The sequence below is a fragment of the Candidatus Methylomirabilota bacterium genome (assembly GCA_003104975.1).
Classification (GTDB): Bacteria; Methylomirabilota; Methylomirabilia; order Methylomirabilales; family Methylomirabilaceae; genus Methylomirabilis.
This window is the reverse complement of record PQAM01000006.1, coordinates 1-57671: the sequence shown is the minus strand read 5'-3', so window position 1 is coordinate 57671 and position 57671 is coordinate 1. Positions and strand designations below refer to the sequence as shown.

The window sequence follows — 57671 nt, the reverse complement described above, 5'->3', positions numbered from 1 at the left end:
GAGATGAATACCCGACTGCAGGTGGAGCATCCGATCACGGAGATGGTGACCGGGTTCGACCTGGTGAAAGAGCAGATCCGAATCGCGGTGGGCGAGGCGCTCTCGGTGCGGCAGGATGAGATTCGGCTGCACGGGCACGCGATCGAGTGTCGCATCTACGCCGAGGACCCGTTCAACAACTTTATCCCCTCGCCCGGACGAATCCGGGCGCTGCGCACACCTGGCGGACCGGGTCTTCGCATCGAAAGCGCGATCTATGAAGGATGCGATGTGCCGATTCATTACGATCCCATGATCGCAAAGTTGATCGCTTGGGGATCTGATCGTAGGGAGGCGATAGGGCGGCTGCGCCGCGCCCTGGCCGAATATGTCATCCTTGGCGTGAAGACGAACATCCCGTTTCATCGGCAGGTCCTTGAGCTTCCGCAGTTCGTGACGAGTCAGATCAATACGGAGTTTCTGGAGAGCTGGCTCGCCAAGGGGCTATCGACGGAGACGGGCGCCTTTGCAGAGATCGCGTTGATCGCCGGCGCGCTCTATCTGCACACGAAGAGGCGCACGGCCCCATCACCCGTTTCGCAGGGCGGTCAAAGGGACAGTTCATGGAAGTTGGCCGCACGTCAGGACGCGCTGCGACGACGATGATCTATTCGGCTGAGTTGCAAGGCAGAACGCATAGACTGGTCGTGAAGGGAAAGGGATCACAGGTGCCGGTTCAGGTGAATGGGGACATCTACGAGGTCGATTTCAGCGCTGCCGACGGGAGCCTCCTGTCGCTGCTCGTGATGGGCCGGTCGTACGAGGCTGATGTCGTCGAGGAGGCGGAGGGTGTCCTGACGGTCTGGGTTGAGGGCGAAACGTACCGAATCGAATATGAGGCGGAGGGACGTCGTCGCAGGCGGAGCGCCGGCATCGCAGGTCATGGCGCCGTCGGTCGCCAGACGATTACGGCCCCAATGCCGGGGAAGGTCGTGGCGGTGCTCGTTTCCCCGGACCAGGAGGTGACCGCCGGTCAGGGGATCATCGTCATCGAGGCGATGAAGATGGAAAACGAGTTGAAGGCATCGAGGCCTGGAGTGATCAAAGAGATCAAGGTCCAGGAGGGATCTGCTGTGGGCGGGGGTGACGTCCTGGTGGTGATCGAGTAGGCATATGGACGCCGAGGAAGAGGTCACACAATTGAGGCGCGGATTCGATCGCTGGCGGACGAACGTGCTGGAGCCGGCTCTTGTCCGCACCCCGGAGCGACAACAGGGGTGTCGAACGAGTTCCGACATCGAGGTAGAGCGCCTCTACACCCCGCTCAATCTCGCCGACCAGGACTATCTGACGCGGTTGGGTTTTCCCGGCAGTTATCCCTACACCCGCGGGGTGAGACCGACGATGTATCGAGGTCGTCTCTGGACCATGCGGGAATATGCGGGCTACGGGACCGCAGCGGAGACCAATCGGCGGTTTCACTTTCTGCTTGAACAGGGCCAGACGGGGCTGTCGGTAGCCTTTGATCTGCCTACCCAACTCGGCTATGACGCCGACGATCCGCTGGCTGTCGGCGAGGTGGGCAGGGTGGGCGTCGCCATCGACTCGCTGGCCGATATGGAAACTCTGTTGCAGGATATTCCCCTTGACGGGGTCAGTGTCTCCATGACGATTAATGCGACGGCGGCCATCCTGCTGGCAATGTATGTGGTGGTGGCCAGGCGGGCGGGTATCGCGCCGGAACGGCTTGCAGGCACCATTCAGAACGATATCCTCAAGGAGTATATCGCCAGAGGGACCTACATCTTCCCGCCAGGGCCTTCCATGCGCCTGGTGACCGACACGGTGGTCTACTGCGCCGAGCATTTGCCGCGCTGGAATGCGATCAGCGTCAGCGGGTATCACATTCGGGAGGCCGGCTCAACGGCGGTCCAGGAGGTAGCCTTTACGCTGGCGAACGGCATTGCCTATGTCGAGGCGGCGACGGCGGCCGGACTCGACGTCGATCGGATCGGCTCGCAGCTCTCGTTCTTTTTCAATGCCCATAACGATTTCCTGGAAGAGATCGCCAAGTTCCGCGCGGCCCGTCGTCTCTGGGCCACTATCATGCGAAAGCGCTTTTTGGCGCACGATCCGCGGTCGTGGATGCTGCGCTTTCATGTGCAGACCTCCGGCGTAAGTCTGACGGCGCAGCAGGCCGAGAATAATCTGGTCCGCGTGGCGTTGCAGGCCCTCGCGGCCGTTCTGGGCGGGGTCCAGTCGTTGCATACCAACTCGCGCGACGAGGCGCTGGGGCTTCCCACCGAAGACGCAGTTCGTCTCGCGCTCAGAACCCAACAGATCATCGCCTATGAGAGCGGGGCGGCGAATATGGTCGACCCGCTTGGCGGATCCTACTGTGTGGAGGCGCTGACCGATCGGATCGAAGGCGAGGCGTCGGCCTACATCGAGAAGATCGACGCGATGGGTGGGATGCGTGGCGCCATCGAGCGCGGGTTTGTTCAGCGGGAGATCCAGGAGGCTGCGTACCGGGAGCAGCGGGCCACTGAGGAGCGGCAGCGTATCGTCGTCGGGGTCAATGAGTTTACCAGCGACGAGCCGGTCCACTTTCCCGTCTTTGCTGTGGACCCCGGGCTTGAAATGGAACAGCGGGCTAAGCTGGCTCAGCTTCGCCGCAGTCGGGATAACGACCGGGTAGCGCGGGCGCTCCATCGGTTAGGGGAGGCGGCAAGGACCGATGTGAACCTGCTACCGATCTTACTCGAGGCGGTGGAGAGCTACGCGACCATCGGGGAGATGTGCGCCGTACTGCGGCGTGTCTTCGGCCAGCATCGCGAATCGGTGGCACTATGACGGGGGTTGGGGGATGGGGGTTGGGGGATGGGGTGGAGCAGAAATGGGCTAACCCCTAACCCCTGACCCCTGATCCCTGTTTGTGAGATGGTACATCGAATTGAGCACATTGCGGTTGCGGTGAAGGATCTCGAGGCCTCAACCAGGCTGTTTGAGATCCTTCTGGGTCTCAACGGGAGCGAGATCGAGACATTGCCTAATGAGCGGGTGAGGGTCGCATTCTTCGAACTTGGGGAAGGTCGCCTCGAACTGGTGCAGGGGATCGGCGCCGACAACCCGATGAGCACATTTATCGAGAGACGTGGCGAGGGACTCCACCATATCTGTTTTGAGGTCGACGATCTCTGCGAGACGTTGAAGCAACTTCATGCAGCGGGATTCCCTCTGATCAACAATGTCCCCAGGACGGGATCCCGCGGAACCAAAGTGGCCTTTGTGCATCCACGGGGATGCCATGGTGTTCTGGTAGAGCTGGTTGAGCAACCCAACAGCGCATAGCCACAGGAGGAACGCGATGGGTTGTTCACGATCTATTCGGTCGGTTCTGTTCGCTCCGCTTACTCTCCTCTTCTTTCTTTTCCTCTCTTCCATATCGGTCGTCACCGTACCCGGCGGATCGGCGTTCGGTCAAGAGCGGCCTGCTGTCCGCAGCCGAGGCGCGGCCTTGGCTCGGGAACAGCAAGGCGGGGTCGCTGAAGCCGCCAGGGTTGTGGCCGAACGACTCGCCGCCGCCTTTCCTCGCGTTCAGGGCCTGATCATCGGCTTTGAGGGCGATCTGGTTCTGATTGACCGTGGATCTGCGGAGGGTGTTGTTCAGGGAATGGAACTGGACGTCTTCCGCGAAGGGGAGGAGTTTAAGCACCCGTTTACGGGGGAGGTGCTTGGCAGGCTGGACAAGGATCTCGGAACCATCCGCATCCTCCATGTCCGCGAGCGCTATGCCGAGGCGGCGATCATCAAAAAGGCGGAGAAGACGGGGTTTCGCAAAGGCGACCGGGTGAGGGTCTCCATGGCGCGGATGATTGTGGCGTATCCGAATGTCGATACGGAAGAGGTCGGCGGGATAGGCGTACGATCCGTGACGAAGGATCTGGCGGCGGCCCTGGTTCGGACAGGACGCTTCGAGCTGATCGACGAGCGCCAGTTGCGCTCCTTGTTGATGGCCGACAAGGAGCTGAAGGCCGTGGAGTTGGCCGATCCTCGAGTGCTCAAGCAACTCGCCGATAAGGGCAAGATCCAGGTGCTCTTGCTGAGCCGTCTAACCCCATTGACCGATGGGGTATCGCTCGACGTCCAGGCCTATTCAACGCTGACCGGTCACGCGATTGTGCTGGCCAGTGCGCAGATTCAGTCCGGTCTGCCTGCTCCGGATACGCCATCCCGTACACCGCAGCCGACACCGGCAGCCCGGTCGGCGATTGCACCGCCACAAAGCGGTAAGACGGCTCCCGCGACTCCGCAAGAATCCGGCAGGCTTTCGGTTGCCTCGATGCCCTCTGGGGTGTCTGAGCCCATCGTCCTCGAACCGGCATTCGAAGGCGTCATGACGGCCATGGGTGCCGCCGACCTGAACGGGGACGGGAAAAGCGAACTGTTGTTGGTCGGGTCAGGTCGGCTTGCGGTTTTTCGATTCGACAACGCCCATCTGAGGTGGCTTGGGGAGTACCCGTTAGACGGGAAAGACCCGGTGGTAACACTGGAGGCAACGGATGTGACCGGTGATGGAGGGGCGGAGATCATCATGACCCTCTCGCGCAGGGGACGTGTTCACGCGTTGATCGTTCAGTGGGCCGAAGGTAAGCTGAGATTGCTGTGGGAGACGCCCGATCTGATCCTTCGGCCGCTCTCCTCCGACGGGAAAACCGTTCAGCTCTTTGGTCAGGCGGTAGTTCCTGGAGATCGCGGTGCCAAACCGATTCATCGGTATATGTGGGACGGACAACGCTTCCATGCGGGACCGACCCTCGATGTTCCGTCGGGCCTTTCGCTGCTGCAATTTACGATGGCCGATCTTGCCGGGGACGGAGCCGTGCGCCTGATGACCTTCCTGGGAGGTACGACTCTTGAGATCGGCTCGCAAACCGGAGCGCTTATTGGTAGCTACAGAGTGGGCGAAGTGCAGACAGGTTCGACGGACGGAGCGGGCCCTCGGATACTGGTTGATAAGCAAAGTGAGGCAGAGAGATCGCAGATTATCTTGCGAGGCGAGCAGAAGGGTGAGGGCTCATTGCTGGGTCGATGGACCGGCGACAAGGCAGCGCGTCTTGTTGTCCTGAAGTGGGACGACGCCGGATTACATGAGGTGCGGCAGATACCTGTCGCTGATGGAGCGCTGGCGGATTACGCCGTTGCAGATCTCGGAGAAAAGTTCGGACGTCGTCTTCTGGCGCTCGTTGTGAAGAGCGGGACATTGGGATTAGGCGCGAAGAGCGAGATTCGCGCCTTTCGAATTCGATAAGCGTCGTGTCCGTCTGTAACTGATGACTAAAAAGCTCTAGACAACTAACGATACAAGCGAATATAGTCGAGCATCCTTCTGCTGCGTAGATGTCGACTACACGCCCCTGCTTATTCCGAGAAAATCTATGAAGAGACGTGGGCTCATATGGACTGCGATGTGGACTGCGCTGTTCGGTCTGATTCACACGGCCGAGCCGGACTCCGCTGCCGCCGGTGGGTTTTCCCTGTTTGTGGAGAGTGGTGCAGCGGCAGTGGGAAATGCGCAGGCCGGCGGCGCCGCGCTGGCCGAGGATGCCACGACGGTCTTTTTTAATCCCGCCGGCTTGACCAGACTGGAAGGTCGGCAGCTTTCGATGGTGGGCTCCGGCGTCGGGCCGTCGGCCAATTTTGCAAACTCTCGTGCTCACCCGTCTACATCCGCGATTCCGTCGATTCCGCTGACCGGCGGCGACGGCGGCGACGCGGGAAGTTGGGCGTTTGTGCCGGCGACATTTTATGCGATGGACCTGGCGCCTGGACTGAAGTTCGGGATGGGACTCAACGCGCCGTTCGGCTTGAAGACAAAGTATGACCACGACTGGGTGGGACGCTATCATGCGATCAAATCGGAGTTAAAGACCATCAGTATGACACCAGCGCTGGCGCTGAAGGTGAACGACAGGCTGTCGCTGGGGGTCGGGTTCATCGCAGAATGGGCGAAGGCGGAGCTGACGAAGGCGATTGATTTTGGTTCCGCCTGCTTCGGGTCCGCATTCGGGCCGGCGGCCTGTACCGCGGCGGGGATCCTGCCTCAGACGAAGGATGGTCGGGCCAAGGTGGAAGGCGAGGACTGGGGTTTCGGGTTCAGTCTCGGCGCGCTCATCCAGGTCGTTCCCTCGACACGCGTGGGCCTGACCTATCGCTCCAAGATCACCCACGTGATCAGCGGTACGGCGACATTCAGGAAGCCCACTTTGCCCGGCCCATTTGCCGCACTGACGTCTACGCCGGTTACGACCAACAATGCCGCCCAGGCGAGCCTGACCTTGCCCGAAACGCTGTCGATCAGCTCCGTCACCCAGATCAATCCGAAATGGTCGGTGTTGGGTGATATCACCTGGACCAACTGGAGTCGCCTCGATGAGTTACGGATCCGCTTCAGCAACGGTGCCCCGGACAGCGTGACTCAAGAGAACTGGCGCGACACTGTTCGCCTTGCGCTGGCCGTCAACTATCAGGCCACCGACGCCTGGAAGCTGCGGGCCGGCTGGGCCTACGACCCGACCCCGGTGAAGGATAGATTCCGCACCCCGCGGATCCCCGACGAGGATCGTGTATGGCTGTCGGTGGGGACAAATGTGAAGTTGTCGCCCGCAAGCTCTCTGGACTTCTCGTACGCCCACCTCTTCGTTAAGGATGCGTCAAGCAACGATGCGGTAGCGGGGGCGGGAACCTTGCGGGGGCACTATGACGACCATGTGGATGTCATCGCGGCCCAGTTGAACTATAGGTTTTAGCGTCGTGCTTCTGAAATTCGCTACATATTTCCAGACGTCATTCCGGCCAAGCCCGCCCACCGGGCGCGAGCCGGCATCCAGGGAGTAGCGTGAGTTCTGGATTCCCGCTTTTGCGGGAATGACGACACATGGGGCACCTACTTCTACGCCGCACTTCTGACTCAGAACGCTAGCTTTTTTCGTGGATTTGTTCGGCCAGGTAGTTCTCGTACCCCAGTTCGTTGATCGTGTGAAGCTGCGCCTCGATCCACCCGACGTGGCGTTCCTCATCGGTCGTAATGCGCTCCAACAACTCACGGCTCCCGGTATCCTGAAGCTCAATACAGAGCTGAATACCCGGATTCAGCACCTGGAGCGCGGCTATCTCCAGCGCGAGATCGTTCTCAAGCTGCTGCCGGACATTGGTGCCGACGGCGATAGGATCGCACGCCGATATGTTCGGACGCCCGTCAAGGAAGAGGATGCGCTCGATGAGCTTGTCGGCGTGTTTCATCTCCTCGATCGATTCCTCCATGATCGCCTTGGTCAGGACCTGATACCCCCAACCGTCGCACATCTTGGCATGTAAGAAGTACTGATTAATCCCGGTCAACTCCATCCGGAGCACGTTGTTCAACAGCTCAATGATCTGCAGATGTCCGTGCATGTTGTCTCCTTGTGGGCTCTGTCGGCATGATGGATTCCGGTGTGGGGTGCTTACGTACTCTTCAAGAAATCGCGTGCGTCTTCGTAGGCCGGATCGATTTCAAGGGCTCGCTTGGCGCAATGAGCGGCTCCACTGCCGTCACCTAGTCCCCTCAGACAGAGGGCCTTGTGAAGCCATGCCTCCTTGTAATTGCTGTCGTATCGAAGTGCTTCGTTCAGACAACTGATCGCCGCGGCGTAGCGTTTCTGGCTGGACAGACAGGTCCCCTTGCAGTACCACGCCTCCAGGAGTTTGGCCGGATCTTTCAGCTCTTTGATGGCGCGGTCGAATAACTCGATGGCGTAGTCGGACTCCTGGATATGCATCAGCGCCTTCGCGTTATTCAACAGCAGGTCGCCGTTCATCGCGCCCTGTGGTCCGGATGCCTTCTGGTCAGCGGTCCCGGTCACAGAGGGTACGGCCAGCGTTAGATACGATTCTCCCTTCAGGAAAAAAAACGGCTCCTCCGCGCTTGCGGCCTTTGCCGTGATCCGATAGAGGTGACCTCGAACCCCTTTATGGCGAAGCATCTCATCAAATCGGCTGTCCTGGACATCGGTTGCATACCGAAGCAGCAGGTTGGAGTAGAGCGTGCTCAGGTGTTGGCCGCGGAGTCGCTCTTTTTCCTGAGCGGGCAACGGGCTGTGTTCCAACTCCTCCGACGTTGCGATAAACGCATCGGAGGATGAAAAGAGAGCATATGCGAGGGCGGAAGGAGAGATCGCCAGAAATCGCGGTAACCAGGACCGCTCTTCCTCGGAGAGTTTCAGGCGGAAGCGCCCCTCCACATACGATCGCAGACCGGCGACCAGCGTCTGGACGGCAAAATTCGAGCGAAGAAACTTAAACCGCTGGGGACTGTCCAGAAACAGGCGAGCGAGACTGAGGAAGATATCAAACTCCGGTTTAATGGAATATCGATTACACCGCCATCGCGGCTGCCCGGCCGCCTCTGCGACCAGGAACCCTTCATCGACAAGCTCCTGCAACACCTCCCGAAGATCATTCAGGGGTTCTTTCGTCTCCCGCGACAGGAACTCGATGTCCTTCTGTCCGGATTCCGCCAGGGCGAGGAGAACCTTTTCCATGGCTTGCAGATTCAGAAGGTGCTTTCCCTTCAAGGAGCCGTCCAGCCGCTTCAGGGTACCGGCAATGCGAAGGGAGACCGGGGAACCGTAGGCATCGAGGACCACATATGCCGCGCCTCGCTTCGCTGCTACTCGAAATATCCAGTAGAATCTCCCCGCCGCAAAAGCCAGGTGCCCCGCCTCAAGCTGCGCCCTGGTTCGACTTTCTATTGAGTGAATGATTTGATCCGGAGATGCGACCAGCTTGGCGCGCCGAAGCAAGGCGCAGATCTTATCTACCCCGAGCAGGTGATAGTCGCCCCTCTCGGAGCTGTCCAATCGGGCAAACCAGCTTTTGGTGGTTGGATGGAAGCCGGAGAATGAGAAAAAGATCCCGCTCAGTTCCTTATCGCGGCGTCGCGCTAATAAGTAGCGTTTATGGACCTCTTGCAGTTCCCGCGGACGAATTTCGTGAGCGATCGTACACCCGTGACAGTGCAGGCGTTGACCGGCGGAACGGTGGCGAGCCCTCAGATCAACGGCGAGACGAGCGGGGGACAGTGTCGAATGAAACTCGGTATAACCTAACTCATCAAGAAGATCCTCTGTGAGCTGCGCTAAGGCGAGTGTCTTCTCCTTATTTGATCCAGCCAGGATCTTCATACCTATCGCCTCAGGAGACGATTTCGCGATGGTCCTTGGCTGTTTTGGTGTCACCCTTCACAACCCTCCTCACACAGTAGGTCCCCGGAGCGTGGCCTTTTTTTATTTTTTAGCATAAGGAGAGACCAGGGTCAAGTTGGAAGTTCTTTTGTTGCTATAGGCTGGCTTGGAGTCATCCGAGGTTGACAAGTGCGGGGCGATCATAGTATGTAACAGGCGTAGAGATGCGGTAAAATACGTTATGCAGTACATAACCTGATGTAGCATAACTCAATGATATACAAGGTACCTATTGGACATATGGCGGTGCGGTATGGATGAGTTGAGAAGAGTGGTGGGAGTGCGTCGAAAAGGGGACGCCTTACGCGCGGTTGAGACCCAAATCGTACAGGAGAAATCGAGTGTGCTGGGCCGGGCCGGGGTGCGATTGGATGAGGCATTGGCAGCCCTTAGGCAGGCGTGGACGGCCCTTGATGAGGTCGAGCGTCGTCTTCGGCAGGGTGGAAATTCGGTTGAGGCGGCGAGCAAGCTTCGATCTATGCATGCCAAGCTGGTTGGCGACATCGGGGTGCTTCGTCAGCGCGCCCATCTCGCCCACCAGTCCCTCATTATCCAGAGAGAAGCCGTGGGGGCGTGGCATCATACCGATGTGGAGCGGTGCTACCGAGTGGCGGAGGACTTAGCATGAAGATCCGAGTGCGATGTTTTGCCGCCGTCCGTGATATCGTGGGCGCCGGCGAACTGATAGTGGAGCTACCGGAGGGGAGTACGTTGGGTCACCTTGTGCAGCAGCTCTCCAGTCGGTTTCCGCGACTGCAATCGCTGGCCGGGTCAGTCCTCTTTTCTGTCAATCGGGAATATGCATCAGTTGAGACACAGTTGGCGGCAGGGGATGAGGTCGCGTTTATTCCACCTGTGAGCGGGGGGAGCGGTGTTTGAAATCACCGATCAACCGCTTTCGCTGGAGCCTCTTGTCGCTGCCGTGAAACGATCAAGCTCCGGCGCCGTTGCGACCTTCTTAGGCGTGGTGCGGGAACAGACGCGCGGCCGACAGGTTCGTTACCTGGAGTACGAAGCATACCAGGAAATGGCGATTCCCAAAATGCGGAAGATCGCCGAGGAGATCCGCCTGAAGTGGAAGGTGGACGAAATCGCCATGACACATCGGATCGGCCGTCTACAGATCGGTGAGGCGAGCGTCGTCATCGCCGTATCCGCGCCCCACCGCCGCGAGGCGCTTGCCGCCTGCGCCTATGCGATCGATCGCCTGAAAGAGATGGTCCCGATCTGGAAGAAGGAGGTCTGGACGGACGGCGAAGAGTGGGTGGGCCCAGGCGGCTGTACGCACCACTGAACCATCGGTCATTGCGAGGAGCGCTGCGACGAAGCAATCTCACCGTTCTTCGCACATTCAAACACGATGAGATTGCCACGCTCCCGCTGGTCGCTCGCAATGACGCCTGAGGGGACTTTGTGGATCATGGCCTGTGTTCGCTACTGGCGCTGTCAGGCCTGATAGTCCTCGGCGTCGATCATACGTTGAGCGATCGCCCGCCGTAGGCGGGTGGTGTTGATCGGTATGTAGCGGGTCAACTTCTTGAGGGCGCTGAGTTGCGTCCAGAGGGCATCCCCTTCCTCCATCGCGGCCAGGCCCTCCTTGGCCAGGAGTTCGATCCGGAGGAAGGCATCGTTGGCGTAGACCGTGACCATGTCGGATTTCGAGACGGCGACGCTCTCGCTATCCCGCCGCGCAGATTTGAGCGCTCGAAGCAGCGCGCTTTCCATGGCAAATAGTTCTATCACCATGTCGCTCAATATTCCGAGGATCTCCTGCTCGTCCTGAAGTCGCTCGCGATACCGCTGCACGGCGACTCCCGAAACCATCAACGCGATCTTCTTTGCCGACCGCAGCAGCCGGGTCTGCTCGCCGAGCAGACCCTCATCGGTCGCTTCCTGGCTGCTGCTATAGGCAAGCAGATCAGCGAGCAGTTTCTGGGTTGCGGCGAAAAGCGGCAGCCGCCCCTGCAGTGCCCGCCGAAAGAGTGTTGTCGGAATCAACAGCCGGTTGATCTCGTTGGTCCCCTCGAACAGCCGATTGATTCGGGCGTCCCGATAGATCCGCTCGGCCGGAAAGTCGGCGATATAGCCGTAGCCGCCGAAGATCTGGACGGTCTCGTCGGCTACGTAGTCGAGGGCCTCAGAGGCATAGATCTTGTTGATTGAGCACTCAACGGCATACTCCTCGACCCCCTTGGCGGTTTCAAGCCCTGCTCGTTCATCCTGCCGGTCGATGCGTGATACACGTCGTTCAATCAGGCCGGCCGTCCGATAGACCATCGACTCGGCGACATAGGTCCGAATCGCCATCTCGGCCAGCTTTTTCTGGATCAGGCCGAACGAAGCGATCGGCTGACCGAACTGGATTCGCTGCTTCGCGTACCTGATCGCTTCGCGCAGCGCCAGTTTGCAGAGACCGACACAGCCGGCCCCCAGTTTAAATCGACCGATGTTCAAGAGGTCGAAGGCGACCTTGTGACCCCTGCCGATCTCATAGAGGAGGTTCTCTACCGGGACCTTGGCGTTCTCAAGGATCACGCTTCGTGTGGAGGTGCCCTTGATCCCCATCTTTTCTTCTTCCGATCCCAAGGTCACGCCGGGGGTCTCTTTGTCGATGATAAACGCGGTAAACTTGTCGCCGTCCACCTTGGCGTAGGTGATATAGAGATCGGCAAAGGCAGCGTTGGTGATGAACTGCTTGGTTCCATTCAAGATGTAGAGCTGCCCGTCAGGCGAGAGGACCGCCTTGGTTCTGGCGCTGAGGGCATCGGAGCCGGAGCCCGGTTCGGTGAGCGCGTAGGAGCCGATTTTGGCCCCGGCGGCGAGGAGGGGCAGATAACGCGCCTTCTGTTCCGTGTTGCCGAACCAGGCAATCGGGAGCGATCCGATCCCGGTGTGATCCAACAGCGAGATGGCGAACGAGCCGCCCTGAATCATCGCTTCGGCAATGACCGTGGAGGTCGGGATATCCAGTTCCAGGCCGCCATACCGGGCCGGGATGTCTACCGACAACAGCCCCAACTCGCCGGCCTTCCTGATGAGGGTGCGCGTCAGATCCCAGTCCTGATGCTCAAGCTGCTCGACATGGGGCGTGACCTCGGCTTCAATGAACTCGCGAGTCAGCTTTCGCATCATCTGCTGCTCCTCGCTCAGATCTTCAGGTGTGAAGACCTCCGACGCCGATATCTCCCGAAGGAGGAAGCTCCCGCCTGGAACGAACTCATCGTTTGCCATCGTCATGTAGCTCTCTCGTAAGACCAAGGTATCGAGCGCGTGGTGAATAGAGGATTGTGCAGCGTTTCCTATACCCTTAGCCCGCTGCTGTCAATACGCCTTTTGGCGTATAGCGCATTTCTCAGAGCCTCCGACCGGTTCTACACCCTACACCCAACACCCTACACCCGCTCGAAAATGCCGGCAGCGCCCATTCCTCCGCCGATGCACATCGTGACCATTCCGTAGCGAACGCTTCGTCGCTGCATCTCGTACAGCAATGTCGCGGTCAGCTTTGCGCCGGTACAGCCGAGGGGGTGACCCAGCGCAATGGCGCCGCCGTTGACGTTTACCCGCTCCGTCTGCAGCTTCGCCTCGCAAATGACGGCCAGCGCCTGCGCAGCAAACGCCTCGTTCAACTCGATCAGGTCGATCTGGTCCAGGGTGAGCCCTGCAAGTCGGAGCGCCTTTGGGATCGCATCGACCGGTCCTACTCCCATCAGCTCCGGCGGGACGCCCGCAACGGCGAATGCACAGAAACGAGCAAGCGGTTTCAGGCCTAATCGTTGTGCTTTTTCTCCCGACATCACTAACACCGCGGCCGCCCCGTCGCTGGTCTGCGACGAATTGCCGGCGGTTACTGTACCGCTCCGGTGGAACACCGATGGAAGTCTGGCCAGCGCCTCGGCGGAGGTATCGAATCGAACCCCCTCATCAGTGTCAAAGATGATCTTGTTGGTAACGACGCGCGGCGAATCCTCTCCGAGAAATGTCGTCTTGTGGATGCTGAGCGGAACGATTTCGTCCTTGAATCGTCCAGCTCGAATGGCGGCTGCCGCCTTGAGGTGACTGTGAAGCGCAAAGCTGTCCTGTTCCTCCCGACTCACGCAATACGTTTGAGCCAGGTGTTCAGCGCTGTTGCCCATGGAGATGTAGACGGCAGGATAGTGTTCGGCGAGCTGAGGATCGGGCGCATACGTGTTTCCGCTCATGGGCACCAGGCTCATGCTCTCGGCCCCGCCGGCGATGATGACCTCGGCAAAGCCGGCCATAATCCGCTCAGCCGCGGTCGCGATCGTCTGGAGCCCGGAAGAGCAGAAGCGATTGACCGTCTGTCCCGGGACCGTGTGCGGGAGTCCCGCCCGCAGCGCCGCAACCCTGGCCATATTCATTCCCTGTTCTGCCTCCGGAAAGGCACAGCCCAGGATGACGTCCTCGACCTCATCGGGCGCCAGGGTGGGCGTCCGCTTCAGCAGGTCTGCGACGACGGCGGCTGCCATCACTGTCGGTGGTGTGGCGCAGAGCGTCCCGCGAGGCGCCTTGCCTACCGCCGTCCTCGCTGCCGCCACAATCACTGCCTCTCTCATTTGGTCACTCCAAAGGCTAGGGTTTAGGGTCTAGGGTACAGGGTTTAAGATTCACGAATTGGAGATTTTGCTTTTACCCTATACCCTAACCCCTATACCCTATCCCCTAGTTTCTAAGCGGTTTACCCGTTTTCAGCATATGCTCCATACGCGCCTGCGACTTGCGTTCGCCGCACAGGCCGAGGAATGCCTCCCGCTCCAAATCCAGCAGATATGCTTCACTGACCAGGGTTCCGGGTGCCACCTCGCCGCCGGCTAAGATGCCGGCCAGCTTCCTGGCAATCAGTTCGTCGTGATCGCTGATGTACCCACCACACTTCATATTATACAACTGCGTACGGGCGGCGGCCATGGCGCGGGTCCCCAGAACCTTAATGTCCTCTCTTGACCGGGGTGGAGCAGATCCTTCGGCAACCATCCCGAGGGCCACCTGTTTGGCCTCGTGCAGCAGGCGATCCTGATTCATCGAAAAACTGTCGCTTCGCCTCAGGTAGCCAAGCCGCTGGGCGTCCTTCGCGCTGGTTGACACCTTCGCAAGGGCGACCGTCTCGAAGGCATGCCGAAAGAACGGAAGGAGATCGACCTCCGCCCCCTCTGGGATCCCTTCGAGACTGCGCAGCAGCAGCTCCTTACAGCCGCCGGCGGCCGGGATCAACCCGACCCCGACCTCCACAAGGCCCATATAGGTGTCGGCCGCCGCGCGAATCTTTGCAGCGTGAAGACAGATCTCGCAGCCGCCGCCAAGGGTCATGGAAAACGGGGCCGCCACCACCGGCTTTTCGAAGAGTTTGAGCGCCATGTTGGCGTCCTGGAAGGTTCGTATCATCAGCTCGATCTCGTCCCAGTTCTCCTCCTGGGCTTCAAACAGGAGAGCCATCAGGTTCGCACCGACGCAGAAGTGTCGTCCCTGGTTCCCGATCACAAGGGCGTCAAATCGCTCAGCGCATTGCTGCAGACTGGTCCGTATCATCCGGATGATATCGGGACCGACGCTATTGTTCCTGGAGTGAAACTGCAGGCAGGCGACCCCGTCGCCCAGGTCGAGCAGCGACGCACCGGGATTGTGCGCGACCACCTGCCCCCGCTCATGCAGCGTCCGGAGGCGGATGATTCCGGGTCGTTCCGGGATTTCGATCTCTTTAGCCGTACCGAGGTCGAAGACGTATTGCCGTCCCGTCTCGCGACGGTAGAAGCTGCGCGCGCCGCTCTGCAGCAGGGTAGTAACCAGTGGCGGAAGGGCCTTACCCTCCTGCGCCATCCTGGCGCTCGCCTTCTCAACGCCAAGCGCGTTCCAGAGTTCGAACGGTCCCAGCTCCCAGCCGAAGCCCCATTTCATGGCATGGTCCACGCTGGTGATGTCATCGGCGATTTCGGGAATCCGGTCTGCAGCGTGGAGCAGGGTCTCACGCAGGAGCGGCCACACGTAGCGCCCCGCCCGGTCGTCGGCAAAGGCAAGCGCTCGCACTCGTTCTGCGGGGTCCTCGATGCCCTGGGTCATGTCGAGCGAGGGGAGCGGAACCGGCTGTCTTGAACGGTACTCCATGGTCTTATAGTCGAGGACGAGGATCTCGCTCCCTTCAGCCCCCTTGACCCGTTTGTAGAACCCCTGCCCGGCCTTCTCGCCGGTCCAGCCCCGTGTGACCAACTCAAGCAAAAACGGCGGGGCGGCATAAATCGCTCGCTCTTGCGGGTTTATCAGAGCTCCTGCGATATTGGCGGCGATTTGAACGATGGTATCGAGGCCGACCAGATCGGCTGTTCGAAACGTGGCGGTCTTTGGGCGACCGACGGCCGGTCCGGTGAGCCGATCCACCTCTTCGATTGAATAGTCGCCCTCAATCATCAGTCTCATGGCGGTAAAAAAGCCGAAGGCGGCAATCCGGTTGGCGATGAAGTTGGGGGTATCTTTTGCGACGACGATTCCCTTGCCGAGCGACCGCTCCGCAAACGCGGCTACGCGCTGCATCACATCGGGCAGGGTATCCGGACCGGGGATTAATTCCAGGAGTTTCATATACCGCGGGGGATTGAAGAAGTGCGTGCCGAGAAAGTGCCTTTGAAAGTCGGGAGATCGCCCCTCAGCCAATCGCCGGATGGGGATCCCCGAGGTGTTGCTGCTGGTGAGCGTTCCCGGCCTGCGATGGGCCTCCACCTTGGCGAAGAGCGCCTGCTTGATCTCAAGCCGCTCCGGCGCCGCCTCGACAATCCAGTCGGCCTGGGAGAGCCATCCGAGATGATCCTCGATGTTACCGGTTGTGATCAGGCGGGCGTCTGTGGCTGAAAAAAAGGCGGGCGGGGAGACCGTAAGGGCGGCCTCAAGCCCTTTCGCCGCGAGGCGATTGCGGAATGCGGGGCTGTCGGTGCTGAGCCCCTTGCGTCGATCTTCCTCGTTCAGCTCAGGCGGGATGATATCGAGCAGGCAGGTTGGGATGCCCGCGTTGGCCAGATGGGCAGCGATACCGCTCCCCATGACACCCGCGCCCAGAACCGCCGCACGCTTGATAGCCGATGACATTCGATCTCCGCCCTACCTGACAGCAGGCTGGTCCTTTCACGTCATTGCAAGCCGAAGGCGAAGCAATCTCACCGTTGTGAATCACACTCTGAGCATACTGAACGGGCCGCAGGTTGTAAAGGCGAATAGCGGGAGTCGGAGAAGAGGGCGGCATGCCTACTTGGCGGCGCGGGTGCGCAACTCTTTCAGCGCCGACTCCAGGCGCTTGACCTCTTCACCGTAACCGGCGAAGTTCCCCTGCCGAAGCAACTCCTGCGCCCGCGTATAATGGTCGTAGGCGCGCGTCGCCAGCGTTCTGAGCGGGACCTCGACCTCGGGTAATCCGGGGGCACCGGACGGCGGCCGTGCCTCAATCGGTCCCCTTACTGCGGCGCCGAAAAGTCTGGCCAGGGTGGCGTCAAGACTCCCTTCCATGGCGATCTGATTACCGTAGGCGGCAATAATCCGCTTCAACTCCGGCAGCGACCCCTTCTCGGCCGCGAGGTAGAGCGGCTGGACATAGAGTAACGACTGCTCGATCGGGATGGCCAACAGGTTGCCCCGGATCACGGTGGAGCCCGCTTGACTCCAGAGTGCGATTTGTTGCGAGATAAACGCATCCTGGTCGATGCGGGCGCTGATCTGTTGCGGTCCATACACCAGCTTGGCCTTGGGGAAGTTGAAAGCTGTCAGCTTACCGTAATGCGGCGGGTCGCTGCGGGCCGCCAACCAGGCGATCATGTTGTCTCGCTTGTTGGGCGTAAACGGTAGAAGCAGGACGAACTCTTCCCTCGGCTCGCCGGGAATCCGCATGATGGTGTAGTATGGTTCCGCGCCGACAGGAACGCTCCAGAGATCCTCTTTGTTGTAAAAGACCTGCGGATCTTGCATGTGGTAGGTGCTGAACATCCTTGCCTGGACGCTGAACATCCCCTGAGGATAGCGAAGGTGAGCCTTGAGGTCTTCGGGCATCGCGTCGAGGGGCTGAAACAGATCCGGAAAGGCCTGATCATATGCCTTGATGACGGGGTCGTCGGGGTCGGCCAGGTAGAAGCTGAGACTTCCGTTGTAGGCATCCACCACCGCCTTGACCGAGTTGCGAATATAGTTGCCAAGCCCGCGAATCGGTTCGGAGTACGGGAACATGTCTGAAAGTGTATAGCCGTCGACGATCCAGAACAGACGACCGTCCTGAGCGATGACCAGATACGGGTCCCGATCGAACGTCAAGAAGGGCGCCGCCTTCTTGACTCGCTCGGCAACCTGCCGGTGGTACATGATCCGGCTCTCGGGCGTCAGGTCTTGCGAGAGGAGGATCTTGAGCGTTCCGAATCGGGAGGCGAAGAGCAGCTTACGTCCGAGGGAGCTAAGCGGTACCCCCCCTTCCCCGGTGTAGGTGGTATACACGTTTTTTTCGCCGGCGGGGTAGTCCAGCTCCTGGGCCTGCGTTCTGACGATGACATAGTCGTTGGCGACCTCGCCGAAGTAGATTTCCGGGCGCGTAATTGTGAGCGCCCCGGTTGCGACGGGCGGGATATCTTTAATCAGATGCTCCGGAAGCCCTTCCTCGGTGATTCTGTTTACGGGGCCGAGGACAGCTCCATAGCCGTGGGTAAAGACCAAGTGCTCATTGATCCAACTCCGGCTTGGCAGATGCTGATGTGATAACTCCCTGGCCGAGAGCATGACCTGCCGGTACTCCCCGTCGATCTGATAGCGATCGTTGTCGACGTCCACGAACTTGTAGTAGGTCCGGATCTCCTGGGTCTGGCCGTATGTCGTCAGCAACGGACGGTGATCCCAGAGTCGAATGTTTTTGATGGTCGCATTGTTGCGTCGCAGGTCCTCCCGGGTCAGGGTTTCCGCGGCCGGAAACTCCCGTTCATCGATGCGGTCCAGGCCATAGGCCCGTCGGGTAAACAGGATATTGTGGGTGATATAGGGGCTCTCGGCCGCGATTTCATTCGGGACGACGCGGAAACGCTGGATGAAACCGGGATAGAGTCCCAGCCCGACGATGCTGCCGATCACCAGCATACCGATCCCGATCAGGACCAGCCGCCAGCCGCGGTAAAAGATCTGGGCCAGGCAGAGAAGGGCGACAAATACGGCCAGGGTCGTCAGAAAGGTGAGGACCGGAAGATGGGCGTTGATAGCGCTGTAGCCGGCGCCGAATACCACGCCGGTGGGCGAGAAGAGGAGCTCATAGGTATCGAGCCGATACCCGACCGCCTTGATCAAAAACAGCAGGGCGCCGAGGATGAGCAGGTGGGCCCGTGCCAGCCTGGTAATGACGGGACCGCGGGTTGTAAGCTGGATACCCCGGAATAGTATGTAGGTGACGGCTGTCGCCAGAAGGGTCAGGACGACCGAGGTCATCAGCCACCCGTACAGGAAGGAGAAGAAGGGCAACTGAAAGACATAGAACCCGACATCCTGTTGAAAGATCGGGTCGGCGATGCCGAAGGGTTGGGCATTGGCAAAACGGATGTAACGGTCCAACGCGCCGGCCGCCTGGAATGCCGACAGGACACCGAGCCCGAGGACGCCGGGGATCAACAGTCGGCGGAAATACGGTTCGATCACCAGGCGGCTGGGGAGACTGAATCGATCCTCTACCTCTAACAGGACATCGGTGGTGGTCAATCGACTGGCCAGGTAGAGATTGACGTACGATAGGACCGCAAAGGTTGTACCGAATGCGACCGCCAGCGTCAACTGCGTCGTGATGATCGTGACGAATACCTTGGTGAGTTTGATCTCCTGAAACCAGAGCCAGTCGACATAGAGAGGGACCGTCTGACCGCCGATCGTCAAGACGATCAGCAGGAGCAGCAGAAGCGCAATCTGCCTCCCCTTGAAATCACCGGCGGTACCGTTATACTGCGCCATCGCGCCTCCCCGTCCCAGTCAGGTTTAGATGAGTTGGAGCGCCCGCCCGGCCTCAGCCAGGGCCGTAAGCGCGGTGTCCAGGTCGGTCCGGCTGTGCGAGGCGGTGACGGTGAGCCGGATCCGTTCCGTTCCTCGCCGGACCGAAGGATAGCGGATCCCCTGGGCAAAAACACCGCGGTTCAACAACTCGTCGCAGAAATGCATGGTTCGATCGGCCCCTCCCACGATCAGCGGGATGATCTGAGTCCCCCCCGGGTCGACGTCAAATCCGATGTCGCACAGACCCGCCCTCATGTACCGGGCATTTTCCCACAGCCGCTGCCTTCGCTCCGGCTCGCCTTCGACGATGGCGAGCGCCTCAAGCACCGTGGCCAGCACAGCGGGCGGCATCGCGCAGGTGAAGATAAAGGGTCTGGATCGATTGATCAGGTAGTCGATGACGGTGCGGCTGCCGACGACATAGGCGCCAAAGCCGCCCAGCGCCTTGGCGAGGCTTCCGGTCTCGATGTCGATTCGGCCCGACACGCCCGTCGCCTCAGCCGTCCCTCGCCCGTTCTCACCGAGAACCCCGATGCCGTGCGAGTCGTCTACCATGGTCAGGCAGTCGTAGCGTTCCGCGAGATCGACGATCGCGTTGAGCGGCGCCATATCCCCATCCATACTATAGAGCCCATCAACCACGATCAGTCGACGTCTCGCGGACTGCGCCCGTTTCAGCAGCCGTTCAAGGACGATGAGGTCGTTGTGCGGGAAGATCTTGAGCCTGGCGCGCGACAGCCGACAGCCGTCGACGATACTGGCATGATTCAGCGCGTCGCTGAATACGATGTCCTGTAAATCGGTCAGCGAGGAGATGACGCCCAGGTTTGCCTGATACCCCGTACTGTAGAGGAGGGCGGCCTCGGCCTGTTTGAAGCGGGCGACCCGCCCTTCCAGTTGAGGATAGAGATCATGGTTGCCTGAGATCAGTCTGGCCGCGGCGACGCCGCAGCCGTACCGAAGCGTCGCCTCACAGGCGGCCTGTTTCACTCGCGGATGAGCGGCCAGGCCGAGGTAGTCGCTTCCCGAGAAGTGCACCGCTGATCGCCCATCGACATGAATCTGTGGGCCATGCGGACCATCGATCCGACGAAGCCATCGGTACAGGCCCGCGGTCTTCAGGTCGTCCAACTCGCGCTGAAGCGACCGAATACACGTATTCTTGAGAGAGACACCGTTGCGAACAGCAGACATCGCCACACCCTCAGATGCGATCATTGTCTGTGGATTATAGAGGAACGGTGGAGGGTGAGCAACTGGAACCGGCGATCAAGAGCCCGTGGCTACCGGTCGCGGTAGGCGTGCGTGACGTACTCGTGAAGCATCCGATCCGTATTGAAGAACGAGGCGTTTAATGCGATGGTAAACCGCATTAGCTCTGCCCATCGGAGCGGCTCATTGTAGTAGAGCGGCAGGATGGTGTTCTCCAGCTTGCAGTACAGCTCTTCGGCGTCCTTGTCGTCCCGCCGCTCGAAATGGGTCCCGTTATCTCGGGAACCGATAGCCCAGCCGGTGACCCCTTCTACGGGGACCTCAAGCCACCAACCGTCGAGTACGCTGAGGCTTGGTACGCCGTTGTGGGCCGCCTTCATCCCGCTGGTGCCGGAGGCCTCATAGGGCGGCTGCGGCGTGTTCAGCCACAGGTCGGTCCCGGAGGTGAGCAACAGGCCCAGATCCATATCGTAGTTGGGCAGGTACGCAACCTTGACCTCGGGCGCCAGCTCCTTCGCCCGACGATAGATTGTCTGAATCAACACCTTGCCCTCTTCATCCTTCGGATGCGCCTTTCCGGAAAAGATCACCTGCAACGGGCCGCGCCGGACCGATATCTGCCTGAGTCGTTCGATATCGTAAAACAGGAGATCCGGGCGCTTGTAGGCTGTTGCTCTCCGCGCGAAGCCGATCGTAAAGGTATGGAGATCGAAGGCGATATGAGTCGTTCTATTGACCTCTTGGATGAGCGCCTGCTTCGCCTCGTCATGCGCCCGTTGAATGGCGTCGAGAGGGATCCCGAGGGCGTACCGCAGGAAGAGGCTGTCGTCTCGCCAATCCGGGGTGTAGCGGTCATACAGGGCGCGAAATGCCGGGGCGGCCCAGGTCGTGGAGTGCACGCCGTTCGTGATGGAGCCGATGGCGCGGTTCGGAAACATCGCGCGCGACACCTCGCTGTGCCGCTTGGTCACGCCGTTGACGTAATCGCTCAAATGCAGTCCCACATGGGTCATGTTCAGAGCGCCGTTGCAGCAATGAAGCGCCTGTAACGCCTGCCAGTGATCCGCGCTCAGGACATGTTCGGCCAGCTCAAGGGGAAACTCATCGTGGCCGGCGGGCAGGGGAGTATGGGTGGTGAAGACGCACAGACGCTTCACCAGGTCGACGGCATCCTCCCGCCGCTGCGGCCGATGTTTGAACCTCTCGGCAAACAGCTCCAGCGCAAGGAGCGCGGCATGCCCTTCGTTCATATGGAACCTGATAATGCGGATGTAACCCATCGCCCGCAGCATGCGTACCCCGCCCACCCCAAGGATGACCTCCTGACACAGGCGATACCGCTGATCACCGCCGTACAGGTGGTCGGTCAGTGTCCGATCATAGGGGTCGTTGCAGGGGAGATCGGTATCCAGCAGCAGCACCGGAACGACGGTGCCTGATGCGCCGGTGATCAGGTATTGCCATGCGCGGACAGTGACCGACCGTCCTTCAACCTCTACCCGGCATATACCGTCCGTGAGGTGTAAGAATCGGTCGACGGGCCACGTGGCCGGCTCCTCAGATTGCCGCCCGTCTTCATCGAGTTGCTGAAGAAAGTAACCCTTTCGGTGCAGCAGCATGACACCGACCATAGACAGGCCCAGGTCGGCGGCGCTGCGCAACATGTCACCCGCCAACACGCCAAGCCCTCCGCTGTATGTCGGCAGCGGGCTTTCGAGTGCGACCTCCATCGAGAAGTACGCGATCGTCGGCGGTGCCGACCTCTCAACCTTCATAACGCTGCTGTTCCCTCCTTACGGTCGACCGGTCCACAGCGCAAAGTATTACCACGATATTCGCTCCTGCAGACAACTCAGGTAAACCTACGCTTTCTCTGGTACAAGGTCAAGTAATTTTCTTACGCTTCCGAGACGATTCTGCGCGCCATGCTCAATACGAGTGGACCGCTCTTTAACCATTTGACTCTCTTACTGTGTCGCGATAGGATAAAAAATGTTCGCAGTTCAGAGACGACCCTGTGCACGCACGAATGGCCTTACATTCATGGGTACCCGGCCAAGGAGATCCCGGATTCATCGTTGAAGGGGAAGGAGGGAGCCATGTCAGAGGCAAAAGTGGGTTACGTCAAAGACTATTTCGCGAAGGTGGGGGTGGCGGCAATTGAGCTGACCGACGGCCGATTGGCGGTAGGGGACACCATTCACATCAAGGGCCACACCACTGAACTGATCCAGCGGGTCGACTCGATCCAACTTGAACACCAGGCCCTCGAACACGCAGAGCCCGGTCAGTTGATCGGCATCAAGGTCCGCGAGCGGGTCCGCCAGCACGATCAGGTCTTCAAGGTCACCGAGTAGGGGCCGCAACTCATTAGTTGGTCAGGAGGTCTTCCGTGTCATTGCGAGGCGAAGCCGAAGTAATCTCACAGTCGTTCGTGGTACCTGCGGTGAGATTGCCGCGCTCCCGGTGGTTGCTCGCAATGACGATCGCGGCGCGGGGAGACCTCACCTCGGACTTTCATCCGCATGGGCGCACCAGTGGCGCAAGCGGTGGTGCTGCCAAAGCAGGAATTCCGACCTGGCGAGATCGCCTGGATTCCGGAGCCTGCCCCGGACCTGATCCGGGGTCAAGCCCGGAATGACGAACTCAGCGAACAGAGGTGAGTGTCAATCGTTCTTGACAATTGTTTTGGATCGCGTAAGTATGTAAGTGCTTACTTGTGATATCTGAAAGGGCCAATCGGTTGGGACACGATACGTGAGGAGCAGGATGAAGGAACGCTTGACCGCCGACGAGCGCCGCCGGCAGATCGTCGAGGTTGCAGTCGACCTCTTCTCGCGCAAGGGCTTCCGCGGCACCAGGACGCGCGAGATTGCCGAGGCGGCCGGGATCAGTGAGGCGATGATCTTCAAGCACTTTGCCACCAAGCGGGAGTTGTACGCCGCGATCCTCGAGGCCAAGTCCGTCACTGAGGAGTTGCTGGCGAGCGCGGCGGTCGCGGCGCAGAAAAATGACGATGCGGGTGTCCTGCGGGCAGTCGGCCTCAAGATGATCGAACAGACGGAGGCCGACCCGAGCCTGATGCGATTGCTGCTGTTCAGCGCCCTCGAAGGCCATGAACTGTCCGATATCTTTTTCGAATCCCGCGTCAAAACCCTGCATGAGTTTTTGAGCAGCTATATTGAAAAACGGATCAAGGAGAAACGTGTCCGATCGATGAATGCGCTGGTGACCGCACGTGGGTTTCTCGGAATGGTCGTCCATTATTTGTTAATCCACGAACTGTTCGGGGTCAAACGGCCTCCCCGCTCCTCGCCGGAAGAGGTCGTGGAGCAGTTTGTCTCCATCTTTTTGAAGGGAATCGAACGATGAGACGCGCGGTGCGCTCAGGCGGGCTCGCCGTACCGCTGTTGCTATTGGCGTTGCTGCTGTCGCTCTTGGGGTGTTCGCGGGATCAGGCGGCGAACAGCGCCCCCAACGCAAAGGACCAGAGTGTCGCGATCACAGCGAGCGCCGTCGAGGCGAGGGATGTTACACGTCGCGTAGAGGCCGTCGGGACCCTCGAGGCCGACGAAGAGGTAGCGGTCTATGCGCAGGTCTCAGGGTATCTGGAAAAGATCATGGTCGACCTGGGGGACCGGGTGAGGGCAGGCCAGCCGTTGCTGCAGATCAACCGGACCGATTTTCTGTTGCAGGTTCAGAAGGCTGAGGCGATCCTGCAGCAGACGCGGACGCGACTGGGGGCGCTGAACGGCGGAGAGCTCGTAGCGGACGATCAACAGGCGGTCGTCCGGCAGGCCAGGGCCAACTATGACGACGCCGCCTTATGGCATGAGCGGATGCAGAGCCTGTACAAGGAAGGGGCCGTGTCGCGTAACGATGTCGATACGGCACAGGCGAAACGCGACGCCTTGAAGGCCGCGCTTGACAATGCCCTGGATCAGGTGCGGGCGCTTCGGGACCAGCTTCGGGAGCAACAGGCGGTATTGGATCTCGCGCGTCGGAACCTTCAGTATGCGGTGATCCGGGCGCCCATTGACGGTTCTATTAAGGCGCGGGATGTAGCGGTCGGTCAGTATGTCGCCGGCGGCAGTATGCAGAATACGAAGCTGCTGACCCTCGTTCGCCTCGATCCCTTGAAACTGAAGGCGTCGGTGCCGGAACGGTTCCAGGGGCAGATCCGACCGGGGCAGGAGGTCACGGTGCAGGTTGAGGCCTACCCCGGCCGAGCGTTCAGCGGGACAGTCAGGCGGATCGGTCCGGCGGTCTTCACCGATACCCGGACATTTCCGATTGAGGCCAGGGTGCCGAACCACGAGGGGTTGTTGAAGCCGGGTTCGTTCGGCAAGGCACAACTGCAGATCCGGGTCGACCACGGGGTACCCTTTGTCCCCGAGGAGGCCGTCTACTACTACGTCGGGATCACCAAGGCGTTCGTGGTCAAGGACGGCGTTGTTGAGGAGCGCCAGGTTTCAGTGGGCGAGCGCCAGGATGGACTGGTTGAGATCGTTGAGGGGCTGGCGGCCGGCGAGCGGGTCGCGACCTCGCGGTTGAGTCAACTGTTCGGCGGCGCCCCCGTCCAGGTGATCGCAAAGCCATGATCGGGCAGGTGGGCGGACGGCAGGTGACTCCGCTTAATCTCGCCGTACGTCTGTGTACGGCTCGAATCGGCGCCGGCAGGCTTCGCTGTCCGTGCTCCGCCTGCCGTCGACGACGCGTCATCACCCGCCGTCCACCCCAACTTCAAACTGTGAACGTCGAACCTTGAACGATAAGCCATGTCACTGATCGAGATCTGCATCAAACGGCCGGTGTTTGCGACGATGTTGATCGTCTCACTCGTCGTTATGGGGCTGGTGTCGTTTTGGGATCTGGGGCTCGATGTCTTCCCGAAGGTCGATCTACCCACCGTCACCATTACCACGAGGCTGGAGGGGGCCAGCCCTGAGGAGATCGAGAGCAACATCACGAAGCGGATCGAGGAGGTCGTGAATACCCTCAATGGGATCGACGAGTTGCGGTCTACCACGATTGAGGGGCAGTCGCAGGTCTTTGTGACGTTTGTCCTGGAGCGCAATATCGATGAGGCGGCCAACGATGTTCGGGAGAAGGTGGGGACGGTCGTCTCATCGTTTCCCCAGGGCACCGAGGCGCCGGCCATCGAGAAGTTTGACCCCGACTCCGCTCCGATCATGGCGATCGTCGTGTCAGGGAAGCGCTCGGATCGGGAGATTACGGAGCTTGCCGACAAAAAGATCAAGCGGCAGCTTGAAACCGTCAAGGATATCGGGGCGGTCACCCTGGTGGGCGACCGCAAGCGAGAGATCCAGCTTGTCGTCGATCCGCACCGTTTGGAGGCGTATAACCTGTCGATCCAACAGGTCAAGAGCGCGGTCGAACGCCAGAACGTCGAGGTTCCCGGCGGCAACCTCACATGGCAGACGCACGAACAGGGGCTCCGGACGCTGGGGCGGATCGAACGAGCCGGAGACTTCAGTGACCTGATTGTCGCCGATTACAAGGGCGCCCCCGTCCGGATTCGAGACGTCGGCGCCGCGCTGGACAGCGAGGAGGAACCGCGTACCCTCTCGCGTCTTGACGGCCGAAACGCCGTCTCCCTGCTGATCCAGAAACAGTCCGGAACCAATACGGTGGCTGTTGTCGAGCGGGTCAAGGCGACGTTGCAGGAGATTCAGGCGAGCCTGCCGCCGGACGTCCAGTTCCAGGTGGTGCGCGACACGTCGCGATTCATCAGGCGCTCGATCGAGGAGGTGGAGGAGCACCTGATGATGGGCGGGCTGCTGGCCAGTCTGATCGTGGCCTTCTTCATCGGCCGACTGACGCGGCGGGAGCAGGCCGCCTTGGGCGGGCTGCTGGCGGTTCTGTCTGCGGCGTTTGTCTACGGCGATTCCGGCCTGTTGCGTGCGGTCGTCGTCGGCTCGATTGTCGTCACCCTGGCCCTCTTTCTCTTGGTCCCGCGGCTTCGGCCCGCTTTCATTGCCGCCATCTCGATCCCCGCCTCGATCATTGCCACCTTTACCATCATGCGAATCGCCGGATTCACCCTGAACAACCTGACGATGCTGGGCCTCTCCCTCTCCACCGGAATCGTGATCGACGACGCCATCATCGTATTGGAGAATATCTTCCGCCATATTGAGGAAGAGCGGCGACCTCCGATGGAGGCGGCGATGACCGGCGCCAAGGAGATTGTCCTGGCGGTGTTGGCGACAACCCTTTCGCTGGTGGTGATCTTTCTGCCGGTCGCCTTCATGGGGGGGGTTGTGGGACGGTTCTGGAACAGTTTTGGGCTGACGGCGACCTTTGCGATCCTGGTGTCGCTGCTGGTGGCGTTTACGCTCACCCCGATGCTGGCGGCTCGCATGTTGCACCCGGAACAGACCGCCGGCGGCGGTCTTCATCCGGATCGTGGATCCAAGTTGACCGGCTTCTACGCGCGGTTCGAGCATCACTACGACCGCCTGCTGGTCTGGTGCCTGGACCACCGGACGATAGTCCTGCTGCTGGCGGGCCTCCTCCTGTTCTCCACCGTCCTGATCGGCAGACAGATGAAGCCGGATTTTGTCGTCGATGACGACATGAGCGAATTCGAGGTCATCGTTGAGACGCCACCCGGTTCCTCACTGATCCGCAGCGACGAGATCCTTCGTCAATTGGAGGCCGATCTCAGAGCGATCCCGGAGGTTGAGCACCTGTTCACCACGATCGGTGTGCAAGGCAAAGATCGGGCCAATATCACGGATGCCTCGATCTATGTGGGGCTGCAACACCTGCGACAGCGGACACGCTCGCAGCAGGCGATCATGCAGGAGGCGCGGCAGGTGTTCAAGAACTACCCGGATCTGAGAATCAGCGTGCAACAGATCAACCTGATTTCGGGGGGCGGTTTCAAGCAGACGCCGTTCAACCTGGTGCTGCGCGGTCCCGACCTGCAACAGCTCGACAGTTACGCCCAACAGCTTATCAAGCGTCTGACGGCGATCCCCGGGTTTGTGGATGTCGATACCGGACAGGCCCAGCGGCGGCCGGAGGTGCAGGTCCGGATCGATCGGCAGAAGGCATCGGATCTTGGGATCAGGGCCGAGGATATCGCGGTTGCGCTCCGGACGATGGTGGGTGGGGAGAAGATCGGATTCTACCGGGAAGGGGGTGAACAGTACGACGTCCGTCTACGGCTGAAAGAGGATTACCGGAAAGATGCCTCCGTCATTTCGGCCTTGACGGTTCCCGCCGCCGGCGGGGCTCTGGTCAAGCTGAACAACATCGTGACGCTGCAGTCCGGGCGGGCGCCGGCCCAGATCGACCGGTATGCGCAGGAGCGACAGATCACCGTTCAGGCGAACCTCTACCGGACGGCGCTGGGGGAGGCGACCGAGCAGGCCGACGCGGCCGTCAAGGCGATCGGGCTGTCGCCCGGCTACTCAACCGCCTATCTCGGCCGCGGTAAGTTGATGGCCGAGGCGTTCTACAATTTCGCCATCGCCTTCGTCCTTTCTATCACGTTTATCTATATGGTCCTTGCCGCTCAGTTCGAGAGTTTTATCCACCCGGTTACGATCATGGCCTCGATGTTCCTGTCGATTCCATTCGGTCTGGTCAGCCTTCTGGTGACAGGCCAGACCCTGAATATTTATGCGGTCATGGGGTTGTTTCTGCTGATGGGGGTGGTCAAGAAAAACGCGATCCTCCAGGTGGATTTTACCAATGTGCTGCGCGCCCGCGGCCGGCCGCGCTACGAGGCGCAACTGGAGGCGGACCGCGCTCGGCTTCGGCCGATTCTGATGACGACCCTTGCCATCATCGCCGGGATGCTGCCGGTCGCCTTGGGCAAAGGCGATGGGGCAGCCTCCCGGGCTTCGCTGGCGACGGCGGTGGTCGGCGGCCAGACCTTATGCCTTCTGATTACGCTGTTGGTGACGCCGGTCATCTACTCGTACTTTGACGATCTTCGTGGACTTGGGATCGTTTCGCGGTTGTATGAGTTTCGTGTGTGGGCATGGCTGCGGCCCAAGCCGTCGTCCGCTTTATCAAAGGTCGCGGACGGCAAAGACAGGGTGTAGGGTGTGGAGGTAGACAGATTGTATTCAATCCTTATACCCCACCCGCTATACCCTATACCCTGTGTTATGAGGTGTGGAAATGGAACTGACGCGGCGGCAGGAGATCATGGCCATGCTGAGGGACCGGGAATGGACGCTGGAGGAGTTGGCCAGGAATTTTGTCGTCTCGAAGAAGATTATTATCGATGACCTTGAGCATATCGCGCGATCAGTGCCGCGACCAGCGCGGCTGCTCATCCATCCGCCGACCTGTGATGCGTGTGGCTATCGCTTCAAGGATCGAGCGCGGTTCAGCGATCCGTCTCGCTGCCCACGGTGTAAGAACGAACATCTTCTCCCTCAGCGCTTTCGAATCGAGTAGAGGCGCCAAGGGCAGGGTAGAGGGTTTAGGGTATAGGGGTTAGGGTGTTAATGAGGATCTATGCTTTGCCGCCCCAAACCCCGTGCCTGATACCTTGCGTTGTCAGATGCGAGGCGCCGACAAAATCCTTTGCGGTTGTGTGTAAACTTTCTATAATGACAGATGACAGCTATGCCCACACAGCCGCCAAAAGCACTTGAGACGTTCCCGAATCCGGAGCCGGGGCGTGATTACGAGATTCAAATGACCTGCCCCGAGTTTACCTGTCTCTGTCCAAAAACCGGCCAGCCGGATTTTGCAACCTTGACCCTCACGTATATTCCCAACCGGTTGTGCATCGAGTTAAAGTCGCTCAAGCTCTACCTCTGGTCGTTCAGACATGAGGGCCACTTTCATGAGGCCGTGACCAATCGAATCATGGACGACCTCGTCAAGGCGTGCCGGCCGCGCTTCATGAAGCTCGTCGCCGACTTCTACGTCCGGGGCGGCATCCATACGGTCATCACGGTCACGCATCGGACGACCGGCCGGCGCCGACCGGGACGATAGGCCATTCGTTGCGGGGCCGGATACAAACGCTCGCGGCCGGTTACGACTTCCTTGCCAAACCTCTCGATATGTCGCTGTTTCTGCAGACCGTCGCCAGACTTATGTCGCAGACCACAGGTCAACTGGAAGAGAATCAAATGCCGTCGACTCCGTCCCGGGATACTTTCCGCATTGATTTCCTGACGCTACCCGCCATATAATGGCGTCGCTTTTCGTGGCACTCCGGCATAGGGAGTCGGCGTTGAAGCACGACCTCGAGCGTCTATTCCGTCGAGGTGCCACAGTGAGGTCTCGGTAGAATAACGCGGAGTCACGACCAGGCGAGGGGAGGGGTAGGTCGATGCCAAGCTACGATTTCAGGTGTGTGGAGTGTCGCAAGAAGTTCTCACTGACCATGGGGATTAAGGAGCGGGGGACTAAGCGATTGAAATGCCCGAAATGCGGCGCCGGAAAACCAGAGGCGATCTTTACCCCCTTTTTTGCAAAAACCTCGCGCAAGAGCTGAGGTGACAGATGATCCGGGTAAGGGGCACCAGAGGGTCTGTCGGCGTCCGCCTTGTGAAGCGCCTGGCTGTGCTCGGTATGCTCTCGGTCGGCTTCACCCTTGCCGCCATATCGGCCCCCCACGCCTGGGCAGGCCGAGCGCCCGTCAGCTTGGAGGGTGCGTTGGAGGCCCTCGGGTTCATCGTGCTCAAGAACGACCTAAGCGCCCCCGACTTTACGCTCCAGGATCCTTTCGGACAATCGATCCGACTGGCCGATCAGCGAGGGAAGGTCGTTTTTCTCACCTTCTGGACTACTTGGTGAGGGTACTGCCTGAGGGAGTTTCCCTCACTTGAACGGCTGTACCAACAGTTCAAGACGAGGGATTTTATCGTCCTGGCGGTGAATATGGGTGAGCCGGCCGATCAGATCCGCAGCTACATGCTCACGCACAAGTTGACCTTCCCAACTCTGGTCGATCTGAAATCTCAGGTCGCCGATCGCTATAGTGTTCGGGCTACGCCGACGCGGTTCGTGATTACACGCGAAGGAAAGGTGATTGCCGGAAGCATAGGGCCCAGAGACTGGACGAGTGGGGAGGCTCAGCGTTTGATCGAAATCCTGCTGGACGGCAGTCGGACGCCGCGAAAGGAGTAACGGCGCAGGTAACAGCCTCCTGTGATTCCGATGAGGGGATCTGATGCCGGCCATCCGTATGGAAACCCCGAGAGTCAGAGGAATATGAAACGGTTGCTCCTGGCCGCCGTCGTGATCAACGGCTGCCTGGGATATTCGGTTGGCGCATGGGCCGTCGACGGCCCGCGATCGGTTGTTAACGACCATGCGGACATCGAGTTTCTCAAAGATCATTGGCAGACACCAGTTCCATCTCAAGGCAAGGCCCCGGCGCATTTTTCGTCGATCGAGCGTTCGCTGGAGCCGGAAAGCTGCGGCGTCTGTCATCGAACCCAGTACGAGGAGTGGAGCGGCAGCCTGCACAGTCGGAGCATGGGGCCTGGGGTGACGGGACAGACCATGGAGTTGATCCATGACGATCCCAAGACCGCACTCTTGTGCTACAGTTGCCATGCCCCGCTGAGTGAGCAGCAGGAAAAGCGCGTCAAGAAGGAGGGCCGTCCACCGTCTCGAGTGAAGAAGAGGCGCCAGGCTCCAGGCTTGGGGGAGAGCGCCGGCGGGTCGGAGAGCGCCGGCGCCAAATACCAGACCAACCATGCCTTTTCGACCTCGCTTCAGCAAAAAGGTCTGAGCTGCGCCGGATGCCATGTGCGGGGCCACCAGCGTTTCGGACCGCCGAAGCGAGACGGCTCATTCGAGAACTCCGCTCCGGCGACGCAACTGCCGCACGGCGGCGCCATCAGGACGGCGGCCTTTGAACGCAGCGAGTTTTGCAAAGGATGCCATCAATTCGAGCCGAACGGCTATGCGCTGAACGGCAAGCTGCTGGAAGATACCTACAACGAATGGAAAGCGGGGTCGTATGCGCGGGAAGGGAAAAGCTGCCAGGGCTGCCATATGCCGGAGCGTCGGCACCTGTGGCGAGGGATCCACGATCCCGAGATGGTGAAGCAAGGCGTCTCCGTCAGCCTTTCATTGGACAAAAAGCGGTATCGGGTCGGGGAACAACTTCACGCTGAGATCACGCTGGTCAACACCGGGGTTGGGCATTATTTTCCGACCTACGTCACACCGAAGATCGTTGTCCGGTTTGAGTTGGTCGATACGGATGGAAAGCCGGTGGCGCAGAGCGCGCAAGAGGAACGGATCGGTCGGGAGGTCACGCTCGACCTGACCCGGGAGCTGTTTGACACCAGGTTAGCGCCTGGCGAAAGCCGTACGGTTCGTTATGCCAGAGCGATCGATCAGGCGGGGCTGACGCTGCGCGGGTCCATCATCATCGTGCCGGACGATTTCTATATCCGGTTCTACGAAGCCACGGCGCCGAAGGCTAAAACGAAGGAGGCCAGGGCGCTGCTGGAGCAGGCTATGCGCGAGGGGCGAGCGCGATCCTTTCTCCTCTACACAGAGGACATCACAGTCTCGTAACATAGCCGATTGCTGAGAGCTGCCGCCCGATGGCTGATGAGTAGTGGAGGAGTATGGTGAAGGTCCTATTTGTGCACCCAAGCTGCCTGATGTATTCGGAGCTGTTCCTGCGGCTGGAGCCGCTCGGGTTAGAGCGGGTTGCTCAGGCCGCCAGATTGGCGGGTCATGAGGTGCGGCTGTTTGACCTGCAGGTATTTGATCGCCAGGACTACCTGCGGGAACTTCAGGAGTTCCGCCCCCAGACCGTCGGATTCTCACTGAGTTTTCTGGCGAATGTACCGGAGGTGCTGGACCTGGCGAAAGAGACCAAGCGCCTGCTGCCGGACTGTTTTGTCTTTGCCGGCGGCCACAGCGCCTCCTTCATCCCACAAGAGCTGCTGGCGCATGCGCGGGGTGCCCTCGACTGCATCGTGCGCGGTGAAGGGGAGCCGATTGCTCCGCTCCTCCTCGAAGCGATCCCGGATGGCGGGATCGAACGACTACCCGGCATCGTCACGGCAGATGCCGTCGGTCCCCCGCCGATGATGCTGCACGACCTTGATCGCACATTACCGGCCCGGGACCTGGCGCGCCGACGGCACAAATATTTCATCGGAGTCCTGGATCCCTGCGCCTCAATCGAGTTTACTCGTGGCTGCCCATGGGACTGCTCCTTTTGCAGCGCGTGGACGTTTTACGGTCGAAGCTACCGCAAGATCTCCCCGGAGGTGATCGGGGAGGACCTGACCCGGATGCAGGAGCCGAACGCCTTCATCGTGGACGATGTGGCGTTCATTCATCCGGAGGATGGGATGGCGATCGGCCGCGAGATCGAGCGTCGGGGGATCCGTAAGCAATATTACCTGGAGACCCGGTGCGATGTCTTGCTCCGCAATCAGGAGATCTTTGCGTACTGGAAGCGGCTGGGGCTTCGGTATATGTTCCTCGGATTGGAGGCCCTGGACGAGGAGGGCCTGAAGGCGATTCGGAAGCGCGCAACGCCCAGCGACAACTTCAAGGCCCTGGAAGTGGCGCGGACCATGGGATTTACGGTGGCGCTCAACATTATCGCCGACTCGGGCTGGGATGAGGAGCGGTTTCGGATCATTCGGGAGTGGGCCGCGGGCGTCCCCGAGATCGTCCACCTGACCGTCAACACGCCGTATCCGGGTACGGAGACCTGGCTCACCGAGTCAAGGCGGCTGACGTCGCTCGATTACCGCCTCTTCGATGTCCAGCATGCCGTACTGCCCACAACGCTTCCGCTGAAACGATTTTACGAAGAGTTAGTGAAGACCCAGGCGGTCTTGAATCGCAAGCACCTGGGCTGGGCGGCGGTTCGAGGGACCTTTGCGACAGCCTCCAGACTGCTGTTGCAGGGGCAGACCAACTTTGTCCGAATGCTCTGGAAGTTCTCACAGGTCTATAATCCGGACCGGCAATATGGCGATCATTTGAAAGAGGTGAAATATACGCTGACCCCGCCGCCGGATAAACAGGAGGTCAAGCCGACGCCGGCCAAGCTCTTTGTCCATGCTCCAGGGGCGGCTGAGCACCGAAGGGCCCAGGCCGACGTTGCAATGTTTCAACAGGCTGAAAAGGAGAAGGTGCAGTGAAGAGGCAAGTCATCGCATTTTTCGTTGTGACCGGGTTGGCGGCTGGGCTGGCGCTGGCATCCGAATGGTACATGAGCCACGATCACTGGTATGCCAAGGAACCGGAAAAAGATTTCGCCCTCGCGAGGCTCATCGCCGATATCCGGTTGGCCACGCAGCGCTATCAGGACCTGGAGCAGGCCAAGGCGGACGGATATGTACAGATCTCGGGGAATGTGCCGCTGGAAGGCTATCACTTTCAGAAGGCTGGGCTGACACCCTTTGACTATACCCACCCCCCGATGCTGCTGTACACCGAACGGCAGGGGCGCTGGCAACTGGTCGCCCTGAAGTATACGGCCTCCGGTAGCCGTCCCGACGAGAGCCCGTTTCAGGGCATTGACTGGGAACGGAATCTGGCGATCTGTCGCTATGCCGACTGGCAGGAGTATCGATCCACGACCCGAGAAGGGTGCCCTCAGGCTCATCCTGAAACCCAGAGCGCATTGACCGCCTGGTATCCGGATACATGGTCGATCAGTCTCTGGATCTGGTATCCGAATCCGTACGGACTGTTCGCCGGCATGAATCCTCTGCTGGCGCCATTCGATGATCACACCATCCCGCCGGATGAGGCCGGGAGCTGGGACACCTGGAAGGCGCATACGGAGTTTTCAAACTTCAACCATCACTTCTCGGGATGGTTGGTGCTCGTCATGGGAATGGCGATGACCGGCGCCGCCCTGTGGGGCAGTAAGGAATCCCGATTCGCCCACCTGTGGCCCGTGCTGACGCTGGCTGTAGCGCTGTTTATCCTGTACCGCAGCGACCCGGAGTATTGGCCGTTCGGCCCCAGGACGCTGACCGAACTGCTGGGCGATCGCGAGGCGATTGAACACAAGCTGTCCGGCGTCATCGTACTCGCTATGGGCTCTGTCGAATGGCTGAGGGCGCGCGGGACCTTCAATCATTGGGTCTGGGGGATGATCTTTCCCTTACTGGCCATCATGGGCGGGACGACGCTGTTGTTTCATCTGCACCCCATCAGCAACTTCAACTACCTCGGGCGCGCCAATTCGCCCCATACGACCGAGGGGATCACCGCCATCCTGGCCGGGATGACCTACCTGTTGGGCAGCCTGGGGATCATGAAGCAGCGGTGGTGGGGATTGGTGCCGGCTTTGTTCGTGATTCTCATGGGGGTTCAGCTTATCGTCTACGTCGAGTAGCGATGCTTCATCGTCTCTGGGTGGGCTACTCATGATTGGCTGAACGCGCTTCTCCCGTGCAGGGACTTCAAGTTCCGAATCCCTTCGCAGCCTCACGGCATCTAACACTGCATTGAGGGATGCGTTGAGCCTCTCGGATCAGGACCTCGTCGAGCAGATAAAGGCAGGAGAAGATGCGCCCTTCGAGGCGCTCCTAGAGCGCTATCGGGACAGGGTGTATCGGCTCGTCGTATCGTTCACTAAGAACCCGGCGGATGCCGAGGAGGTCCTCCAGGACGTCTTTCTGACGGTCTTTCGGAAGATCGCCAGCTTTGAGCACCGATCGTCCTTCAGCACCTGGCTCTATCGGATCACCGTCAATACAGCCCTCATGAAGCTCCGGAGCCGAGGGCCTGTCCAAGAATCGATCGACGAGTACCTGCCCCAGTTCACCAAGGACGGACGGCATGCCCGCATGGTTGTGGACTTTACTCAGGGACCGGAGAAACTGCTCCTTCGGAAGGAGCGAGAGCAGGTCCTTCGGGAGGCCATCGAGGCTCTTCCGCCTGACTACAAGGTCGTCCTCGTTCTGCGGGACCTCGAAGGACTCTCGAACGAAGAGGTGGCGGAGATCGTAGGCGCCAGCGTGTTGGCCATCAAGGCCCGCCTGCATCGGGCCCGCCTGGTCCTTCGTGGGAGGCTCGAACGGTACGTAACGGCATCTGGAGCACAATCATGATCCTGTGGGGGCGTTTGACACGTTGGGCTCGGAAGCTGTTTAGAGGAAGCGCAAAGATGCTGACCTGTCAGGAGCAGGTTGAACTCCTTGCTGATTACCTTGAGGGAACCCTTCATCCCGAGACCGCTCGTGCGCTAGAGCAGCATCTGGAGGGATGTCCGGAGTGCCTCAACTTTATCAAGACCTATCAGGCTACGAATACCTGGGTTAGGGAGATCACCTGCGAAGAGATGCCCGAGGAATTGACCATCCGATTGACGAGCTTCCTCAAGGCGAAGATTCGCCAGGAGAATATAGGCGAGCAGCACCCATGAGCACCACCTTCCGGCTTTCACACCATGTCTGTCCTTTCTGTCGGAAGACCGGTCACACCCGTGGATAGATATGCCTCAAGCTGGTAGATTTCCCCGTGATATTTCCGAGTCATCATACAGCACCGCTCCCGCTTCTGCTTCTGTAGTCTCTCCCTGATATTCAATCGAGCCGTCTCATTGCCTGCTTGCCAAGGCCGCTGCTGGTCATCGGTCTTCAGGAAAAGACTGGCGAATCCTTCCAGCCTCATACTTCAGCGCGACCGTGAATCCTCCGGGCTGCCCCTGCATCTAAAGGACGGAGAAGGGGCGGGCCGACAACTCCGCCCGTTGGATCACGACGCAATAGAACTGCCGAGGATATCAACGAAGACAGGGTCAGCCAAGACCCACATGCACAGCAATGGAGGAGAAGACCATGAAACGCTTCAGTATCGGTTCAGCAGTCATGGCGGGGTTCCTGGGCACGCTTGCGATGACGGCCCTGATGTATATGGCCTCGCTCATGGGACTCCCCAAGATGGATCTGATCGGGGCCCTGGGGCAAGCGCTGCCCATCGGCCTACCGACCTACCTTACAGGAAGCCTGGTTCATCTGTTCAACGGGGTCGTTCTTGCGATTATCTATGCCGTGGCGTTCGCCACGTGGCTTCCCGGCCCACGGCCCCTCAAGGGCGCTCTTTATTCCATCCTCCCCTGGATCGTCGCGATGGTAGCGCTGGCGCCGGCCCTGGCGGTGCTGCATTCCCTCTTGGCTGGGTCCGCCGCCGTACCGGCCATGAATCCCTGCGGCCCGGTAGTCGTCGCGAACCCATGTGCAGCGGTGGTTACTGCGAACCCCTGTGCAGCGGTGACGCCAGGCGCGGGAACCGCGCCAAGTGCAATGCTCATGGCAGGGATGAGTCTGATGGCCCACTTGCTCTACGGTGTCGTCGTTGGGGCGGTGTACCGCGCGAAGGACTGCGTGGGAAGCCACAACCCCGAATCGAGTCCAAGGGTTGAGGATATAACGTGTCAGCTCGGAAACACAAGATGATGTCTTCACCAACGGCGCCGTCGTTTTGACAACGCAAAAGAGACTCGCCTTGATCGAGCAAAAACGACCCACCCTTGTTCAATGGTGGTCGAGCCTGTGAGAAGGTAAGGAAGGTCGGAGGCTTTTCCAAGCTGTGATGACAAGGGGACATCGTGGACGAGTACGGCGTTACCGAGAACGGAAGCCTTACCTCTTACTGGGATGGGTAAACGGCTTGCCGGAGTGAACGTGATGGATGTGGCGATTAGCCTCTGGCCCTTCTTCATCAGATACGGTTATGCGATCCTCTTCCTCGGGATCGCCATGGAGAATGCTGGGCTGCCCCTCCCCGGTGAGGTCGTCCTCTTTGCCGCGGGCTTTTTAGCCTCCACGGCTCCTTCACACTTCAAACTTTTCGTGGTCATTGCATTGGGGGCGGCCGGCGCCGTGGGGGGCGATAGTCTCGGCTACCTCATGGGCCGTCTGGGTGGAGAGCGCCTGTCGCGGCTGTACTGCAGGATCACGCTGGGCTCAACCGAGTGCGCCCAGAAGACGCATGACTACTTCACGAGGCGTGGCGGAGGCCTGACGGTCGCCTTCGCCCGTTTTGTGGTGGGCGTCAGGACCTTCGCTGCTCCCATGGCGGGCTCCACCAGGATGGCCTATCCTCGTTTCCTGGCCTACGATGCGTTGGGGGCGGTGCTCTGGGCAGCACTGGTGACGATCGCCGGGTATCTCTTCGGAAGCCGTTGGGAACGGCTTCTGGCCGGCTACCGCTGGTACTATGGCTTTGTCCTGCTCAGCGTCCTTCTCGTTGCTCTTCTGTATCTGCTCATGAAATCCCATCGGCGTCGCCGATATGGATCTGCGACGAGCGTGTAAGGAGGCGTGAAGTTGGCCACGTTTCGCGGTGAGCGCCAAAGGAGGAGAGGAATGACATGGATCAACGTGATAGAGGAACGCGAGGCCCAGGGGAATCTCAAGAGCCTCTACGAAGGACTCCGGAAACAGACGGGGATGGTCCCCAATATCATGAAGGTCTTCAGTCTCCATCCGGAGGCGATGGGGGCTACCCTGCAGATGTTCCAGGTCCTGATGTATGGCCCAGCGGCATTGGGCCGTGCCCAGCGGGAGATGATCGCCCTCGTCGTCTCATCCATCAATCGGTGCCACTACTGAATCGTCCACCACGGAGAGGCTCTCCGTCAGGAGACGAAGGACGACACGCTGGTCAAGCAGCTTGCTGAGGACTATCGGAAGGCGATCCTCGACCCGAAGACATTGGCGCTCCTGGAGTACACCGAGCGGATTACCCGGGATGCCGCTTCGATGACTCGAACCGAGATCCAACGACTCCGGGAAAAAGGGGTATCCGATGAAGAGATCCTCCATACGGTGGAGATCGCCAGCTATTTCAACTATATCAACCGTGTCACCGATGCCTTGGGGGTGGAGCTGGAATCTGAGTGGGGGGCGTGATTGTTCCACGCCGATCACTGGCACCCGCCCTCTCTGCTCGTGGTCGTCCAGGTCAGGTGCTTGTAGTCGAAGTCACCCTCCTCGATGAGGTTGAATTTGATGATCTGGAAGTTGGGGCTCAGGTCGAAGTCGCGCGGCAAAATCTGCGAGTAGTGGCGCATCGTCAAGGGGTAGGCGTATGGGACGGCCTCGAGCAGCATGTCGTCAGGTGGATTGCCGATATCGACCACCGGCAGGATCGGGTAGCCGACCCGCTGGAAGGCCTGGGCGATCATCCCTGAACAGATCACCTGGTGCTCGGTGCAGTTGCCCAGGCAGGTCTGGATGGTCCGCCGCTTCAGGAAGCCGAACTCCACCGGGCTGAGGAGCATCAGGGTCAGATCCAGGAAATTACGGTGGTCGTACGCCTTGCCGAGGTCCGCCAGGACAGCGTCGATCACGCGATCCAGATCGGCAGGGTCGAGCTTGAAGGGCTTGCAGATCCGGAGGTTGTGCCACCGATACTTGGCGAGTGGCGAGGCCACCACCCCGTGATCGGTCAGCGCCTCAATGAGCAGGCGGTCCGCAAGCTGGCCGAACTGGCTCACCGCCTGCTCGCGCACTGTTCCCCCCCGGCGCAGCAGTGCATCTCCCACGTAGAGGGCACAATGGCTCCACTGGCTCTGGGTGGTGTACTTGATGAGTTGGCTGATTCCGAGCATCCCCTCGATGAGGACCACATCCCCTTTCCGGATATGCTTATAGAGCCGCTCCATGCTGTTGGGGACCTTGATGTCATACGTGCTAACCGCTCGGTTGAGGCGACGCGTGACCGCCTGCTTCATAATCTCCTTCAACCAAACAAAGGGTAATCGAAGGGCTGCAGAGCATTGCATCGCTGACACCTTACACGCTCACATCTATTAGATGCGGCAGCGCAGCCCAAGGATACGCCGAAGCGTGGAAAGACGGCGCATCCCATGTCGCGCATCCTTTCCGCTTTCTGCCTCATCTATAGAAGTAGCGTGAACAGGATAGGTGGAATGGTCGGCTGGATGGAGGGAAGGCAGATGAAGCGCCACAAGATCAGGAAGTTAGCGCTATTGCTCCTCGTGGGGGTCCTTCTGCTCGCAAGGCCGGGAGGCGCAGAGGAGATACAGGAGAAAAGGAGCCTCACCAATCTCAAAGGAGAAGTAGTGACCGTTCCCGGCGACGTCCCGGACAAACAGGCGTTCAGCCTGCTCGGCATGCAGAGCATCACGGCTGAAACCCCGGCCGGCAAACATGGGGTGATCCTGATCATCTACAACAACCCAAAAAGCCAGGGCATGGGGAACTACGTGGAGACCTACAACTTCGCGGGCGACCTCCTGGAGATCACCTGGTCCGATGAAGGGGGGCAGGTGAGGGTGGCTCAAGACAAGAACCTGACAGACCCTGATGCGAAAGAGCTGGCGAAGGTCTTGGTGATGGACCTGGGCTACAGGCCAAGCGTTGATGAGCGGCCCGCTCGTCTGCACTTTTAGAGGGGAAGACGATGGAAGGCCTTATAGGATTGTTAGCCGTGATCGGAATCGTGTACTGGCTTGCCAGTAAAAGCGGCTCGACCTGAGGGACGTCATGCCCCCCGGAGGGGGGTGTCCCGGATGAGAAGGATTCTAAACGCGAGGTCGAAAGAGAGTAGGGGCAAAGGAAGTAGAGACAATGAGTACACATGTGAGCGTGACATGGCAACAGCGGTTCCTTAGCTTGATGACGGCGATCCTTTTCACTCTTGGCGTCATGGTCTTGTTCGAGGTTGGGACGGCAGAGGCCAGAGGGTTTCACGGGGGAGCACGTGGTGGGTTTCACGGGGGATCGCATGGCAGCTTCGGCCATCACGGCTTCCATAGGGGTTTCGGCGGTCATGGACTGCACGGCGGCTTCGGTCATCACGGTTCACACGGGGAGTTCAGCTACTACAGTTATCCGTACTTCTCCTATCGTTTCTATCCATCGTACGGGTATCCCTATTACGGCTCCTGCTATGGCTATGACGCCTACGGCCGTTGCGTGGGCTATGCACCTACTGGCGGTTACTACCCCTACTGATGCGGAATAGCCCTTGCGGCCTCCCGTGCGACATGTCCAGTTTTGCCTTCTGGCTCTCGGGCTCTCGCTGACGGCGTGCGCGGCTGGTCAGATCCTGGGCCACACGTACATTAATGAGGCCAAGGCTTGGCCCATGGCCATGGTGTATGACTCGGAGGGCGGCAAACTGATCGAGGAGTCCAGGCATCTGGTGAAGAATCTTACGGAGGCCTCCCAGCACCTCAACGAGATCAGCGAGAAGATCGCCCGAGGCGAAGGAATCCTGGGAGGATTTCTGGTCGATCCGACCCTCTATGAGGATTTGACGGCGCTTTTGGATGGCACGCAGCGAAGCTGGCTGCTGCGTTCAGTGATCCAGCGTACACTCGAGTCGGGGCGGCAAGCGCAAAAAGACAAGCGGACGGCGGAAGTCAAGGGTAGGTGAAGTATAATATTGACTCGTATTACGTTTAACCAGGCAGCAGGTATGTGCCGGCTCAGCGCCATGACGAGCTCATCCCGAAGCGGCGCACTTGGCATGGCATACAGACCACCTCAGGCACGGGATGGCGTGGCCTCGTGTGGGCGGCTCGCAAGAGGATGCTGGGCAGCCAGGACACGGTCAATCTCGTCTTTGACCCGCGGATGGCTCCTCAGTCGCTCAAAGATTTGGGGATGGACGGTATGCAGGTGCTCCAAAAGGCTCTGGCCATCGAGCGGCAATCCCAAGGCATGCTGATCAAGAATCCAGTCGCTCAGCCGATCTTTTGCCTGCCGGTGGACGCTGGGATCCTGAAATAGCAGCTTAAGCAGACGCGTAAACGACGGTGCACTCATGTCTGTCTCCTTCCATTTTTTAGATGGCAGCGCAAGTATCTGAGATGCGCGCGATTGGGATTGCGATTTGCACATGACTCCGGCTCACCCCCAACTGCACCTGCCCGCGTTTCATCCAAGAGAGATCACCCGCCTCGGTGTACCCGCTCGATTGAACAGCGAATCGCTTACGCGGTTCTTTGCATCTCAACGATTGAATCGCAAAACACAACAGCGCGGGAGATTGAGTAAGGGGAAGGACAGTGTCATGCTCGAATCGGTAAAAGGCCTGCGCATTCCTCTCATCACCACGCCACAGATAAGGATTCCGACCCTTCCTGGCCGGTAGGCCCCGGTTCGCTTTACCTTCTTTTGGACGGGGACGGGCGTTGGGGTGGAGGCAACTACGAGGTGACCGTTCAGCCCTCAATTTTGCGAAGACCGTCTGAGGAGAAGCCCGATCCTGGGAAGAGGCATACAAGTGTCTAAGCTGGGCAAGAAGCTCCTCCTGGTTGCTGTGGGCGCGAGCCTCGGGCTGTCCCTGTTCCTCCCTGCCGTCCTAGTATTTCTTCAGCAAGCGGTTCGCCTCCTCGGCCAGGGGGATGTTGAGGCGCTCAAGGTGTTTCTCCTTTCCTTCGGGGTTTGGGCGCCTGTCATCTCGTTCCTGCTCATGGTCCTCCAGTCCGTCATCGCTCCCCTCCCAGCTTTTGTTCTTACCCTCACCAACGGCCTCCTCTTCGGCGCCTTCTGGGGGGGTGTGCTGTCCTGGGGAAGCGCCATGGCGGGGGCGGCTCTCTGCTTCGGCCTCAGCAGGCTTTTCGGTCGCCGCTTGGTAGAAAGATTGGTCAGCCCCTCCGCATTAACTCGATCCGATGCCTTCTTTGCTCGCTATGGCAAACGCGCCGTCCTCGTTGCCCGTCTCCTCCCCTGGATCTCCTTTGATCTGATAAGCTATGGGGCGGGGTTGACCCCGATGGGATTCTGGGGCTTCTGGAGCATGACTGGTGTTGGTCAGCTTCCCGCTACCCTCTTTTACAGTTACCTGGGCCACCAGGCGGGGAGATCGCTACGGGCGGCGTTCTTTGTTCTCAGTTCCCTCTTCGCGATCGGGATCCTCACGGCCCTGCTGGGGCCCTTGGTCAAACGTCGCGTCACCGCTCAGCACCCAGTAGACGGGGAGGAATCCTGATGGCTTGAACTGTGAATTCCTATAGGGAGGCGAATCGTTTTCTTCGCTATACTCATCTTAACAGCAAGTGACACGGGGGAGGACTAGTACTTGATTGCAATAATACCCGTAACGTCATTCCCGCAGTCCTTAAGCGGGAATCCATTGATGTTACTGGATACCCGCTTTCGCGGGTATGACGGCTTATGTGCGCTAACTTTCGCAAGTAAGTACTAGGCCCGATCTTTTGTAGATCAGGCTGACCTTGGGGCCGGCTGAAAAAGCCGGAATGTTTTTCGCGGGAGGTGGACATGAGGGAAGAAACGCCTGTGAGTGGCGAGAGGCAACGAACAAATAACGGGAAGAACAACGGTAATGCTCGAAGGGCCGGTGTTGAAGAGGCGGTGTTGGAGCGGTATGAGCAAGCGGCCCGGGAGGTTGAGGCCGGCTTGTGTGTCCCGGTCAACTACGACCGATCTCTCCTGGAAGTCATCCCCGAGGAGATCATCAGGAAGGATTACGGGTGTGGAGACCCGTCACGATACGTGAGGGAAGGGGAGACCGTTCTCGATCTCGGTTCCGGGAGTGGGAAGGCCTGTTACATCATTTGCCAGATCGTCGGGCCGAAGGGGAAGGTCATCGGCGTCGACTTCAATGAGGAGATGCTGGTGCTGGCCCGTAAGTATCAGGACGCTGTAGGACAGCGGCTTGGTTATCACAACGTGGAGTTTCGCCGAGGCAGGATTCAAAATCTCAAGCTCAATCTGGATCTCGTGGAAGAATATCTGACGCGTCACCCTGTGCATCGCACCGCTGATCTTTTCAAACTGCGCGAATTCGAGGAGCGAATCTCGCAGACGCACCCGCTGATTCCTGATGAATCGATCGATGTGATTGTCTCCAACTGTGTCCTGAATCTGGTCCGGTCCGAGGACAAGCGGCAGCTTTTTTCCGAGATGTATCGCGTTCTCAAGAAAGGCGGACGGGTCGCCATTGCCGATATCGTGAGCGATGAACCTGTTCCGGACCACCTGAAGCACGATCCCGAGCTCTGGAGCGGCTGCGTCTCAGGCGCCTTCCAGGAAGAAGAGTTACTCCGCGCCTTTGAGGAGGCTAAGTTCTACGGGATGCATATCGAGGAGATGAGGGCGGAACCGTATCAGACGATCGAGGGGATCGAGTTTCGCTCGATCACGCTCACGGCCTACAAGGGAAAGGAAGGACCCTGCATTGAGCGAAACCAGGCGGTGATCTATCGTGGCCCGTGGAAACAGGTAGTCGACGATGACAACCACGTTCTGCCGCGTGGGGTACGGGTCGCGGTCTGCGACAAGACCTACCAGCTCTATGCCAAGCCCCCATATCAGGATCAGGTTATCCCTGTGCCGCCCAGAGAAGAGATCCCGCTGGAGGAGGCCGAAGTGTTTGACTGCAGGCGGACGGAGCGGCGCCATCCCCGCGAGACCAAGGGAATGGACTACAAGGCCACGCAGACCTCGCCCAATGTCTGCGGTCCTGGAAGCGCCTGCTGTCCGTGAGTGACGAGCGAACCATGCAACACTTTGCTCAGAGGATTAAGGAGGCCGGTGACGGCTTTCGCAAGCGTCAGATCGATGTGCTCCAGGTGAACATGGGGAGATACTGCAACCAGGCCTGCATCCACTGCCATGTGGAGGCGGGGCCGGGACGCAAGGAGATCATGGGGCGTGAAACCGTCGAGGCCGTTCTCCAGTTTGTAGAGAGCTCGGCGATCCCCACTGTAGACATCACGGGCGGCGCGCCTGAACTGAATCCAAACTTCGAGTACCTTGTGAAGTCCTGCGTGCGGCTCAAGCGCCATGTCATCGATCGGTGCAACCTCACCGTTCTCTTTGAGCCTGGGAAATACTACCTGCCGGAGTTCTTCAGGGAGAATCGGGTTGAGTTGATCGCTTCGCTGCCTTGCTATCTCGAAGCGAACGTGGATCGCCAGCGAGGAGACGGGACATTCGAGTTGAGCATCCGAGCCCTCCAGATGTTGAACCGTCTGGGCTACAGCATGCCGGGAACAGGGCTGGAGTTGCACCTGGTCTACAATCCGCTGGGCGCGCACTTGCCGCCGCCGCAGGCCGGGCTGGAAGCCGACTACAAGCGCGTCCTTCACGAGAAATATGGCATTGTGTTTAACCGCCTCTACTGCCTCACGAACGTGCCGATCACACGCTTCGAGAAGTTCCTGACGCTGCGCCGGGAGTACGACCGCTACATGGGTCTCCTGGAGTCGGCCTTCAACCCGGCAACCTTGGACCGTGTGATGTGCAGGAACCTGTTGAGCGTGGGCTGGGAAGGGTCGGTGTACGATTGTGATTTCAATCAGGCACTTAACATGCCGCTGCAAGATGGAAAAGGACGGCCGCTGAAGATCTGGGAACTGGCTGCAGATGCAGTCGAGGGCCGCCAGATCCTGGTCGGGAACCACTGCTATGCCTGTACCGCTGGGGCAGGGAGCAGTTGCGGTGGGGCCATAATCTCATAAGGAGCACGCATATGCCTTGGACGGTACTGCTATTCGCGGCGTCGATGTTCGTTGCCTATGCCAACGGGGCCAATGACAATTTTAAGGGGGTGGCCACCCTCTTTGGGAGCGGCACGACGACCTACAGAAAGGCCCTCTGGTTGGCGACGGGGGCAACGCTTACCGGTTCAGTGGCCGCCGCGTTTGTTGCCACAACGCTGATCCAGACGTTTGGGGGACGTGGTCTGATCCCCGCCGCCCTCGCAGGGTCGAAGCCGTTTCTCGTGGCCGTCATCCTGGGTGCGGCCTTCACCGTGGCCCTGGCAACCAAGATTGGGGCGCCCATCTCGACCACCCACAGTCTGACCGGCGCCATGATCGGGACCGGCCTTGTGGCAGTGGGATTCGATTTGGGTTTCTCGACGCTGTGGACCAACTTTTTGAAACCGCTCATGGTGAGCCCATTACTGGCCGTGGGATTGGCGTTGCTCGCGTACCCCCTGTTCAGGCTTGCGGCCAATTGGACAGGCATCACAAAAGAGGCCTGTCTCTGTGTAGGGGAGGAATTTGTGCCCGTTGCCGTCGCCACGACCGCTGAAGGGCGTCACCTGCCCATTGGGACAACGCCCCTTCGTGTCGTCCTGGATGAAGCGGAGGGGTGCCGGCGGCGCTATACCGGTACGATGATGGGCGTAAGTGCCCAGACCGTCCTCGACGGCGTCCATTACCTGAGCGCAGGGGCGGTGAGCTTTGCCAGAGGGCTCAACGATACCCCGAAGATCGTCGCGCTGGGTGTTGCAGCGGGAAGTGTTGACCTCACGTGGGGGGCGTCTCTGGTCGCGTTGTTCATGGCTTTGGGCGGGCTGCTGCATGCGCGGAGCGTGGCCGAGACCGTGAGCACACGGATCACCGCGATGGACGCCGACCAGGGGGTCATCGCGAATCTCGTGACGAGCTTTCTGGTCATCTTCGCCTCCAGGTGGGGTCTGCCGGTCTCGACCACCCACGTCTCGTGCGGGGCGCTGTTCGGGATTGGCGCCAGCAACGGCAAGGCTCAATGGGGTGTGGTCCGGAATATCGTGCTGGCCTGGGTTATCACGCTTCCGGTCGCGGCGTTAGTGGCGGCAGGCATCTACGTCCTGTTGCAACGGGTCGCCTGAAGGCGCACATGCGAGCTCACTGATGGGACGGCTTCAGGATCTGACCAACGTGCTGATGGTGCAGCTCTACAAGCGTCTGCCCTGGCTTTCCGAGCGCTGGGCCAGGCGCCATCGTTTCGTGGAGACGGAAGGGATCCCGTGGACGCTTGTGAAGAAGCCGATTCGAGAGAGTGTGATCGGCCTCGTGACTACGGCGGGGGTCCACCTGAAGGCTCAACCCCCTTTTGACATGGACGATCCGAACGGCGATCCCAGCTTTCGAGTCATTTCGGCGGACACAAAGCCACAAGAGCTGACGATCACCCACAAATACTATGACCACTCAGCGGCAGACAAAGATCTCAATGTGGTCCTGCCCTTGGACCGACTGAAGGAGCTCAAGGCCGAAGGGCTGATCGGGGGGATCGCCCCCTTTGTCTATGGCTTCATGGGGCATATTGACGGCCCGCACGTGAAGACGCTGGTACAGCAGACCGCACCTGAGGTAGCGCGTCGCCTGCGGCGCGACGGGGCAGAGGCTGTGGTCCTCACCCCGGCCTGAGGGCTCTGCAACCAGGCCGTGGGCCTGCTGCAGCGTGCCATCGAGGCGGAAGGGATTCCGACGATCGGGATCACGCTCCAGAAAGAGGTGACGAAGAAGGTGAAGCCGCCACGGGCCCTTTACCTTCACTACCCTTTCGGCCATCCCCTCGGCGAAGCCTTTGCTGTCAAGCAGCAGCGCACGATCCTGCTTGATGCGCTGCAGGCCCTGGAGACCATGACCGAACCGGGGACCATCCTGGAGCCGGGGTATCGGTGGAGGAGGCATCGCTTTGAGTGAAGTCGTTCACAGGTCAAAAAGACCGTGGGAACGGTTGCTCCTGCTGGCGGGGATCGTCCTGGCAGGGGCGTTCCTGGCCAGGGCCTTCGGCCTCCAGGAGATCCTCAGCCTGAAAAATCTTGCCTATCTAAAGGTGTGGATCGACAGTTTTGGATCGTTAGCTCCCCTCGTCTTCATCACGGGCTACATCCTGGCGGTCATCTTCTTCGTGCCTGGCCTCCCGATCACGGTCCTGGGTGGCGTCGCCTTCGGTCCCATCTGGGGAACCGTCTATGTCTCCATCGCCTCCACTATCGGCGTGGCGCTCACCTTCCTCATCGCCCGCTATGGCGCGAGGGGGATGGTGGAGCGGTGGGTATCGGAGAACCGCCGGCTCGCGAAGATCGACCAGGCGGTGGCCCGGTACGGCTGGCAGATTGTCATGATTACCCGTCTCGTCCCCCTGTTTCCCTTCAACCTTCAAAACTACGCCTACGGTCTAACCCGGATCGGCTTCTGGAGCCATCTCCTGACCTCCTGGCCTTGCATGCTGCCAGGGACAGCGGCCTACACCTTCGCCGGTGGCGCCCTCTCAGAAGGGGGCGGGGACATACAGCGGACTTTGCTTTACCTGGGGATTGCGGGGGCCTTGCTGGTCTTGGTTACGCTTATTCCCCGATGGCTGAACAAAACCAGCCCAGCCACGGATGACCTGCTGCGGTGAACCGGTGATGAGAAGAGCACAACGGAGCATCATCTACACCTCCGCCTTTGTCGCCGTACTCTCGCTCTGTGCGGTCGCCTGGGGTCTTGGCGGGGAACTGCTGGTGGTGGACCGATTCGGCCCTCCAACCGATCCAGGGGGCCTACCCCACGGCTGGACATCGTTGACATTCCGGAAGATCCCTGCGAAGACCCGTTACACCGTGATTCAGGAGGGTGACAACTACATCGTGAAAGCGGAAAGCCATGCATCGGCTTCTGGCCTGTACAAGGCGCTGGACCTCGATCCAAAGGTCTACCAGATCCTCTCCTGGCGATGGAAGGTGGAGAATATCCTCGCCAAGGGAGATGCCCGCCGCAAAGAAGGCGACGACTACCCAGCTCGCGTGTACGTGGCCTTCCAGTATGACGCTCGAAACGCCACACTCTGGGAGAGGACCAGCTATGGGACTTACAAGCTCATCTATGGCGAGTACCCGCCAAAGCATGTCATTAACTACATCTGGGACAACCGACTCCCCAGGGGAACGGCCATCGATAACGCCTACACCGATCGGGCGAAGATGATCGCTGTGGAGAGTAGGGCGGAAAACGTGGGGCGGTGGGTGCTCGAGGAGCGAAACCTCTATGCCGATTATAAGCGCCTCTTCGGCGCAGAACCTCCTCGGATCGCCGGTATCGCGCTGATGACCGACACCGACAATACCGGTGAGTCCGCTGTGGCGTACTACGACGACATTGTGCTCCGGTCGGTGGAAAGCGGGGACCGTTAGGAGGCAGGAGAGATGCTAAGCGTGATCATTCCGGTCCTCAACGAGGCAGAGAATCTTGAGCGCCTGCTTCCGCATCTCCGGGTGGTTTGCCCCGGGGTCGAAGTCATTGTCGTGGACGGGGGAAGTGAGGATGAGACCAGCGCGGTTGTGCGCCGGTTTCCCCATGTGAGGCTCTTCTCGAGCGAGCGGGGGAGGGCCAGGCAAATGAACGCAGGCACGAAGGTGGCGAAGGGGCAGAGCCTGCTCTTCCTCCATGCTGATACGCTCCTGCCTGCCGGGGCAGAAGCGGCGATCCTTGAAGCCGTGAGCAATCCCGATATTGTGTCTGGACGCTTCGACATCCGATTTGATAATCCTCGCCCGGTCTTCACGGTCATCGCCTTTTTTATCAACCTTCGCTCGCGCCTCACGAAGATCTGCACCGGTGATCAGGCCCTCTTTGTGAGACGGCAGACATTCGAAGAGTTGGAAGGGTATCCTGACATCCCTTTGATGGAAGATGTGGAGCTGACGAAACGGCTGAAAAAGATGGGGAGGATGGCATGTCTTCGCTCGAAGGTCACGACATCGGCGCGGAAGTGGGAGCGGGAGGGAATCTTCCGGATCATCCTGCTGATGTGGACTCTTCGTTTTCTCTATTTCGTCGGTGTGGGCTCTGATCTACTCTACCGGCTCTACTACGGCCACGCGCCTTCATCGGATGTTAAACGGCCCGCTTCAAGCGCAAGGAGGATCTGATGGACACCTTTGATCTTGCCGTGATCGGGGGCGGTACGGCGGGGCTTGTGACTGCTGCCGGCGCTGCGTCCCTCGGCGTCAAGGTCGCGCTCATCGAGCGCGACCGGCTTGGGGGCGAATGCCTACACACGGGCTGCGTCCCCTCCAAGGCCCTGATCCGCTCCGCGAAAGTCCTGCACCTGATGCGCCGGGCAGCCGATTTTGGCCTGAATACGCCCGAGGTCTCCTTCGATTTTGTGAAGGTGATGGACCGGATGCGACAGGTGCAACAGCAGGTAGGAAAGCACGACTCCCCGGAGCGGTTTAAGGGGCTCGGTGTCACGCTCTTTTCCGACCAGGCGAGCTTCTTCTCCCCTACAGAGCTCAAGGTTGGAGGGGAGCGGATTGCCGCCAAGAAGGTCGTCATCGCCACCGGCTCAAGGACTGCTGTCCCTCCGATTGAGGGGTTGGAGGAGGTCGGCTTCCTAGACCACGTCAGCGCTTTGACGCTTTCGCATCTCCCTCGATCGGTCGTAATCCTGGGGGCAGGGCCCATTGGAATCGAGTTCGCCCAGCTCTTCGCGCGCTTTGGCGTCCGGGTAATAGTCTTGGAGGTGGTGGGGCAGATCCTGCCTCGGGAAGAGCAAGAGATCGCCCAGGCGCTGGAGGCGATCCTCCGGACTGAGGGGATCGACATCCACACCTGCACCAAGGCATTTCGAGTAGAGAAGGATGGAACTCAGAAGCTTGTCCACGGAGAGTGCAGCGGTGTAGCGGTGACCTTTAGGGCCGAGGAGATCTTCCTGGCGACCGGCAGGCGGCCGAATGTGGAGGGGTTGAACCTCGAGGCGGCAGGGGTGAGCTATAACAGTAAGGGGATCATTGTGGACGAAACGTTACGGACCACCGCTCGGAACATCTGGGCCTGTGGCGACATCACAGGGAAGCTCCTCTTTACCCACGTGGCAGAGTATCAGGCCCGTCTGGTCGTCCGCAATGCGCTGTTTCCGTTCAAGAGCAAGGCGAACTATTCAGCCGTCCCCTGGTGCACCTTCACCGATCCCGAGGTGGCCAGGGTCGGCTTAACCGAGGTCGAAGCCGGGGAGCAGTTCGGAAATGTGAAGGTCTATCGGTACAGCTTTGGAGACCTGGACCGAGCCCTCTGCGACGGGGAGGCGGTAGGCCTGATAAAGCTTGTCTGTACGCCGAAGGGGAAGATCATGGGAGCCCATATCCTGGGCCCTCAGGCCGGCGACCTCATCCAGGAGGTGATCCTCGCGATGCGGAAGGGGCTCCCGGTCGGCGCGCTCGCACAGACCATCCATACCTACCCCACCCTCGCCGAGGGCGTGCGCCGGGCGGCCGATCAGTACTACCGGGAAAAGCTGTTCAGTGGGCCGCTCAAGGGGTTCCTTCAGTTGCTCATGCGTCTTGGCTAGTGTCCTGGGTCAGAAGTTCGATGAAGAGGTCGGGGCTCTCTGTATCGTCATTCCCGCCAAAGCGGGAATCCAGAACTCGCGTATTTTCCTGGATTCCGGCTCGCGCCCGCTATGCGGCCCCCGACCTGATCGGGGGCGGAATGACGGCCAGAAATATGCAACGAATTTCAGAAACAGGACACCAGGAAGAGATGGTCGAAACGGCCCACAGGTTGGAGGATGAAATGGTACGGAGAACGTGGAAGTGGCTTTTCGTGGGCTTAGTGGCCTTCGCGGCTTCGATGGGGGGTTCGGGTCCGGCCTTGGCGGGGACGGCGGGGCCTTTCAGTGAGGTTGTGAACGGCGCACCCATCATGACCGTGTTACCGAAAGACGCGATCCCCGCCATTGATCATCCCACGTTCGTCTCCGCTACCGAGGGCGACCGGGTCATGCAGCCGGAGGAGCCGGTCCTCGGCCTCACCGATGGGAAGGTCGCCAAGGCCTACTCACTCTGGCAACTCAACCACCATGAGATTGTGAACGACCAGCTCGGGACCCTCCCCATTGCCGTGACCTGGTGACCCCTCTGCTTTACGGGCATCGTGTATGTCCGGCCGACGCACCAGGGCAAGCCGATCACCTTCGGGGTCAGTGGACGGCTTTGGAAGGACGCCTTGGTCATGTATGATCGCGAAACCGACAGCCTCTGGAGCCACGTCACAGGAAGCGCCATTGTCGGGCCGCTGAGAGGGCAGACCTTGACACCCTATCCGGCTTCCCACACCACCTGGAAGCAGTGGAGACGGCTCCATCCTGATACCCTCGTCCTCTCGAAGCAGAGCGCCTTCGGGGTCGAGGGAACCCGTAACACCTACCAGCGTTACTTCGAAGACCAGGCGAAGCTGGGGATCTTCAGAACCAGGAATCCGGACGCCGTCCTCCCCGGCAAGGAGTTCGTCCTGGGATTGAGTCTGGGCGACACGCGAGTCGCCTATCCCTATCGCGATCTGAACCGCCAGCCCCTCGTGCAGGATATGGTGAGCGGCGAACCGATCCTGGTGGCCTTCTCGGCGAAAGAGGCGACGGCGGTGGCCTTCGCGAGGCGAATGGGGGAGCGGGTCCTGGAGTTTACGAGCTTGCGTGAGGTGAACGGCGACCTGGTGATGGAGGACCGGCAAACCGGTTCAACGTGGCAGGCGCTCACCGGCACGGCCATCAAAGGTCAGCTCAGCGGCAGCCGGCTACGCCAGCTCCCAACCACCAGGGCCTTCTGGTTTGCGTGGAAGGGGTTTTATCCCCAGACCCAACTCTGGCGGGCTTCATCACCCATCCCTTCGCACTTCCAACCGTGAGGTCCTAGGGTTACGCTCCCGCCTGGTTAATAGTCTTTCTGAGTTCAGTGCAAACCGGAGATCCATAAAAAGTTCTCCATACCCCTTGACTCCGTACCTAGGTGCAGGGTCTATCTTATAATTGAGTTGAGGTGAGGACATGCAGACATTGACCATAGGGCAGTTGGCGAAGCAAGCCCATGTGCATATCGAAACGATTCGCTACTACGAGCGGCGAAGGCTCATACCCGAGCCGCCTCGACGCGAATCCGGGTACCGTCAGTATCCCCTCGAGGCCGTCGAGCGGATCCGGTTCATCAGGCGCGCGCAGGAGTTGGGGTTCTCGTTGAAAGAAATCGTGGAACTCCTGTCTCTGCGTATCGATCCCGAGACGACGAGCGCAGACATTAAAAGGCGAGCGCAAGCCAAAATCGCCGATATCGACGCAAAGGTTCGCGACCTGGAACAGATGAAGACGGCGCTGATGAAGCTGGCTGCCGCCTGTCGAGGTCGCGGCCCCACCAGCGAGTGTCCGATCCTGGAGACCCTCGCATCGGATGGGAGAAAGCAGTAAGGGAGGCACACATGAGCATGGAAATGACCGTTGAATCTACACAGCGCTTCTGGAGCGACGAGCCTTCGAAACGACCAGGCCACCGGCGAATCCGCGCCCATATTGGCGGGCTGCACTGTTCGTTGTGTACCGGCACCATCGAGCGGGCACTGGGCAAGCAGACCGGGGTGGACAAGGTCGCGGTGAGCCTGACCCATGAACAAGCGCTTATCGAGTACGACCCCGCGCTTGCCAGAGCCGAGGAGCTGTTGCAGACGCTCAAGGATATCGGCTACACCATCTCCGATCCGCGCAAGCTGCGTGCGTGTGAGGAAGAAGAGCGCGCGCTGGTGCGCGAGCGCGAGCGTTTCCTCGCCGCGTTGGCCATGAGCATCGCCGCGATGGGGTTGGCCGGGTACCCGATCGATAGCGCGTGGTTCGTGCTCTGTGTGTTTTCGATCGCGAGCATGGTGGGGTTCTCCTTCGTGGTCCTGCGCAGCTATGGCGTGCGGTGGGCGCTGTCGGGCTCGGCCCTGCTCGCTGCATTCGGGGCAGGCACCTACGCTCTCCAGTTGCGCGGCGCGTTCGGCGGCGCCACGCCGTGGCTCGCCGGCGCGCTCGCCCTGACCGTCATCTTCGGCGTGGGTGGGCACATTGCGCGCATGGGCTTCATGGCGCTGCGGCGCGGCATCCTGAACCAGCACGTGCTCGTTGAGGCCGGGGCCTTCGCAGGACTGATCGGCGGCGTGGTCGGCTTGACTTTCGACCTGCCGGATTATCCGACGACCGCGTTTTTCTCGGTGGCCGTGATGGTCCTTGCCTATCACATCTTCTCAGAATGGCTGTCGCTGATCGTGAAAACCCGCAGTTCGCAGGCGGTCAAGAAGCTGCTGGACCTGGAGCCTGACGTGGCCTCTATCGTCAAGGATGGTACGGAGCAAGAAGTGCCGCTCGAAGCGGTGCGCATCGGGGACGTGGTCCGCATTCGACCGGGCGGGCGGGTCCCGGTGGACGGTCAGGTCGAGTCGGGTGAATCGGATGTGGACGAATCCCTCGTCACCGGCGAGCCGCTCCCCGTGGAGAAGCGCCCGGGCGACCGGACGGTGAGCGGTTCCCTCAACGGTCGCGGCACGCTGCTGGTGCGGGTCGCGGCGGTGGGTGAGGAGAGTTTCCTCCGGCAGGTGATCCGCAGTGTCGAAGGCGCGCGGGCGCTGAAGCCAGGCCTGCTGCACCTGGTGGACCGTGTGCTGCGCGTCTACACCCCGATGGTGCTGCTCACCGCGGCCGGCGCGACCCTCGTGTGGGCGCTCGGCCCGCTGGTCGTCGGATCCGCCCCCGATCTGCGCCGAGCGATGTTTGCCGGCCTGAGTGTGCTGGTCATGGGCTATCCCTGCGCGGTGGGGATCTCGGCGCCGCTGTCGATCGTGCGGGGCGCAGGTCAGGCGGCCGAACGCGGCGTGCTGATGCGCACGGGTGAGGCGTTTCAAGCCCTGCGACGGGTGCAGTGCGTGGTCTTCGACAAGACCGGGACGCTGACCGAGGGTCGCCCCGCGTTACGGGCGATCGTTCCGCTGGCGTGCTCGGAAGAGGAACTGCTCGTGCTGGCTGGGGCTGCAGAGGTCGGGTCTGAACACCCGCTGGCTCGCGCCGTGGTAGATGCGGCGACCAAACGCGGCATCGCGCTTCCGGAGGTACAGGAATTCGAGGCTGTGGCGGGTCAGGGCGTCCGGGCGCGTCTTAACCATTCGCGGGTGCTGGTCGGCAGCCCGGATTTTCTCGCGAGCCACGCCGTCAATCTGCAGCCGCAGGACGGACGTATCAAGGCGATCGAAGCGGAAGGGCTGACCGTGATCGGCGTGGCGCGGGGAGACGAACTGCTGGGCCTGCTGGCGCTCGGCGACGGTCTGCGGCCCGACGCAGTGGAGACGGTGCGCCGCCTGCATGCGCTCGGCATCGGAACAAGCTTGATCACCGGCGACAACGAGGAGGCGGCGCGTTATTTCGCCCGCGCCGCCGGCATCGCGGACGTGCATGCGCGCGTGCTGCCGGCCGAGAAAGCGACGATGATCCGCACGCTTCAGCAGGGCGCCCGTACGGCCATGGTTGGCGATGGGATCAACGACGCGCCGGCGCTCATGCAGGCCGAGGTCGGCATCGCCTTCGGCAGCGGCGCCGACATCGCCATCGAATCCGCCGATGTGATCATCCTCAACCAGCGGCTGGGCGCCGTGCTCGACGCCTACGAGGTCAGCCGGTACAGCTACCGAAAGATGGTGCAAAACGTCTTCCTCGCATTCCTGTTCAACGGTGTCGGGATTCCGGCCGCCGCGACAGGATTGATCTACCCCATCTGGGGCATGGTGGCCATGGCGGCCAGCGTGACGTCGATCTTCATCAATTCCCTGTGGGGCCGAGGCGCCTACTTCTTCGAGGCCATCAAGGGGGTCGGGCATCACTCGTAGATGTCTTCCAGCGTAGAGGCTTAAGAAAGGAGGAGCGGTATGGGAAAGCGAATAACGCAGGTCTCCGCTGTGATCGGATTGGCTGTGGTCCTGGCGTTAGCGTTTCCCGCGTTGACCGTGGCTGAGATCAAGCAGGTCCAGATGGGTGTCGATGGGATGGTCTGAGCCACCTGAGCATACGGGGTCCGAAAGGCCCTAACACGCCTGGATGGCGTGGACAAGGTAAAGGTCAGCTTGGAGTTGGCGCAGGTAGAGATTAAGCTCAAGGAAGGCCAGCGACTCGAGGTGGAGAAGCTCAGGAAGCTCGTCGTGGATGCAGGGTTTACGCCGACCTGGATCCGGTTCGAGGCGGTAGGTCGGCTTACTACCCGAGACGGCAGTCCGGCATTCGAAGTGCGGGGAACGGAGCAAGTCATCCCGCTTGTGGCCGATGAGCAGTTTGAGACACTGCGGAAGGCCGCGAAGTTGGATGGCAGGCGCGTGAGCATCGTAGGGATGATCCCGAAAGAGAAGGAGTGGGCGCAGGTTGAGCGATTTGAGGTCCAGTAATGGCAACGAAAAACGGAAGGAGAGGTCGGTGGATCCGCGTTCTCGGATGGGTTGCTGTTTGCTGGGTGTCAGGGCCGGACCCGAGCTTCGCTGATCCGATTGTCGGCGTCGGGCCTACCACGCTCTTTTCCCTTGGAACAGCCGTGCGGGGTCTCGGGGTGTACACCCGTCTGAGTGACGGAGGCAATCGCCTCACCATCTGGGAGGCCCCAGTCTTGGCGCTCTATTCCCCTCGCCGCGATCTCAACGTAGCGTTGAGTCTCCCCTATGTCTCAAAAAATCTCACGCTGGAGGACGGCCGCCAGCGTGGCGCCGAGGGGGTCGGGGATCTTCGCCTCTTCGGCCTCTACCGCTTCTTCCGGCAGGACAGGCCCCATGGAACCATTGAGGCCACGCTGCTGGGCGGCCTGAAGCTTCCAACGGGTGACAGCGGGCGTCGCGATGCGCAAGGAAGGCTTCCGCCTGCCCTGCAGCCAGGGTCAGGCTCGGTCGATGGCCTGGTGGGGCTCAATCTGGGTTCGATCAGCCGGCGGTGGGGACTGTACCTCGGGGCGTTGGGCAAGGTCAACAGCGCGGCACGAGGGTTCAAGGCGGGGGATATGGTATCCTATGACCTCACTGTTCAATATCAGCTCTTTCCCGACTGGCCGATCCCGGACCTCTCCCAGTTTAATGTGGGCCTGGAGCTGGTGGGGACGACGGCAACCGAGGACAGAGTTGGGGGCACCTCCGTGTCCGAGTCCGGCGGGACCGAGTTCTTCCTGGCCCCGGGCTTCCAGTATTTTCTCGGTCCACAGTGGCTCATTGAAGCAGCCGTAGAACTCCCCATCAGCCGAGGCCTCGAGCGGCCCTTGGGCCTGAAGCCCGACGTGATCGTAATCTGGGGATTTCGGGGTGTGTTCTGAGCAGACCTTCTTGGCGCATCCTGCACAGACTTATCTTAATCCCATTGAACCGGCACGAGTCTAGTGCTTACTTGCGAAAGTTAGCGCACATAAACCGTCATACCCGCGAAGCTTGTCCCCGCAGGCTTAAAGCGGGGAGCGGGTATCCAGTAAAAACAATGGATTCCCGCTTAAGGACTGCGGGAATGACGTTACGGGTATTATTGCAATCAAGTACTAGGCCGGCATTGGCGGCTTCTGCAAGGGGTTTACTGTAAGCTAGCCTGGAACCCGGCCTTGCGTACCGCTTCGATCATTTGCTCGATGGTCACGACGCCTTGCTCATACGTGACGCGCGCGAGCTTGTCCTTAAAACTTACCTCTGCGCTTGTGACGCCCTTCAGCCCTTCCAGGGCCTTCTTGACCACGAGGGGTCAGGCGCCTCACGTCATGCCGTCAATCCGCAGGCGTACGACGGCGGTCTCTGAGGCCGTCGCCTCCCTCAGAAGCAGAAGAAGCGATGCTCCCATTCCCCAGAAAAGGAAGGTGCGTCGATCGTACTCACGCGTAGCCTTCATTGGGTCCCACCTCCATGGTTCATGTTGGAATGCTCCACTGCGGAGCCGGACATCGGCATGGTATCCGACCCACCGGATGTGACGCGCATCAGCAGGTCGGCGGTGAAGTTCGGGAGTTGGTCCAGTGCGACGGCTCCGGCCACAATAACAGTTGCAAGCAGGAGGAATACCAGATTCAATCGTCCACCTGACATCCTGCAACTAAGCGCATTGCATCGCTTGCGCTCACGAAGATAAAAGGCCCAGCCGAGACTGACCCCGATGATCCCCGCCGGGATGAAGATGGCCCGGTACTGCATGGTGGTCATCATGAAGGCCCCGCTGCCCAGCCCCAGCACAATCACCGCAAGCGGCAGGAGACAGCAGAGTGAAGCGATGGCCGCGGACACCATCCCAAAAAAGCCGGACTTCACATCTGGTATTCGCATGTCTCTCACACCTCACATCTTCTCAAGCGCATAGGCGCCGTAAGCATAGGTCACCCGTTGCGTGATCCCGTGGCACTCAACGATATCGCCGGGCCGCACGTCATCAGGAAGGACGACGACTTCATCTCCGACGGCGCAACTCGCGGTCTTGAGCACCACGGCTGACCAGTTACCGTCTTGCTCGCTCACCCGGAGCGAGAGGCCCGCTCAGTTAGGACAGGCGATGATGTCGCCTGAGCGCGTCCCCGCCGGAAGCTCGATCTCCTGCCCGCATCCATTGCAATGGACTGTAACCATCCTGCCTCCAAGACCTGACCGCAATGGCCTTAGCTGAGCCCGAGCAGTCGCTGAAGTTTCCCTCGATCGAAACCGACGACGACCTCGCCGTCGATGACTGTCACGGGTGTCGCCCGGTAGCCGAGCTT

General features: G+C 60.1%; 59 protein-coding genes and 1 pseudogene (1 of these 60 running past the window's edge). 47 read left to right on the top strand and 13 right to left on the bottom strand.

Translation table 11 applies throughout. The annotated features are described in order from the left end of the window. The 6 genes from accC to C3F12_02825 all read left to right on the top strand — a co-directional run. A protein-coding gene (gene accC, locus C3F12_02850) for an acetyl-CoA carboxylase biotin carboxylase subunit (GenBank protein PWB47902.1) crosses the window boundary here: on the top strand, positions 1-645 show its final stretch. 858 nt of this gene lie to the left of the window's left edge; 645 of the gene's 1503 nt are visible here — the last part of the coding sequence; its start codon lies beyond the left edge, outside the window; it ends in the stop codon at positions 643-645. After that, positions 603-1148: an acetyl-CoA carboxylase biotin carboxyl carrier protein subunit gene (locus C3F12_02845; protein ID PWB47901.1), complete on the top strand. Its 546-nt coding sequence runs from the start codon at positions 603-605 to the stop codon at positions 1146-1148. Before accC ends, C3F12_02845 begins: the two co-directional genes overlap by 43 nt. Before the next feature lie 4 nt (positions 1149-1152). Further along, on the top strand, positions 1153-2832 hold the full coding sequence (locus C3F12_02840; GenBank protein PWB47900.1) for a methylmalonyl-CoA mutase: 1680 nt from the start codon (positions 1153-1155) through the stop codon (positions 2830-2832). Positions 2833-2919: 87 nt separating this feature from the next. Next, the gene (gene mce, locus C3F12_02835) at positions 2920-3330 is read left to right on the top strand and encodes a methylmalonyl-CoA epimerase (GenBank protein PWB47899.1); all 411 of its coding nucleotides are present in this window, start codon (positions 2920-2922) and stop codon (positions 3328-3330) included. Positions 3331-3346: 16 nt separating this feature from the next. Continuing rightward, complete coding sequence (locus C3F12_02830; protein PWB47898.1) at positions 3347-5290, top strand: hypothetical protein; 1944 nt, start codon at positions 3347-3349, stop codon at positions 5288-5290. A gap of 157 nt (positions 5291-5447) precedes the next feature. Next, positions 5448-6788 (top strand): transporter, encoded by a 1341-nt coding sequence (locus tag C3F12_02825; protein PWB47897.1) that lies wholly within the window; start codon positions 5448-5450, stop codon positions 6786-6788. Positions 6789-6957: 169 nt separating this feature from the next. Here the strand turns inward: C3F12_02825 and bfr are convergent, their stop codons facing one another. Both bfr and C3F12_02815 read right to left on the bottom strand, forming a co-directional pair. Continuing rightward, complete coding sequence (gene bfr / locus C3F12_02820) at positions 6958-7434, bottom strand: bacterioferritin (protein PWB47896.1); 477 nt, start codon at positions 7432-7434, stop codon at positions 6958-6960. A 50-nt stretch (positions 7435-7484) separates the two neighbouring features. Continuing rightward, positions 7485-9203, bottom strand: a complete 1719-nt coding sequence (locus C3F12_02815) for a hypothetical protein (GenBank protein PWB47895.1) — start codon at positions 9201-9203, stop codon at positions 7485-7487. Between the two features lie 331 nt (positions 9204-9534). Here C3F12_02815 and C3F12_02810 point away from each other — a divergent pair, with 331 nt between their 5' ends. From C3F12_02810 to C3F12_02800, 3 genes are read left to right on the top strand one after another with little or no spacing between them, the layout of a single operon-like run. Continuing rightward, positions 9535-9891, top strand: coding sequence for a hypothetical protein (locus C3F12_02810; protein PWB47894.1), 357 nt, complete (start codon positions 9535-9537; stop codon positions 9889-9891). Then, complete coding sequence (gene moaD / locus C3F12_02805; GenBank protein ID PWB47893.1) at positions 9888-10142, top strand: molybdopterin converting factor subunit 1; 255 nt, start codon at positions 9888-9890, stop codon at positions 10140-10142. The genes C3F12_02810 and moaD overlap by 4 nt, the downstream gene beginning before the upstream one ends. Further along, a complete protein-coding gene (locus tag C3F12_02800) occupies positions 10135-10557 on the top strand; it encodes a molybdenum cofactor biosynthesis protein MoaE (protein PWB47892.1) in 423 nt (140 codons plus the stop codon). The genes moaD and C3F12_02800 overlap by 8 nt, the downstream gene beginning before the upstream one ends. A gap of 152 nt (positions 10558-10709) precedes the next feature. Here the strand turns inward: C3F12_02800 and C3F12_02795 are convergent, their stop codons facing one another. From C3F12_02795 to C3F12_02770, 6 genes are all read right to left on the bottom strand, one after another. After that, on the bottom strand, positions 10710-12500 hold the full coding sequence (locus tag C3F12_02795) for an acyl-CoA dehydrogenase (protein PWB47891.1): 1791 nt from the start codon (positions 12498-12500) through the stop codon (positions 10710-10712). 155 nt (positions 12501-12655) lie between these two features. After that, on the bottom strand, positions 12656-13840 hold the full coding sequence (locus C3F12_02790; GenBank protein ID PWB47890.1) for an acetyl-CoA C-acyltransferase: 1185 nt from the start codon (positions 13838-13840) through the stop codon (positions 12656-12658). Between the two features lie 106 nt (positions 13841-13946). Continuing rightward, the gene (locus C3F12_02785) at positions 13947-16355 is read right to left on the bottom strand and encodes a 3-hydroxyacyl-CoA dehydrogenase (protein ID PWB47889.1); all 2409 of its coding nucleotides are present in this window, start codon (positions 16353-16355) and stop codon (positions 13947-13949) included. A gap of 156 nt (positions 16356-16511) precedes the next feature. Beyond that, complete coding sequence (locus C3F12_02780) at positions 16512-19226, bottom strand: UPF0182 family protein (GenBank protein ID PWB47888.1); 2715 nt, start codon at positions 19224-19226, stop codon at positions 16512-16514. A 24-nt stretch (positions 19227-19250) separates the two neighbouring features. Then, positions 19251-20483, bottom strand: a complete 1233-nt coding sequence (gene bioF / locus C3F12_02775; protein PWB47887.1) for an 8-amino-7-oxononanoate synthase — start codon at positions 20481-20483, stop codon at positions 19251-19253. Between the two features lie 65 nt (positions 20484-20548). Further along, positions 20549-22252: an alpha-glucan family phosphorylase gene (locus tag C3F12_02770; GenBank protein ID PWB47886.1), complete on the bottom strand. Its 1704-nt coding sequence runs from the start codon at positions 22250-22252 to the stop codon at positions 20549-20551. Between the two features lie 324 nt (positions 22253-22576). Between C3F12_02770 and C3F12_02765 the strand changes: the two genes are divergently transcribed. The 14 genes and pseudogenes from C3F12_02765 to C3F12_02700 all read left to right on the top strand — a co-directional run bounded on the left by C3F12_02765 (position 22577) and on the right by C3F12_02700 (position 35850). Further along, entirely contained in the window at positions 22577-22834 is a 258-nt protein-coding gene (locus tag C3F12_02765; protein PWB47885.1) for a translation elongation factor-like protein, read from the top strand. Positions 22835-23246: 412 nt separating this feature from the next. Further along, on the top strand, positions 23247-23849 hold the full coding sequence (locus C3F12_02760) for a hypothetical protein (GenBank protein ID PWB47884.1): 603 nt from the start codon (positions 23247-23249) through the stop codon (positions 23847-23849). Further along, complete coding sequence (locus tag C3F12_02755) at positions 23846-25078, top strand: hypothetical protein (GenBank protein PWB47883.1); 1233 nt, start codon at positions 23846-23848, stop codon at positions 25076-25078. Before C3F12_02760 ends, C3F12_02755 begins: the two co-directional genes overlap by 4 nt. Before the next feature lie 177 nt (positions 25079-25255). Further along, on the top strand, positions 25256-28558 hold the full coding sequence (locus C3F12_02750; protein ID PWB47882.1) for an AcrB/AcrD/AcrF family protein: 3303 nt from the start codon (positions 25256-25258) through the stop codon (positions 28556-28558). 79 nt (positions 28559-28637) lie between these two features. Continuing rightward, on the top strand, positions 28638-28919 hold the full coding sequence (locus tag C3F12_02745) for a transcriptional regulator (GenBank protein ID PWB47881.1): 282 nt from the start codon (positions 28638-28640) through the stop codon (positions 28917-28919). Positions 28920-29090: 171 nt separating this feature from the next. After that, positions 29091-29468: an NADPH-dependent 7-cyano-7-deazaguanine reductase QueF gene (locus C3F12_02740; protein ID PWB47880.1), complete on the top strand. Its 378-nt coding sequence runs from the start codon at positions 29091-29093 to the stop codon at positions 29466-29468. A 340-nt stretch (positions 29469-29808) separates the two neighbouring features. Further along, positions 29809-29973 carry a zinc ribbon domain-containing protein gene (locus C3F12_02735; GenBank protein PWB47879.1) on the top strand — a complete coding sequence of 55 codons (165 nt, stop codon included), beginning with the start codon at positions 29809-29811 and terminating at the stop codon, positions 29971-29973. A gap of 8 nt (positions 29974-29981) precedes the next feature. Continuing rightward, positions 29982-30275, top strand: a complete 294-nt coding sequence (locus tag C3F12_02730; protein ID PWB47878.1) for a hypothetical protein — start codon at positions 29982-29984, stop codon at positions 30273-30275. Positions 30276-30284: 9 nt separating this feature from the next. Beyond that, positions 30285-30608 (top strand): hypothetical protein, encoded by a 324-nt coding sequence (locus tag C3F12_02725; GenBank protein ID PWB47877.1) that lies wholly within the window; start codon positions 30285-30287, stop codon positions 30606-30608. 30 nt (positions 30609-30638) lie between these two features. Next, on the top strand, positions 30639-32015 hold the full coding sequence (locus C3F12_02720; protein PWB47876.1) for a hypothetical protein: 1377 nt from the start codon (positions 30639-30641) through the stop codon (positions 32013-32015). Positions 32016-32071: 56 nt separating this feature from the next. Continuing rightward, positions 32072-33547: pseudogene (gene hpnR, locus C3F12_02715) on the top strand (hopanoid C-3 methylase HpnR). A gap of 59 nt (positions 33548-33606) precedes the next feature. After that, the gene (locus C3F12_02710) at positions 33607-34818 is read left to right on the top strand and encodes a hypothetical protein (protein ID PWB47875.1); all 1212 of its coding nucleotides are present in this window, start codon (positions 33607-33609) and stop codon (positions 34816-34818) included. A 112-nt stretch (positions 34819-34930) separates the two neighbouring features. Beyond that, entirely contained in the window at positions 34931-35536 is a 606-nt protein-coding gene (locus C3F12_02705) for an RNA polymerase subunit sigma (GenBank protein PWB47874.1), read from the top strand. After that, the gene (locus C3F12_02700; GenBank protein PWB47873.1) at positions 35533-35850 is read left to right on the top strand and encodes a hypothetical protein; all 318 of its coding nucleotides are present in this window, start codon (positions 35533-35535) and stop codon (positions 35848-35850) included. Before C3F12_02705 ends, C3F12_02700 begins: the two co-directional genes overlap by 4 nt. Before the next feature lie 17 nt (positions 35851-35867). Here C3F12_02700 and C3F12_02695 read toward each other — a convergent pair whose 3' ends face one another. Beyond that, positions 35868-36098 carry a hypothetical protein gene (locus C3F12_02695; protein ID PWB47872.1) on the bottom strand — a complete coding sequence of 77 codons (231 nt, stop codon included), beginning with the start codon at positions 36096-36098 and terminating at the stop codon, positions 35868-35870. Positions 36099-36265: 167 nt separating this feature from the next. Here C3F12_02695 and C3F12_02690 point away from each other — a divergent pair, with 167 nt between their 5' ends. From C3F12_02690 to C3F12_02675, 4 genes are all read left to right on the top strand, one after another. Continuing rightward, complete coding sequence (locus tag C3F12_02690) at positions 36266-36883, top strand: hypothetical protein (GenBank protein ID PWB47871.1); 618 nt, start codon at positions 36266-36268, stop codon at positions 36881-36883. A gap of 201 nt (positions 36884-37084) precedes the next feature. Next, a complete protein-coding gene (locus C3F12_02685) occupies positions 37085-37744 on the top strand; it encodes a hypothetical protein (GenBank protein PWB47870.1) in 660 nt (219 codons plus the stop codon). Positions 37745-37795: 51 nt separating this feature from the next. Then, entirely contained in the window at positions 37796-38041 is a 246-nt protein-coding gene (locus tag C3F12_02680) for a peroxidase (protein ID PWB47869.1), read from the top strand. Between the two features lie 102 nt (positions 38042-38143). Beyond that, positions 38144-38341, top strand: a complete 198-nt coding sequence (locus C3F12_02675; protein ID PWB47868.1) for a peroxidase — start codon at positions 38144-38146, stop codon at positions 38339-38341. Between the two features lie 14 nt (positions 38342-38355). Here C3F12_02675 and C3F12_02670 read toward each other — a convergent pair whose 3' ends face one another. Further along, a complete protein-coding gene (locus tag C3F12_02670; GenBank protein ID PWB47867.1) occupies positions 38356-39216 on the bottom strand; it encodes a lipo-like protein in 861 nt (286 codons plus the stop codon). Positions 39217-39300: 84 nt separating this feature from the next. Between C3F12_02670 and C3F12_02665 the strand changes: the two genes are divergently transcribed. The 20 genes from C3F12_02665 to C3F12_02570 all read left to right on the top strand — a co-directional run bounded on the left by C3F12_02665 (position 39301) and on the right by C3F12_02570 (position 56261). Then, a complete protein-coding gene (locus C3F12_02665) occupies positions 39301-39846 on the top strand; it encodes a hypothetical protein (protein PWB47866.1) in 546 nt (181 codons plus the stop codon). A gap of 178 nt (positions 39847-40024) precedes the next feature. Beyond that, a complete protein-coding gene (locus C3F12_02660; protein ID PWB47865.1) occupies positions 40025-40411 on the top strand; it encodes a hypothetical protein in 387 nt (128 codons plus the stop codon). A gap of 25 nt (positions 40412-40436) precedes the next feature. Then, positions 40437-40835 (top strand): hypothetical protein, encoded by a 399-nt coding sequence (locus C3F12_02655; protein ID PWB47864.1) that lies wholly within the window; start codon positions 40437-40439, stop codon positions 40833-40835. 44 nt (positions 40836-40879) lie between these two features. Further along, positions 40880-41191 (top strand): hypothetical protein, encoded by a 312-nt coding sequence (locus tag C3F12_02650; GenBank protein ID PWB47863.1) that lies wholly within the window; start codon positions 40880-40882, stop codon positions 41189-41191. Positions 41192-41876: 685 nt separating this feature from the next. After that, complete coding sequence (locus C3F12_02645) at positions 41877-42395, top strand: TVP38/TMEM64 family protein (protein PWB47998.1); 519 nt, start codon at positions 41877-41879, stop codon at positions 42393-42395. 290 nt (positions 42396-42685) lie between these two features. After that, positions 42686-43912 carry a methyltransferase gene (locus tag C3F12_02640; GenBank protein PWB47862.1) on the top strand — a complete coding sequence of 409 codons (1227 nt, stop codon included), beginning with the start codon at positions 42686-42688 and terminating at the stop codon, positions 43910-43912. Between the two features lie 14 nt (positions 43913-43926). Beyond that, positions 43927-44889 carry a radical SAM protein gene (locus C3F12_02635; protein PWB47861.1) on the top strand — a complete coding sequence of 321 codons (963 nt, stop codon included), beginning with the start codon at positions 43927-43929 and terminating at the stop codon, positions 44887-44889. An 11-nt stretch (positions 44890-44900) separates the two neighbouring features. Continuing rightward, positions 44901-46028: an inorganic phosphate transporter gene (locus tag C3F12_02630; GenBank protein ID PWB47860.1), complete on the top strand. Its 1128-nt coding sequence runs from the start codon at positions 44901-44903 to the stop codon at positions 46026-46028. A 22-nt stretch (positions 46029-46050) separates the two neighbouring features. Next, positions 46051-46569, top strand: coding sequence for a hypothetical protein (locus tag C3F12_02625; protein PWB47859.1), 519 nt, complete (start codon positions 46051-46053; stop codon positions 46567-46569). 18 nt (positions 46570-46587) lie between these two features. Continuing rightward, complete coding sequence (locus C3F12_02620; protein ID PWB47858.1) at positions 46588-46848, top strand: hypothetical protein; 261 nt, start codon at positions 46588-46590, stop codon at positions 46846-46848. Beyond that, positions 46820-47551, top strand: coding sequence for a TVP38/TMEM64 family protein (locus C3F12_02615; protein ID PWB47857.1), 732 nt, complete (start codon positions 46820-46822; stop codon positions 47549-47551). Before C3F12_02620 ends, C3F12_02615 begins: the two co-directional genes overlap by 29 nt. After that, positions 47535-48323 (top strand): hypothetical protein, encoded by a 789-nt coding sequence (locus C3F12_02610; GenBank protein PWB47856.1) that lies wholly within the window; start codon positions 47535-47537, stop codon positions 48321-48323. The genes C3F12_02615 and C3F12_02610 overlap by 17 nt, the downstream gene beginning before the upstream one ends. 12 nt (positions 48324-48335) lie before the next feature. Then, entirely contained in the window at positions 48336-49061 is a 726-nt protein-coding gene (locus C3F12_02605; GenBank protein ID PWB47855.1) for a glycosyl transferase, read from the top strand. Next, positions 49061-50479: a pyridine nucleotide-disulfide oxidoreductase gene (locus C3F12_02600; protein PWB47854.1), complete on the top strand. Its 1419-nt coding sequence runs from the start codon at positions 49061-49063 to the stop codon at positions 50477-50479. The genes C3F12_02605 and C3F12_02600 overlap by 1 nt, the downstream gene beginning before the upstream one ends. Then, positions 50479-51042, top strand: a complete 564-nt coding sequence (locus tag C3F12_02595) for a hypothetical protein (GenBank protein PWB47853.1) — start codon at positions 50479-50481, stop codon at positions 51040-51042. Before C3F12_02600 ends, C3F12_02595 begins: the two co-directional genes overlap by 1 nt. A gap of 18 nt (positions 51043-51060) precedes the next feature. Continuing rightward, the gene (locus C3F12_02590) at positions 51061-51813 is read left to right on the top strand and encodes a hypothetical protein (protein ID PWB47852.1); all 753 of its coding nucleotides are present in this window, start codon (positions 51061-51063) and stop codon (positions 51811-51813) included. A gap of 139 nt (positions 51814-51952) precedes the next feature. Next, positions 51953-52366, top strand: coding sequence for a heavy metal-responsive transcriptional regulator (locus C3F12_02585; protein ID PWB47851.1), 414 nt, complete (start codon positions 51953-51955; stop codon positions 52364-52366). A gap of 11 nt (positions 52367-52377) precedes the next feature. Continuing rightward, positions 52378-54807, top strand: a complete 2430-nt coding sequence (locus tag C3F12_02580; protein ID PWB47850.1) for a heavy metal translocating P-type ATPase — start codon at positions 52378-52380, stop codon at positions 54805-54807. A gap of 213 nt (positions 54808-55020) precedes the next feature. Continuing rightward, positions 55021-55356 (top strand): hypothetical protein, encoded by a 336-nt coding sequence (locus C3F12_02575; GenBank protein PWB47849.1) that lies wholly within the window; start codon positions 55021-55023, stop codon positions 55354-55356. Further along, positions 55356-56261, top strand: coding sequence for a hypothetical protein (locus C3F12_02570; protein ID PWB47848.1), 906 nt, complete (start codon positions 55356-55358; stop codon positions 56259-56261). The genes C3F12_02575 and C3F12_02570 overlap by 1 nt, the downstream gene beginning before the upstream one ends. A gap of 248 nt (positions 56262-56509) precedes the next feature. Here C3F12_02570 and C3F12_02565 read toward each other — a convergent pair whose 3' ends face one another. The 3 genes from C3F12_02565 to C3F12_02555 all read right to left on the bottom strand — a co-directional run. Further along, entirely contained in the window at positions 56510-56668 is a 159-nt protein-coding gene (locus C3F12_02565; GenBank protein ID PWB47847.1) for a copper-binding protein, read from the bottom strand. Between the two features lie 146 nt (positions 56669-56814). Continuing rightward, the gene (locus C3F12_02560; protein PWB47846.1) at positions 56815-57246 is read right to left on the bottom strand and encodes a hypothetical protein; all 432 of its coding nucleotides are present in this window, start codon (positions 57244-57246) and stop codon (positions 56815-56817) included. Positions 57247-57572: 326 nt separating this feature from the next. Beyond that, positions 57573-57671 (bottom strand): glutaredoxin family protein (locus C3F12_02555; GenBank protein PWB47845.1); only part of this gene is annotated, 99 nt, incomplete at its 5' end.

What these genes read in the sequence shown, in the direction of transcription:
- C3F12_02845 (PWB47901.1), top strand. Translation starts at nt 603, where the DNA reads ATGGAAGTTGGCCGCACGTCAGGACGCGCTGCGACGACGATGATCTAT.
- C3F12_02840 (PWB47900.1), top strand. Translation starts at nt 1,153, where the DNA reads ATGGACGCCGAGGAAGAGGTCACACAATTGAGGCGCGGATTCGATCGC.
- mce (PWB47899.1), top strand. Translation starts at nt 2,920, where the DNA reads ATGGTACATCGAATTGAGCACATTGCGGTTGCGGTGAAGGATCTCGAG.
- C3F12_02830 (PWB47898.1), top strand. Translation starts at nt 3,347, where the DNA reads ATGGGTTGTTCACGATCTATTCGGTCGGTTCTGTTCGCTCCGCTTACT.
- C3F12_02825 (PWB47897.1), top strand. Translation starts at nt 5,448, where the DNA reads ATGTGGACTGCGCTGTTCGGTCTGATTCACACGGCCGAGCCGGACTCC.
- bfr (PWB47896.1), bottom strand. Translation starts at nt 7,434, where the DNA reads ATGCACGGACATCTGCAGATCATTGAGCTGTTGAACAACGTGCTCCGG.
- C3F12_02815 (PWB47895.1), bottom strand. Translation starts at nt 9,203, where the DNA reads ATGAAGATCCTGGCTGGATCAAATAAGGAGAAGACACTCGCCTTAGCG.
- moaD (PWB47893.1), top strand. Translation starts at nt 9,888, where the DNA reads ATGAAGATCCGAGTGCGATGTTTTGCCGCCGTCCGTGATATCGTGGGC.
- C3F12_02795 (PWB47891.1), bottom strand. Translation starts at nt 12,500, where the DNA reads ATGACGATGGCAAACGATGAGTTCGTTCCAGGCGGGAGCTTCCTCCTT.
- C3F12_02790 (PWB47890.1), bottom strand. Translation starts at nt 13,840, where the DNA reads ATGAGAGAGGCAGTGATTGTGGCGGCAGCGAGGACGGCGGTAGGCAAG.
- C3F12_02785 (PWB47889.1), bottom strand. Translation starts at nt 16,355, where the DNA reads ATGTCATCGGCTATCAAGCGTGCGGCGGTTCTGGGCGCGGGTGTCATG.
- C3F12_02780 (PWB47888.1), bottom strand. Translation starts at nt 19,226, where the DNA reads ATGGCGCAGTATAACGGTACCGCCGGTGATTTCAAGGGGAGGCAGATT.
- bioF (PWB47887.1), bottom strand. Translation starts at nt 20,483, where the DNA reads ATGATCGCATCTGAGGGTGTGGCGATGTCTGCTGTTCGCAACGGTGTC.
- C3F12_02770 (PWB47886.1), bottom strand. Translation starts at nt 22,252, where the DNA reads ATGAAGGTTGAGAGGTCGGCACCGCCGACGATCGCGTACTTCTCGATG.
- C3F12_02765 (PWB47885.1), top strand. Translation starts at nt 22,577, where the DNA reads ATGTCAGAGGCAAAAGTGGGTTACGTCAAAGACTATTTCGCGAAGGTG.
- C3F12_02760 (PWB47884.1), top strand. Translation starts at nt 23,247, where the DNA reads ATGAAGGAACGCTTGACCGCCGACGAGCGCCGCCGGCAGATCGTCGAG.
- C3F12_02755 (PWB47883.1), top strand. Translation starts at nt 23,846, where the DNA reads ATGAGACGCGCGGTGCGCTCAGGCGGGCTCGCCGTACCGCTGTTGCTA.
- C3F12_02750 (PWB47882.1), top strand. Translation starts at nt 25,256, where the DNA reads ATGTCACTGATCGAGATCTGCATCAAACGGCCGGTGTTTGCGACGATG.
- C3F12_02745 (PWB47881.1), top strand. Translation starts at nt 28,638, where the DNA reads ATGGAACTGACGCGGCGGCAGGAGATCATGGCCATGCTGAGGGACCGG.
- C3F12_02740 (PWB47880.1), top strand. Translation starts at nt 29,091, where the DNA reads ATGCCCACACAGCCGCCAAAAGCACTTGAGACGTTCCCGAATCCGGAG.
- C3F12_02735 (PWB47879.1), top strand. Translation starts at nt 29,809, where the DNA reads ATGCCAAGCTACGATTTCAGGTGTGTGGAGTGTCGCAAGAAGTTCTCA.
- C3F12_02730 (PWB47878.1), top strand. Translation starts at nt 29,982, where the DNA reads ATGATCCGGGTAAGGGGCACCAGAGGGTCTGTCGGCGTCCGCCTTGTG.
- C3F12_02720 (PWB47876.1), top strand. Translation starts at nt 30,639, where the DNA reads ATGAGGGGATCTGATGCCGGCCATCCGTATGGAAACCCCGAGAGTCAG.
- C3F12_02700 (PWB47873.1), top strand. Translation starts at nt 35,533, where the DNA reads ATGATCCTGTGGGGGCGTTTGACACGTTGGGCTCGGAAGCTGTTTAGA.
- C3F12_02695 (PWB47872.1), bottom strand. Translation starts at nt 36,098, where the DNA reads ATGAGGCTGGAAGGATTCGCCAGTCTTTTCCTGAAGACCGATGACCAG.
- C3F12_02690 (PWB47871.1), top strand. Translation starts at nt 36,266, where the DNA reads ATGAAACGCTTCAGTATCGGTTCAGCAGTCATGGCGGGGTTCCTGGGC.
- C3F12_02685 (PWB47870.1), top strand. Translation starts at nt 37,085, where the DNA reads ATGGGTAAACGGCTTGCCGGAGTGAACGTGATGGATGTGGCGATTAGC.
- C3F12_02680 (PWB47869.1), top strand. Translation starts at nt 37,796, where the DNA reads ATGACATGGATCAACGTGATAGAGGAACGCGAGGCCCAGGGGAATCTC.
- C3F12_02670 (PWB47867.1), bottom strand. Translation starts at nt 39,216, where the DNA reads ATGCAATGCTCTGCAGCCCTTCGATTACCCTTTGTTTGGTTGAAGGAG.
- C3F12_02665 (PWB47866.1), top strand. Translation starts at nt 39,301, where the DNA reads ATGTCGCGCATCCTTTCCGCTTTCTGCCTCATCTATAGAAGTAGCGTG.
- C3F12_02660 (PWB47865.1), top strand. Translation starts at nt 40,025, where the DNA reads ATGAGTACACATGTGAGCGTGACATGGCAACAGCGGTTCCTTAGCTTG.
- C3F12_02645 (PWB47998.1), top strand. Translation starts at nt 41,877, where the DNA reads ATGGTCCTCCAGTCCGTCATCGCTCCCCTCCCAGCTTTTGTTCTTACC.
- C3F12_02640 (PWB47862.1), top strand. Translation starts at nt 42,686, where the DNA reads ATGAGGGAAGAAACGCCTGTGAGTGGCGAGAGGCAACGAACAAATAAC.
- C3F12_02635 (PWB47861.1), top strand. Translation starts at nt 43,927, where the DNA reads ATGCAACACTTTGCTCAGAGGATTAAGGAGGCCGGTGACGGCTTTCGC.
- C3F12_02630 (PWB47860.1), top strand. Translation starts at nt 44,901, where the DNA reads ATGCCTTGGACGGTACTGCTATTCGCGGCGTCGATGTTCGTTGCCTAT.
- C3F12_02625 (PWB47859.1), top strand. Translation starts at nt 46,051, where the DNA reads ATGGGACGGCTTCAGGATCTGACCAACGTGCTGATGGTGCAGCTCTAC.
- C3F12_02610 (PWB47856.1), top strand. Translation starts at nt 47,535, where the DNA reads ATGACCTGCTGCGGTGAACCGGTGATGAGAAGAGCACAACGGAGCATC.
- C3F12_02605 (PWB47855.1), top strand. Translation starts at nt 48,336, where the DNA reads ATGCTAAGCGTGATCATTCCGGTCCTCAACGAGGCAGAGAATCTTGAG.
- C3F12_02600 (PWB47854.1), top strand. Translation starts at nt 49,061, where the DNA reads ATGGACACCTTTGATCTTGCCGTGATCGGGGGCGGTACGGCGGGGCTT.
- C3F12_02585 (PWB47851.1), top strand. Translation starts at nt 51,953, where the DNA reads ATGCAGACATTGACCATAGGGCAGTTGGCGAAGCAAGCCCATGTGCAT.
- C3F12_02580 (PWB47850.1), top strand. Translation starts at nt 52,378, where the DNA reads ATGAGCATGGAAATGACCGTTGAATCTACACAGCGCTTCTGGAGCGAC.
- C3F12_02570 (PWB47848.1), top strand. Translation starts at nt 55,356, where the DNA reads ATGGCAACGAAAAACGGAAGGAGAGGTCGGTGGATCCGCGTTCTCGGA.
- C3F12_02560 (PWB47846.1), bottom strand. Translation starts at nt 57,246, where the DNA reads ATGCGAATACCAGATGTGAAGTCCGGCTTTTTTGGGATGGTGTCCGCG.